General features: G+C 72.8%; 55 protein-coding genes (1 of these 55 running past the window's edge). 34 read left to right on the forward strand and 21 right to left on the reverse strand.

Annotated elements, in window-relative coordinates:
* Nucleotides 1-93: 93 nt before the first annotated feature.
* Nucleotides 94-1,110 (reverse strand): saccharopine dehydrogenase NADP-binding domain-containing protein, encoded by a 1,017-nt coding sequence (locus ABZ810_RS44905; RefSeq protein ID WP_358413955.1) that lies wholly within the window; start codon nucleotides 1,108-1,110, stop codon nucleotides 94-96.
* Between the two features lie 102 nt (nucleotides 1,111-1,212).
* On the opposite strand from ABZ810_RS44905, the gene ABZ810_RS44910 reads away from it, so the two are divergent.
* Entirely contained in the window at nucleotides 1,213-2,136 is a 924-nt protein-coding gene (locus ABZ810_RS44910; protein ID WP_358413958.1) for an AraC family transcriptional regulator, read from the forward strand.
* Here the strand turns inward: ABZ810_RS44910 and ABZ810_RS44915 are convergent.
* The gene (locus ABZ810_RS44915; RefSeq protein WP_358413961.1) at nucleotides 2,098-2,634 is read right to left on the reverse strand and encodes a hemerythrin domain-containing protein; all 537 of its coding nucleotides are present in this window, start codon (nucleotides 2,632-2,634) and stop codon (nucleotides 2,098-2,100) included. The two genes, ABZ810_RS44910 and ABZ810_RS44915, sit on opposite strands and share 39 nt — an antisense overlap.
* Before the next feature lie 25 nt (nucleotides 2,635-2,659).
* Entirely contained in the window at nucleotides 2,660-3,787 is a 1,128-nt protein-coding gene (locus ABZ810_RS44920; RefSeq protein ID WP_358413964.1) for a serine hydrolase domain-containing protein, read from the reverse strand.
* A 115-nt stretch (nucleotides 3,788-3,902) separates the two neighbouring features.
* Here ABZ810_RS44920 and ABZ810_RS44925 point away from each other — a divergent pair, with 115 nt between their 5' ends.
* Complete coding sequence (locus ABZ810_RS44925) at nucleotides 3,903-5,033, forward strand: serine hydrolase domain-containing protein (RefSeq protein WP_358413967.1); 1,131 nt, start codon at nucleotides 3,903-3,905, stop codon at nucleotides 5,031-5,033.
* Between the two features lie 29 nt (nucleotides 5,034-5,062).
* Here the strand turns inward: ABZ810_RS44925 and ABZ810_RS44930 are convergent, their stop codons facing one another.
* Nucleotides 5,063-5,845: an SDR family oxidoreductase gene (locus ABZ810_RS44930; protein WP_358413969.1), complete on the reverse strand. Its 783-nt coding sequence runs from the start codon at nucleotides 5,843-5,845 to the stop codon at nucleotides 5,063-5,065.
* A 14-nt stretch (nucleotides 5,846-5,859) separates the two neighbouring features.
* The gene (locus ABZ810_RS44935; RefSeq protein ID WP_358413972.1) at nucleotides 5,860-6,600 is read right to left on the reverse strand and encodes an endonuclease/exonuclease/phosphatase family protein; all 741 of its coding nucleotides are present in this window, start codon (nucleotides 6,598-6,600) and stop codon (nucleotides 5,860-5,862) included.
* Nucleotides 6,601-6,684: 84 nt separating this feature from the next.
* Here ABZ810_RS44935 and ABZ810_RS44940 point away from each other — a divergent pair, with 84 nt between their 5' ends.
* Both ABZ810_RS44940 and ABZ810_RS44945 read left to right on the forward strand, forming a co-directional pair.
* Nucleotides 6,685-7,791: a winged helix DNA-binding domain-containing protein gene (locus ABZ810_RS44940; protein WP_358413975.1), complete on the forward strand. Its 1,107-nt coding sequence runs from the start codon at nucleotides 6,685-6,687 to the stop codon at nucleotides 7,789-7,791.
* A 60-nt stretch (nucleotides 7,792-7,851) separates the two neighbouring features.
* The gene (locus ABZ810_RS44945) at nucleotides 7,852-8,703 is read left to right on the forward strand and encodes a class I SAM-dependent methyltransferase (RefSeq protein ID WP_358413978.1); all 852 of its coding nucleotides are present in this window, start codon (nucleotides 7,852-7,854) and stop codon (nucleotides 8,701-8,703) included.
* On the opposite strand, the gene ABZ810_RS44950 is transcribed toward ABZ810_RS44945, so the two are convergent.
* The gene (locus tag ABZ810_RS44950) at nucleotides 8,700-9,365 is read right to left on the reverse strand and encodes a GPP34 family phosphoprotein (protein ID WP_358413981.1); all 666 of its coding nucleotides are present in this window, start codon (nucleotides 9,363-9,365) and stop codon (nucleotides 8,700-8,702) included. The genes ABZ810_RS44945 and ABZ810_RS44950 overlap by 4 nt on opposite strands.
* 19 nt (nucleotides 9,366-9,384) lie before the next feature.
* Nucleotides 9,385-10,017, reverse strand: a complete 633-nt coding sequence (locus tag ABZ810_RS44955) for a GPP34 family phosphoprotein (RefSeq protein ID WP_358413984.1) — start codon at nucleotides 10,015-10,017, stop codon at nucleotides 9,385-9,387.
* A gap of 80 nt (nucleotides 10,018-10,097) precedes the next feature.
* Here ABZ810_RS44955 and murA point away from each other — a divergent pair, with 80 nt between their 5' ends.
* Entirely contained in the window at nucleotides 10,098-11,405 is a 1,308-nt protein-coding gene (gene murA / locus ABZ810_RS44960) for a UDP-N-acetylglucosamine 1-carboxyvinyltransferase (protein ID WP_358413987.1), read from the forward strand.
* On the opposite strand, the gene ABZ810_RS44965 is transcribed toward murA, so the two are convergent.
* Entirely contained in the window at nucleotides 11,389-12,627 is a 1,239-nt protein-coding gene (locus ABZ810_RS44965) for an FAD-dependent oxidoreductase (protein WP_358413990.1), read from the reverse strand. The two genes, murA and ABZ810_RS44965, sit on opposite strands and share 17 nt — an antisense overlap.
* 68 nt (nucleotides 12,628-12,695) lie before the next feature.
* Between ABZ810_RS44965 and ABZ810_RS44970 the strand changes: the two genes are divergently transcribed.
* The 6 genes from ABZ810_RS44970 (at nucleotide 12,696) to ABZ810_RS44995 (ending at nucleotide 19,822) form a co-directional block, all read left to right on the forward strand.
* The gene (locus ABZ810_RS44970) at nucleotides 12,696-13,343 is read left to right on the forward strand and encodes a TetR/AcrR family transcriptional regulator (RefSeq protein ID WP_358413993.1); all 648 of its coding nucleotides are present in this window, start codon (nucleotides 12,696-12,698) and stop codon (nucleotides 13,341-13,343) included.
* A gap of 71 nt (nucleotides 13,344-13,414) precedes the next feature.
* Nucleotides 13,415-14,641, forward strand: coding sequence for a cytochrome P450 (locus ABZ810_RS44975; protein WP_358413996.1), 1,227 nt, complete (start codon nucleotides 13,415-13,417; stop codon nucleotides 14,639-14,641).
* Nucleotides 14,642-14,717: 76 nt separating this feature from the next.
* Nucleotides 14,718-15,653 (forward strand): aldo/keto reductase, encoded by a 936-nt coding sequence (locus ABZ810_RS44980; protein WP_358413999.1) that lies wholly within the window; start codon nucleotides 14,718-14,720, stop codon nucleotides 15,651-15,653.
* 18 nt (nucleotides 15,654-15,671) lie between these two features.
* Nucleotides 15,672-16,406, forward strand: a complete 735-nt coding sequence (locus tag ABZ810_RS44985) for a GntR family transcriptional regulator (protein WP_358414002.1) — start codon at nucleotides 15,672-15,674, stop codon at nucleotides 16,404-16,406.
* Nucleotides 16,407-16,536: 130 nt separating this feature from the next.
* Nucleotides 16,537-18,153, forward strand: coding sequence for a long-chain-fatty-acid--CoA ligase (locus ABZ810_RS44990; protein ID WP_358414005.1), 1,617 nt, complete (start codon nucleotides 16,537-16,539; stop codon nucleotides 18,151-18,153).
* Between the two features lie 154 nt (nucleotides 18,154-18,307).
* Nucleotides 18,308-19,822, forward strand: coding sequence for an FAD-dependent monooxygenase (locus tag ABZ810_RS44995; protein WP_358414008.1), 1,515 nt, complete (start codon nucleotides 18,308-18,310; stop codon nucleotides 19,820-19,822).
* Here ABZ810_RS44995 and ABZ810_RS45000 read toward each other — a convergent pair.
* A complete protein-coding gene (locus ABZ810_RS45000; protein ID WP_358414011.1) occupies nucleotides 19,802-20,299 on the reverse strand; it encodes a hypothetical protein in 498 nt (165 codons plus the stop codon). The two genes, ABZ810_RS44995 and ABZ810_RS45000, sit on opposite strands and share 21 nt — an antisense overlap.
* Nucleotides 20,300-20,408: 109 nt before the next feature.
* Here ABZ810_RS45000 and ABZ810_RS45005 point away from each other — a divergent pair, with 109 nt between their 5' ends.
* Nucleotides 20,409-21,890 carry a pyridoxal-dependent decarboxylase gene (locus ABZ810_RS45005; RefSeq protein WP_358414014.1) on the forward strand — a complete coding sequence of 494 codons (1,482 nt, stop codon included), beginning with the start codon at nucleotides 20,409-20,411 and terminating at the stop codon, nucleotides 21,888-21,890.
* Between the two features lie 34 nt (nucleotides 21,891-21,924).
* Nucleotides 21,925-22,122, forward strand: a complete 198-nt coding sequence (locus ABZ810_RS45010; RefSeq protein ID WP_358414017.1) for a DUF5302 domain-containing protein — start codon at nucleotides 21,925-21,927, stop codon at nucleotides 22,120-22,122.
* Nucleotides 22,123-22,208: 86 nt separating this feature from the next.
* Here ABZ810_RS45010 and ABZ810_RS45015 read toward each other — a convergent pair whose 3' ends face one another.
* Nucleotides 22,209-22,847, reverse strand: coding sequence for a pyridoxamine 5'-phosphate oxidase family protein (locus ABZ810_RS45015; protein ID WP_358414020.1), 639 nt, complete (start codon nucleotides 22,845-22,847; stop codon nucleotides 22,209-22,211).
* Between the two features lie 213 nt (nucleotides 22,848-23,060).
* Here ABZ810_RS45015 and ABZ810_RS45020 point away from each other — a divergent pair, with 213 nt between their 5' ends.
* Nucleotides 23,061-23,678: a TIGR03086 family metal-binding protein gene (locus ABZ810_RS45020; RefSeq protein ID WP_358414023.1), complete on the forward strand. Its 618-nt coding sequence runs from the start codon at nucleotides 23,061-23,063 to the stop codon at nucleotides 23,676-23,678.
* Here ABZ810_RS45020 and ABZ810_RS45025 read toward each other — a convergent pair.
* The 3 genes from ABZ810_RS45025 to ABZ810_RS45035 all read right to left on the reverse strand — a co-directional run bounded on the left by ABZ810_RS45025 (nucleotide 23,668) and on the right by ABZ810_RS45035 (nucleotide 26,221).
* Nucleotides 23,668-24,705, reverse strand: coding sequence for an MBL fold metallo-hydrolase (locus ABZ810_RS45025; protein WP_358414026.1), 1,038 nt, complete (start codon nucleotides 24,703-24,705; stop codon nucleotides 23,668-23,670). The genes ABZ810_RS45020 and ABZ810_RS45025 overlap by 11 nt on opposite strands.
* Before the next feature lie 76 nt (nucleotides 24,706-24,781).
* A complete protein-coding gene (locus tag ABZ810_RS45030) occupies nucleotides 24,782-25,657 on the reverse strand; it encodes a hypothetical protein (protein WP_358414029.1) in 876 nt (291 codons plus the stop codon).
* A 9-nt stretch (nucleotides 25,658-25,666) separates the two neighbouring features.
* A complete protein-coding gene (locus ABZ810_RS45035) occupies nucleotides 25,667-26,221 on the reverse strand; it encodes a helix-turn-helix domain-containing protein (RefSeq protein ID WP_358414032.1) in 555 nt (184 codons plus the stop codon).
* An 87-nt stretch (nucleotides 26,222-26,308) separates the two neighbouring features.
* Here ABZ810_RS45035 and ABZ810_RS45040 point away from each other — a divergent pair, with 87 nt between their 5' ends.
* The 5 genes from ABZ810_RS45040 (at nucleotide 26,309) to ABZ810_RS45060 (ending at nucleotide 31,267) form a co-directional block, all read left to right on the forward strand.
* The gene (locus tag ABZ810_RS45040) at nucleotides 26,309-27,211 is read left to right on the forward strand and encodes a TIGR03620 family F420-dependent LLM class oxidoreductase (RefSeq protein ID WP_358414035.1); all 903 of its coding nucleotides are present in this window, start codon (nucleotides 26,309-26,311) and stop codon (nucleotides 27,209-27,211) included.
* Between the two features lie 43 nt (nucleotides 27,212-27,254).
* Nucleotides 27,255-27,605 (forward strand): hypothetical protein, encoded by a 351-nt coding sequence (locus ABZ810_RS45045; protein WP_358414038.1) that lies wholly within the window; start codon nucleotides 27,255-27,257, stop codon nucleotides 27,603-27,605.
* 69 nt (nucleotides 27,606-27,674) lie between these two features.
* Nucleotides 27,675-28,454 (forward strand): ABC transporter ATP-binding protein, encoded by a 780-nt coding sequence (locus ABZ810_RS45050; RefSeq protein WP_358414040.1) that lies wholly within the window; start codon nucleotides 27,675-27,677, stop codon nucleotides 28,452-28,454.
* A 2-nt stretch (nucleotides 28,455-28,456) separates the two neighbouring features.
* Nucleotides 28,457-31,009, forward strand: a complete 2,553-nt coding sequence (locus ABZ810_RS45055) for an FtsX-like permease family protein (protein ID WP_358414043.1) — start codon at nucleotides 28,457-28,459, stop codon at nucleotides 31,007-31,009.
* Nucleotides 31,010-31,060: 51 nt separating this feature from the next.
* Nucleotides 31,061-31,267, forward strand: coding sequence for a DUF5988 family protein (locus tag ABZ810_RS45060; RefSeq protein ID WP_358414046.1), 207 nt, complete (start codon nucleotides 31,061-31,063; stop codon nucleotides 31,265-31,267).
* Nucleotide 31,268: 1 nt separating this feature from the next.
* Here ABZ810_RS45060 and ABZ810_RS45065 read toward each other — a convergent pair whose 3' ends face one another.
* The gene (locus tag ABZ810_RS45065; RefSeq protein WP_358414049.1) at nucleotides 31,269-32,594 is read right to left on the reverse strand and encodes a M20/M25/M40 family metallo-hydrolase; all 1,326 of its coding nucleotides are present in this window, start codon (nucleotides 32,592-32,594) and stop codon (nucleotides 31,269-31,271) included.
* 198 nt (nucleotides 32,595-32,792) lie between these two features.
* On the opposite strand from ABZ810_RS45065, the gene ABZ810_RS45070 reads away from it, so the two are divergent.
* The 5 genes from ABZ810_RS45070 to ABZ810_RS45090 are packed head-to-tail and all read left to right on the forward strand — an operon-like array spanning nucleotide 32,793 to nucleotide 38,349.
* A complete protein-coding gene (locus ABZ810_RS45070) occupies nucleotides 32,793-34,385 on the forward strand; it encodes an ABC transporter substrate-binding protein (protein ID WP_358414052.1) in 1,593 nt (530 codons plus the stop codon).
* 6 nt (nucleotides 34,386-34,391) lie between these two features.
* Nucleotides 34,392-35,318 carry an ABC transporter permease gene (locus tag ABZ810_RS45075; RefSeq protein WP_358414054.1) on the forward strand — a complete coding sequence of 309 codons (927 nt, stop codon included), beginning with the start codon at nucleotides 34,392-34,394 and terminating at the stop codon, nucleotides 35,316-35,318.
* Nucleotides 35,311-36,291, forward strand: coding sequence for an ABC transporter permease (locus ABZ810_RS45080; RefSeq protein ID WP_358414056.1), 981 nt, complete (start codon nucleotides 35,311-35,313; stop codon nucleotides 36,289-36,291). The genes ABZ810_RS45075 and ABZ810_RS45080 overlap by 8 nt, the downstream gene beginning before the upstream one ends.
* A gap of 2 nt (nucleotides 36,292-36,293) precedes the next feature.
* A complete protein-coding gene (locus ABZ810_RS45085; RefSeq protein WP_358414058.1) occupies nucleotides 36,294-37,340 on the forward strand; it encodes an ABC transporter ATP-binding protein in 1,047 nt (348 codons plus the stop codon).
* Nucleotides 37,303-38,349, forward strand: coding sequence for a dipeptide ABC transporter ATP-binding protein (locus ABZ810_RS45090; RefSeq protein WP_358414061.1), 1,047 nt, complete (start codon nucleotides 37,303-37,305; stop codon nucleotides 38,347-38,349). Before ABZ810_RS45085 ends, ABZ810_RS45090 begins: the two co-directional genes overlap by 38 nt.
* 1 nt (nucleotide 38,350) lies before the next feature.
* On the opposite strand, the gene ABZ810_RS45095 is transcribed toward ABZ810_RS45090, so the two are convergent.
* Complete coding sequence (locus ABZ810_RS45095) at nucleotides 38,351-39,511, reverse strand: ROK family protein (protein ID WP_358414064.1); 1,161 nt, start codon at nucleotides 39,509-39,511, stop codon at nucleotides 38,351-38,353.
* A 116-nt stretch (nucleotides 39,512-39,627) separates the two neighbouring features.
* Between ABZ810_RS45095 and ABZ810_RS45100 the strand changes: the two genes are divergently transcribed.
* Genes ABZ810_RS45100 through ABZ810_RS45125 form a run of 6 tightly spaced genes read left to right on the forward strand, consistent with a single transcriptional unit; the run spans nucleotide 39,628 to nucleotide 44,472 of the window.
* Nucleotides 39,628-40,356, forward strand: a complete 729-nt coding sequence (locus ABZ810_RS45100; RefSeq protein ID WP_358414067.1) for an amino acid ABC transporter ATP-binding protein — start codon at nucleotides 39,628-39,630, stop codon at nucleotides 40,354-40,356.
* Between the two features lie 33 nt (nucleotides 40,357-40,389).
* The gene (locus ABZ810_RS45105; protein WP_358414070.1) at nucleotides 40,390-41,331 is read left to right on the forward strand and encodes a glutamate ABC transporter substrate-binding protein; all 942 of its coding nucleotides are present in this window, start codon (nucleotides 40,390-40,392) and stop codon (nucleotides 41,329-41,331) included.
* An 18-nt stretch (nucleotides 41,332-41,349) separates the two neighbouring features.
* Nucleotides 41,350-41,994, forward strand: coding sequence for an amino acid ABC transporter permease (locus tag ABZ810_RS45110; protein ID WP_358414073.1), 645 nt, complete (start codon nucleotides 41,350-41,352; stop codon nucleotides 41,992-41,994).
* Complete coding sequence (locus ABZ810_RS45115) at nucleotides 41,991-42,860, forward strand: amino acid ABC transporter permease (protein WP_358414076.1); 870 nt, start codon at nucleotides 41,991-41,993, stop codon at nucleotides 42,858-42,860. The genes ABZ810_RS45110 and ABZ810_RS45115 overlap by 4 nt, the downstream gene beginning before the upstream one ends.
* Nucleotides 42,778-43,725 carry an asparaginase gene (locus ABZ810_RS45120; RefSeq protein WP_358414079.1) on the forward strand — a complete coding sequence of 316 codons (948 nt, stop codon included), beginning with the start codon at nucleotides 42,778-42,780 and terminating at the stop codon, nucleotides 43,723-43,725. Before ABZ810_RS45115 ends, ABZ810_RS45120 begins: the two co-directional genes overlap by 83 nt.
* A complete protein-coding gene (locus ABZ810_RS45125; protein ID WP_358414082.1) occupies nucleotides 43,726-44,472 on the forward strand; it encodes a copper homeostasis protein CutC in 747 nt (248 codons plus the stop codon).
* Here ABZ810_RS45125 and ABZ810_RS45130 read toward each other — a convergent pair.
* Complete coding sequence (locus ABZ810_RS45130) at nucleotides 44,469-46,013, reverse strand: phosphodiester glycosidase family protein (RefSeq protein ID WP_358414085.1); 1,545 nt, start codon at nucleotides 46,011-46,013, stop codon at nucleotides 44,469-44,471. The two genes, ABZ810_RS45125 and ABZ810_RS45130, sit on opposite strands and share 4 nt — an antisense overlap.
* 98 nt (nucleotides 46,014-46,111) lie before the next feature.
* On the opposite strand from ABZ810_RS45130, the gene ABZ810_RS45135 reads away from it, so the two are divergent.
* Nucleotides 46,112-46,975 (forward strand): fused MFS/spermidine synthase, encoded by an 864-nt coding sequence (locus ABZ810_RS45135; protein WP_358414088.1) that lies wholly within the window; start codon nucleotides 46,112-46,114, stop codon nucleotides 46,973-46,975.
* Nucleotides 46,976-46,981: 6 nt separating this feature from the next.
* On the opposite strand, the gene ABZ810_RS45140 is transcribed toward ABZ810_RS45135, so the two are convergent.
* A complete protein-coding gene (locus ABZ810_RS45140) occupies nucleotides 46,982-48,406 on the reverse strand; it encodes an FAD-dependent monooxygenase (RefSeq protein WP_358414091.1) in 1,425 nt (474 codons plus the stop codon).
* 80 nt (nucleotides 48,407-48,486) lie between these two features.
* Here ABZ810_RS45140 and ABZ810_RS45145 point away from each other — a divergent pair, with 80 nt between their 5' ends.
* Complete coding sequence (locus ABZ810_RS45145; RefSeq protein WP_358414094.1) at nucleotides 48,487-50,469, forward strand: SpoIIE family protein phosphatase; 1,983 nt, start codon at nucleotides 48,487-48,489, stop codon at nucleotides 50,467-50,469.
* Nucleotides 50,470-50,476: 7 nt separating this feature from the next.
* On the opposite strand, the gene ABZ810_RS45150 is transcribed toward ABZ810_RS45145, so the two are convergent.
* From ABZ810_RS45150 to ABZ810_RS45165, 4 genes are all read right to left on the reverse strand, one after another.
* On the reverse strand, nucleotides 50,477-51,712 hold the full coding sequence (locus ABZ810_RS45150; protein WP_358414097.1) for a hypothetical protein: 1,236 nt from the start codon (nucleotides 51,710-51,712) through the stop codon (nucleotides 50,477-50,479).
* 105 nt (nucleotides 51,713-51,817) lie between these two features.
* On the reverse strand, nucleotides 51,818-52,081 hold the full coding sequence (locus ABZ810_RS45155) for a CoA transferase (RefSeq protein WP_358414100.1): 264 nt from the start codon (nucleotides 52,079-52,081) through the stop codon (nucleotides 51,818-51,820).
* A complete protein-coding gene (locus tag ABZ810_RS45160) occupies nucleotides 52,078-52,899 on the reverse strand; it encodes an enoyl-CoA hydratase/isomerase family protein (RefSeq protein ID WP_358414103.1) in 822 nt (273 codons plus the stop codon). Before ABZ810_RS45160 ends, ABZ810_RS45155 begins: the two co-directional genes overlap by 4 nt.
* 42 nt (nucleotides 52,900-52,941) lie before the next feature.
* Nucleotides 52,942-53,766: a GntR family transcriptional regulator gene (locus tag ABZ810_RS45165; RefSeq protein ID WP_358414106.1), complete on the reverse strand. Its 825-nt coding sequence runs from the start codon at nucleotides 53,764-53,766 to the stop codon at nucleotides 52,942-52,944.
* 274 nt (nucleotides 53,767-54,040) lie between these two features.
* On the opposite strand from ABZ810_RS45165, the gene ABZ810_RS45170 reads away from it, so the two are divergent.
* Together ABZ810_RS45170 and ABZ810_RS45175 are read left to right on the forward strand one after the other, a co-directional pair.
* Complete coding sequence (locus ABZ810_RS45170; RefSeq protein WP_358414109.1) at nucleotides 54,041-54,301, forward strand: hypothetical protein; 261 nt, start codon at nucleotides 54,041-54,043, stop codon at nucleotides 54,299-54,301.
* Nucleotides 54,302-54,308: 7 nt separating this feature from the next.
* A protein-coding gene (locus ABZ810_RS45175) for an SDR family NAD(P)-dependent oxidoreductase (protein ID WP_358414112.1) crosses the window boundary here: on the forward strand, nucleotides 54,309-54,638 show its beginning. It continues 462 nt past the right edge of the window; 330 of the gene's 792 nt are visible here — the first part of the coding sequence; the start codon lies at nucleotides 54,309-54,311; its stop codon lies off the right edge, out of view.

Genomic DNA, 54,638 nt, shown 5'->3' on the forward strand with positions numbered 1-54,638 from the left:
GTACTGCACGGGAGACTGTGTGGGAGAGTAGGACACCGCCGGACACTTTGTTAGGGGAAAGGCCCCGCCAGAAATGGCGGGGCCTTTCTCATTTCAGAGGTCGGTCACGTCCCAGGTGACCCCGAAGGGCTCCAGATAGTCGAGGAAGCCGGCCGCATCGAAGGCTTCGGCGGGGGTTCTGGCTCCGGACGGTGCTCCGCCGGCGGCGAGCCGCCGGGCACCTTCGACGGCGATCACCGCGGTCATCCGGTACGCGTCGGCTCCGGTGACCCAGCCCTGTGCCTGGCGGCCCCGGTCGTCGGTGGCCCGCGCGAGCATCATCCAGCGGGCCGCGAGCAGGTCCTTCTCGTCGGGGATCTCCGGCACGCTCTCCACCACCTCCTCGGTGAGGGACGCGAAGAGCCCGGCGACCTCCGTGCGGATGGCGCTGCGCACACGACCGGCGGGGATGTGCCTCGGTGCCAGCGCCACTCCGGGGAGGGCGAAGGTCGTCACCGCGATCTCGCCGGGCTCACCCGGCACCGTGATCGTGCCCGGCGTCCCTCCGGCCACCGGGCTCCACGTTCCCCCGGCGTATTCGAGGGGATCCAGGAACCCGACCGCGGCCATCGACCGGGCCGTTCCCCGGGACGTGGCGCCGGGGAGGCGCAGGTCCGCGATGAGCAGGTCGGCGGGGGAGGAGCCCAGATGCTTCGCGGTGAGGGCGGCGATGAGATCTCCGGGCCCGCCGTCGTCCGCCAGGGCGGGGACGATCGTGATGCCCTCCACGTCCCGGAAGTCCTTCAGGACACGGTGGACGTAGTGCTGCTCTCCGGTGGTGTCGACGTAGTGGCAGCCGGCCTCGATGGCGGCGCGGATGACGGGTTCGCCCAGCGACGTGAACGGCCCGGCGCAGTTGACGACGGCGTCGCAGCCGGCGAGGGCGCCGGTGAGCGCGTCGTGATCGTCCAGCGGCGCGACCCGGATCTCCGCGGCTCCGACGGTGCCGGCGACGCGGCGCAGGCGGCGCTCGTCGCGCCCGACCAGTATCGGCGGGATGCCGCGGCGGCCCAGCTCGGCGGCGGCCAGGCTCCCGGTGAACCCACTTGCTCCATGAACGGCGATCTTCATGCCCTCAACGCTAGAGAGGTTGGGCGAGACTCCCTATGCCTGACAGTCCATGTGTCATACCCGATCGTCTCGTGGCAGCGGCTGCGGCGGTACGCTCGATGCGTGGACGTTCTCAGTGACGCGATCGCGGCGATGCGGCTCGGGCGGCCGCACTCCTCGCGGACCGCGCTCGACGCGCCCTGGGACCTCCGGTTCGACCCCCAGCAGGGCGCGGGCTTCCATGTCGTGCTCCAGGGGTCGTGCCTGCTGCTTCCCGCCGACGGCGCCCCGATCGTCCTGAACGTCGGCGACGTGGCGTTCCTGCCGCGCGAGCTGGGCCACGGGCTGGCCGACACGGGACGGGACGGCTCGGCGCACGCGGAGCTGCTCTGCGGCGCGTACGGGCTGGATCAGTCGCGGGCGCATCCGCTGTTCGAGGAACTTCCGGACGTGGTGCACCTGCGCGCCCGGGTGGGCCGCCATCCGTCCCTCCAGGGCGCGATCGAGCTGCTCGGCCGGGAGCTCGACCGCGGCACGCTCCTCGGCGGCGACGCGGCGCTGCCCGCGCTGCTGGACCTGCTGCTGCTCTACATGGTGCGGGCCTGGTACGACGACCGTCCGGACGGCGCCGCCTCCGGGTGGGGCGCGGCGTTGCGCGACCCGGCGGTGGCGGCGGCGCTCCGCGCGATCCACGAGGAGCCGCAGCGTCCCTGGACGGTGCGGTCGCTGGCGGAGCACGCGGGGCTCTCCCGGGCGGCTTTCGCGCGGCGCTTCACGGGCATGGCGGGCTCGCCGCCGCTCGCGTACCTCACCTGGTGGCGGATGACGATCGCCGGGCGGCTGCTGCGGGACACCGACCTGCCGCTGCGCGCCGTCGCGGCGCGGGCCGGCTACGTCTCCGAGTTCGCCTTCGCGCGGGCGTTCAAGCGCGAGTTCGGGGTGGCGCCGGGCAGGTTCCGCCGCGACCCGCTGGAGAGCGGCGGCGCGCAGGCGCCGCCGCTCCCGGGTCTACCGCTGCTCGCCGCCGAGGAGGAAACCGGGCGGTGAGGACGTCCAGCCGGGGTCGCGCAGGTCGTTGAGCGCGGCCACGATCTGGCGTTCCTCGAACGTGAAGTGCGACTCCATGATGGCGGCGAGGCCGTCGAGCTCGCCGCGGACCTTCGCCGCCTCGGCCTCGCCGAGCTCGCGCGCCGCCTCCAGCCCGCCGACCAGCTCCTCGATCCTGTGCAGGATGCCGGAGATCAGGTCGTGGTCCTGCACCAGTTTCTCGATCACCGGTCGCAGCTCGGGGAACCGTTCGGCCAGGGCGGGGAACGCCGTGCCGTCCTCGCCGGTGTGGTGCCGTTCCAGCGCCGAGCAGAACGTGAGGCAGTGCGCCCGCAGCTCGCGCGGGCGCGCTCCCGTGCCGTCCAGATAGGCGCCGACGCCGTCCTGGAGGCGGGCCAGCTCCTCCCGGAGCCAGTCGTGGACTTCGATCAGTTGGTCGCCGAACGCTTCGAGGCGTTCGTTGCCGGTGGCGTCGTCGCCGGTGGGTGGAGTGCTCATCGTGTCCGATCATGCCAAGATCCGGTCACGAGGTGGACAGGGCCCTCGTGATCAGGCGCGCCAGCTCGGTGGACGTGGTGAAGTCCGGGCTCACCGTGTTCTTGGTCACCGCGAAGGCCACGCCGCTCGCGGTGTCGCCGAACGCGTAGGCGCCGCCCACGCCGCCCATGCCGAAGGCGGTCGGGACGTCCAGCTCCTCGTCCAGGGAGAACCCGAGGGCGTAGCCCAGGCCCCACTTCGCCGGGTTGCCGAACACCTCGTCCGTCCCGCTGATCGACACCTCCGTCACCTCGCGCAGCCGCTCCGGCGAGATCAGCCGCACCCCGTCCACCTCGCCGAGCAGCGCCGCGTACAGGCGGGCCATGGCGCGTGCCGAGGTCTTGCCGCCCGCGGGGATGTCGGCGGCCAGGGTGTCGGTGCGGTTGCCGAACGCGGCGTTCGGGAACGTCTCGATCGGCCCGGCGCGGAACATGGGCAGGTCCGCGGGCATCTCGGGCCATTCGTCGGGGGCCGCCTCGCCCTCGGGCACGGCGGGCTCCACCAGCGTGGCGAGCCGGCCGTGCTCGGACTCGGGCATGCCGAAGTAGATCTCGTCGGCGATGCCCAGCGGCCCGGCGACGTCCTCGCGCAGCACCTGCGAGATGGGCCTGCCCGTCACGCGGCGCACGACCTCGCCCAGGATGTAGCCGAACGTGTAGGCGTGGTAGCCGGTCTTGGCGCCCGGCTCCCACCAGGGTTCGGCGGCGGCCGCCGCGGCGGTCATCCTGTCCCAGTCGCAGAGGTCCTCGACCGTCGTGTCCAGGGGAATACCGGGCACCCCGGCCGAGTGATCAAGTACTTGCCGCACGGTGACCTTGTCCTTGCCGTGCGCCGCGAACTCCGGCCACACCTCGGCGACGCGGGTGCCGTAGGAGAGGTCGCCGCGTTCGGCGAGGACGTGCACGACCGCGGACGTCGCGGACTTGCCGACCGAGTAGTTGTAGAAGACGGTGCCCGGCGTCACCGCACGGCCTGTGGCCTGGTCGGCGACGCCCGCGACGGCCTCCACCACCGGCTCGCCGCGGTGGTACACCGACACCTGCAGGCCCTGTTCGGTGCCCGCCTCGACCAGCCGGTCGATCGCCCGCTGCACCTGCTTCTGGATATCGCTCATCGTCGGTCCTCTCGGAAAGGCGTTCTGGAGGGAGGACTTGCGGAACGGCCGGAAATCATCGGCGCCGGGGGCGCCGCTGGACATGAACCGTGGTTCGAGTTCTAGCGTGGGCCCTATGACGGAGCAGATCGTGCGGCGCGGCTTCGAGCCGGTCCGGGACCTCTTCACCGAGATCGCGGCGCGCCGGCCCGGCGTCAACGCGGCGCTCGCGGCCTACGTCGGCGGGGAACGCGTCGTCGACCTGTGGACCGGTCCCACCTACCGGGCCGACAGCATCCAGGGCGTGTACTCGGCCACGAAGGGCGCGGCGGGCCTCGTGCTCGCCCTGCTCATCCAGCGCGGGCTGGTGGATCCCGACGCGCCCGTGGCCGGCTACTGGCCCGAGTTCGCCGCCGCCGGGAAGGAGTCGGTCACGGTCCGGGCGCTGGCGTCCCACCAGGCGGGGCTGATCAACGTCGACGGCGGCTACACGCTCGACGAGTTCACCGGCCACGCCTCGCTGGCCGAACGGCTCGCGGCGCAGCGGCCGTTCTGGGAGCCGGGCAGCGGGCACGGCTACCACGCCCTCACGATCGGAACGCTGCTGAACGAGCTCTGCCTGCGGGTGACCGGGCTGCCCCTCGGCGAGTACTTCCGCCGCGAGGTCGCCGAGCCGTACGGCGTGGACTTCTTCATCGGGCTCCCCGCCAGCGAGGAGCCGCGCGTGGTGCCGAGCCTGCCCATCGGCATCGGCGGTGACGGCCCGTCGTCGTCCGAGGCGTCGCCGCTGTTCCTCCAGGCGATGAACATCGCCAACGGCACCACCGAACGCCGCAACCTGCTCGACCTGCGCTCGTTCCGCGCGGCCGGGATCGCCTCGATCGGCGGCTTCGGCAGCGCGCGGGGGCTGGCCCGGATGTACGCGGTCGCCACCCAGGAGGTCGACGGGCGGCCGCCGCTGCTCACTCCCGAGATCCGCCGCGGCGTCGCCGAGGTCCAGGTGGCGGGGCAGGATCTGGTGCTGCCCTTTCCGACCAGCTACGCCATGGTCTTCGAGTCGCTCGTGCCGACCGGCGGGCCGGGGGCGTTCGGGCACTCCGGCGCCAACGGCGCGCTCGCCTACGCCGATCCGGACCTCGGCCTGGCGTTCGGCTACACCACCGACACGCCGAGCCCGACCGCGACCGGCGGCGCCGACCCGGTGACGGTCGACCTGTCGCGGTCCCTCGCCGCCGCCATCGGGGCGCTCCGGACGTCCGGGAGCTGACCCGCGCCGCCCCGTGCCCGGTCCCTGCCTCACGGGAAGAAGCGGCCCGCGCTGGGATGGTCCTGCGCGCCGTCCACACGGACGTCGGCGCCGTTGACGCCGCTCGCCCGCCCCGACAGCAGGAAGCACGCCACGTCGCGGACCTCGTCCAGGGTGACCAGCCGCCCGGCCGGGAAGTCGTCCCGGGCGAACGCGGCGAGCCGTTCGGGATGCCGCTCGCCGAACCGCTCCCAGCCCCCGCCCTCGAACAGCACCGAACCGGGGCTGAGCGCGTTGACCCGGATGCCGCGCGGCCCGAGCTCCTGCGCGAGCGTGGCCGCCAGGTGGATCTCGGCGGCCTTCGCCGCGGCGTACGAGGACGTGGGGCCGGGCTTCCAGCCGGTGATCGACGCGATGATGAGCACCGCGCCGCCGCCCTGCCGCTCCATGTGGGGCACCGCGCACCGGACGGCGTGGGCGGCGTGCAGGACGTTCAGCGAGAACGTGTGCGCCCAGTCGTCGGGCGTGGAGTCGAGCAGGCCGCCGCCCGCGGCGCCGCCGGCGTTGGCGACGAGCAGGTCGAGGCCGCCCAGCGCCGCCACGCTCGCGTCCACCGCCCGGCCGAGCGCGCCGGCGTCGGTGACGTCGGCGATCACGCCGTGCGCGTGGCCCTCGGCCCGCAGGGACACGACCGCCGCCTCCAGCCGGTCCCGGTCGCGCCCGCAGACCGCCACCTCCGCGCCCTCGCGCAGCAGCCCCTGCGCGATGCCGAGGCCGAGGCCGGCCGAACCGCCGGTGACGAACGCCTTCTTGCCGCGCAACCCTAGGTCCATGGCAAGATCATGCCTTATCCCAGGTGAAGGTCAGTGGCGATGCCGTAGTGGTCGGACAGCCGGGCCGCGCGGCCGCCGGCGAGCCGCACCTCCCGGGTGAACACCAGGTCGGCGGTGCCCGTGGCGGCCCCGCGGGTGAAGACGTGGTCGATCGGCCGCGCCGGGTAGCCCTCCTCGGGCCACACGGTAGGGCGCGCGTCGCCCGCCAGGAGGTCGCGCAGGCCCGTCCGCGCCGCGAACTCCCGGAGCAGCGGCGACTCGCGGGCGATGTTGAAGTCGCCCATCACCACCACCGGCACGTGCTCGGGGATCTCCCCGATGACGCGGCCCAGCGTGCGCAGCTCGCCGTCGAGCACCGGCCCGAAGCGGCTGCCCGGCCCCCATTCGTCGTTCCGGTTGTAGGTCAGGTGCGTGTTGACCACGGCCAGGTCGCCCTCCGGCGTCCTGATGCGCGCCACCTGGGCGCCCTTGCGCATCAGGAACTCCCCGCGCAGGCCCCCGGCCATCGGGAACCGCGTGAGGCGCGAACCGGCGATCGGCCACCGCGAGAGCACGACCAGGCCGCCCTCGACCAGGACCGCCCCGCGCACGGCGTGATGGGGGAGTCGGTCGCGGATGAGCCCGAGGTTGCCGCGGAACATGAACTCCTGGAGGCAGACGATGTCGTAGCCGTCCCGCTCGACACGTTCGGCCAGGACCCGGTGCCGCGGCCGCGCGGGCCGGCGGAAGTAGGTGTTGAACGTCAGCAGCCGCACAGCGTGGACACTACCGGCGCCCGCGCGCCCGGCCGATGCAGGCCATGTCCGGAACGGAATGTGCCCGACACGTACGGTAGGCGCATGGGAGAGGTACTGAGCCGGCGCGCGCTCAACCGGGCCACACTCGACCGCCAGCTGCTGCTGCGGCGGGTGCGGATGGACGCGGCGGAGGCGGTGGAGCATCTCGTCGGCCTCCAGGCGCAGGTGCCGCACAACCACTACACGGCGTTGTGGTCGCGGCTGGAGGGCTTCGACGCCGAGGCCTTCTCGGCGCGGTTCGAACGCCGCGAGTTCGTCCGGCTCGGCCTGCTGCGCGGGACGATCCACACCGTGACCGCGCGTGACGCGCTCGCCCTGCGGCCCCTCTTCCAGATCCTCCTGACGCGGATGCTGAAGTCGTCGTTCGGCAGGCCGCTCGCCACCGTCGACGTCGAGGCCGCCGCCGAACGCGCCCGCGCGCTCGTCGAGGAGGAGCCGCTCACGTTCGGTGAGATCGGCAAGATCCTCATCGCCGACTGGCCGGAGAGCGAACCCGCCGCCCTCGGCATGGTCGCGCGGCACCTGCTCGCCATGGTGCAGGTGCCGCCGCGCGGCCTGTGGCAGCAGGGCGGCCTGGCCCGGCACACCACGCTCCAGCACTGGCTCGGCGAGGAGCTCGCCGTCGACGCCACGCCCGACGCCCTGGTGATGCGCTACTTCGCCGCGTTCGGGCCCGCCTCCGTCCGCGATCTTCAGACGTGGTGCGGGCTGACGCGGCTGGCCGAGGTCGTCGACCGGCACCGCGGCGAGCTGGCCGTCTTCCGCGACGAGAACGGGGTCGAGCTGTTCGACCTGCCGGACGCGCCGCGCCCCGGCGCGGACGTCCCGGCCCCGCCGCGTTTCCTGCCCGAGTACGACAACGTCTTCATCGGCCACAAGGACCGGGCGCGCATCGCCGGCGACGAGGCGACGCGGGCGGTGTGGCTCGCCAACGTCGACTATCCGGTCTTCCTGTCCGACGGCTTCATCCAGGGCACCTGGACCCTCGACACCGACCGCAGGCACACCCGGGCCACGCTCACCATCAAGCCCTTCGCCGCCCTGCCGCGGGACCGGCGCGACCCCCTGGAGGCCGAGGCCGAGAAGGCCCTGGCCTTCCACGCCCCCGGGTCCGACCACGCCGTCGAGTGGGGACGCCATGGCGACTGACCAGGGGTTTCCTGGCGGCGACCAGGGGTCTCCCGGCCGGGCGGGGGTATCACCGGTGCCATGGAGACCAAGGTGCGCACGGCGTTCTCGCCGGTCGAGGCCACCCTGTACGAGACGCTCGCCGGGCGTGCGCTGGACAGCGTCGCCCGCCGTCCGATCCTGGGCGATCCCACGGCACTGGAGACCGTGCGGAAGATCGACTTCGACTTCCGGCGGCTCAGGGTCGGGACGAGCGTCGTCGTCCAGGTGGCCACCCGGGCGCGGCATCTCGACGCGGCGGTCCGCGACTTCGTGACCACCCGCCCGGACGCGGTCGTCGTGGACCTCGGGGCCGGCCTGGACGCCCGGATCTTCCGGGTGCTGCCGCCCGCGTCCGTTGCCTGGTTCGACGTGGACCTGCCCGCGGTCGCCGAGGCCCGGGAACGCCTGCTGCCCGGGCATCCGCAGGCGCGGGCGGTCGGCGGGTCGCTCACCGACCCGGCGTGGCTGGAGGAGGTCCCCGGCGACCGTCCGGCCATGCTCGTCGCCGACGGGCTGCTGCCGTTCCTCGCGCAGGACGAGATCGAGACGTTGTTCCGCCGCCTGACCGGCCATTTCGGCCGCGGGGAGCTGGCCTTCAACGGTTACCACCCGAGCCTGGTCGGCCTGGCGAGGTGGTCGCCGTCGACCAGGGGGATCGCCGCTCTGACGCGGTCGGCGCCGTTCGCCGACCCGCACGAGCCGGAGCACTGGGACCCGCGGCTGCGGCTCGTCGAGGAGACCAGCCTCGCCCATGTTCCCGAGGTCGCGCTCTTCCCGCCGGTCCTCCGTGCCGCGACGCGCCTGGCCGGGCGCAGCGCCGTGCTCTCGCGCAGCGCCAGGATCCTGCGCTACCGCTTCCCGGCGTCCCGGCCCGGCTCCCGGACGCCTTAGCCGCCGGACGCGGCGGTCGCCGCGACGGTGGCGGCGACGACCGCGGCCGACACCGCCTGGACGATCACCTTGGTGACCGCGGCGCCCGCCCAGTCGTCCGCGGCGAGCTTCTCGATCCGCCGCTTGAGGTCCTTCTTCGGAACGCCAGGGAAGATCTTGCGGTCCAGGCCGCAGGCGTGGGTGATGGCCAGCAGCGTGATCGTCCGGTCGTCGGTCGCCCCGCCGTCCAGCGCGTTCTGGAGCCTGCCGCGGATCTCGGTCTCGGGCGCGGAGTCCTGCTCGGGGTAGCGGCGGTAGGAGAAGAGCCCCAGCGCCTTGTGGTCCTCGGTGGTGAGCACGCCGCGCTCGGCCAGGCCCTCCAGGCGGCGCTTGCGCAGGTCGCTCCTGCCGAGCTTCTGCACCCAGTATTCGGGCTTGCGCGGCTTGCGGTCGGCCGCGACGCGGGCGAGCGCGGCGTCGAGGTCGGGCTCCCCGTGGGGAGCGGCGTCACCGACCGCGAGCCGGCGACCGTCCAGGCGGACCCGGCCGGCCAGCGCCAGCTCCGCGAGCACCGCGCCGCCGAGCCCGGCGTTGAGCCGGGCCGTGTCGATCAGCTGCTTGCCGTCCGCCTCGCGCAGGGCCAGCAGCAGGAGTTCGTCGGCGAGGGGGAGGGTGTCGTTCATCGTTCCTTCCACGGGCGGATCATGTCGCGATGAGGGAGCCGAGCGCCGCCGAGGTGATCACCCGGTCGGCCGCCCGGCCGGCCCAGTCATGCCGGGTGATCGTTTCGACCTGGGCGTTCAGGGCCTTCCCGGTGAGCCCGGACAGGCGCGCGGTCAGGCCGGCGGCGTGCGCGAGGGCGAGCAGGCAGGCGGTGCGCTCGTCGGCCTGCCCGGTGGTGAGCGCCGCGCGCAGCCGGGCGCGGATCTCCTGCTCGGGGTCGGCGTCGCGCTGGGAGTGGCGCGTGCGGGGAATGATCCCGAGGATCCGGAACGCCTCGGCGTCCAGGACGCCGCTCGCGGTCAGTCGCGCCAGCCGGCGCTTGACCAGGTCGCTGCCCACCAGCCGGGCGATCCACCAGTCCGGCCGGTGCGGCCTGGTCTCACCGGCGATCCGGCCGAGCATCGAGTCGAGGTCGGGGTCGTCGACCGGGTTGAGGTCGCGGGCGAGGACGCGCTCGCCGTCGAACGCGATCCGGCCCGCCGCCGCCAGCTCGGCGAGGAACGCGCCGCCCAGCCCGGCACGGACCGTGACGGAGTCGACGAGGAGGCGCCCGTTGCTCTCCCGGAGGGCGAGCAGCAGGAACTCGTCGGCGAGGGGCAGGGCACGCTCCATGGGGATCTCCCGTCCGAAATGTCGGCGACAAGAATGAGACGTACGCCGGACGAATCCGGTTCGGGTCGTAGGCTGCACGGGTGACCGAGAAGTTGTGGCAGATCGAACCGTCCGGACCGCTGCGCGGGGACGTCACCGTCCGCGGCGCCAAGAACGCCGTCAGTAAGCATATGGTGGCGGCGATGCTCGGCGGGGGCCCGAGCACCATTCGCAACGCCCCCGACGTCGGCGAGGTGGGCATCACCGCCGCGATGCTGGAACACGTCGGCATGACCGTCGAACGTTCCGGCGGAGAGATCACCGTCGATCCGGGAGCGGTCACCGACCCGAGCGTCGCCAAGGCGTTCACCGGGCTCAACCGCATCCCGATCCTGATGCTCGGCCCGCTCCTGCACCTGGCGGGCGAGGCGTTCGTGCCGCTGGTCGGCGGCGACCCGATCGGCCGCCGCCCGGTCGACTTCCACGTCGACGCGCTGCGCGCGTTCGGCGCCGAGGTGGAGATCGCCGCGGACGGCATCCACGCCCGCGCCAAGCGGCTGCGCGGCACCCGGATCAACCTGCCCTACCCCAGCGTCGGCGCCACCGAGACGGTGCTGCTGGCCGCCGTGCTGGCCGAGGGCAAGACGGTGATCCGCAACGCCGCCACCGAGCCGGAGATCATCGAGCTGGCGCTGTTCCTCCAGCGCATGGGCGCGGGCATCTCCTTCAGCCCGGACCGGCGCATCGTCGTCGAGGGTGTCGACGAGCTCACCGGCGCGCAGACGCGGCTGGCCGGGGACCGCATCGAGGCGTTCTCCTACCTGGTGGCGGGCCTGGTCACCGGCGGCGAGGTGCGGGTGCACGGCTGCCCGCAGGACCGCCTGGTGACCCCGATCACCACGCTCGCCCGGATGGGCGCCAGGTTCGAGATCACCGACGACTGGATCATGGCGTCGGCGCCGGACCTGCTGTCGCCCGCCGCGGTGCAGACCGACACCCATCCCGGGTTCGCCACCGACTGGCAGACGCCGCTGATGGTGCTGTTCACCCAGGCCGACGGGATGTCGGTGCTGCACGAGACCGTCTACGAGAACCGGCTGGCCTACGTGCCCGCGCTGCAGAGCATGGGCGCCGAGATCGAGGTGTACGACACCTGCCTGGGCGGCCCGGCCTGCCGCTACCACGACACCGGCGCCAAGCACTCGGCGGTCGTGCGCGGCATCTCCAAGCTGCGCGGCGGCGACGTCACCATGCCCGACATCCGGGCCGGGTTCTCCGCGGTGCTCGCCGCCGCGGTGGCCAACGGCCCCTCCACGCTGCGCGGCGTGCACCACATCGAACGCGGTTACCACCGGCCGGTCGAGCAGTTCCGCGCGCTCGGCCTCGACCTGGTCAGCCGAGAGGTCTGACGCCCGCCCCCGCCGCCTCGCCCGCCGCCTCGCCCGTCCCCGCCGTTCGCGTCTCCGCCGCCCCCGGCTCCCAGCCCGCGGCCACGTCGTGGGTGAAGAGCCAGGTGGTGGCGCGCTCGTAGAAGAGCCTGGTCATCACGGGCATGACGAGGTCGCGGGCGCGGCGCGAGACCGGGCCGGCGGTCTTGGCGTCCCGGTTGGACGCCGCCGACCTGACCATCTTGGCGACGCGCCTGCGGCGGGCCCGGTCGTAGGCGGCGAGCGCCGCCGGAACGCCGCCGGGGACACCGCCGGCGTCCTCCAGCGAACGTGCCAGCACCACCGCGTCCTCGATCGCCATCGAGGCGCCCTGGCCCGCGCCCACCGGGTGCCCGGCGTCGCCGACGAGGACGATCCGGTCGTCGTGCCAGACGGCCACCTCGGCGAGGACGTGCGTCAGCGTCGAGTGGTCCAGGGCCGTGGAGGCCTCCAGCAGGGCCGCGGGCACCTCTTCCCGCCGGTAGAGGCCCTTGAGTGCCTCCAGGCTCACCGCCTCCAGGTCGCCGGGTTCCGCGGGGGAGGCGACCTGCGCCGCCCACCAGACGTCGCCGTCCGGGGCGCCGATGTAGGCGAACGCGCCGTTGCGGCCGAACACCATGTTGAACGTGCCGGCCTCGACGTCCACGCCGCGCGCGACGCCCGAGGCGGTGTAGATCCCCGCGTACGCGGGCTCGGGCGCGCCGGGATCCAGGGCGCGGCGGGTCGCCGACCAGATGCCGTCGGCGCCGACCAGCAGGTCCGCCTCGGCGGTGAGCCCGCTCGCGAACGCGGCCCGCACCCGGTCGCCCGTCGTGGTCGCGTCCACCAGGCGTTCACCCGTCACGATCCGCGCCCCGGCCTCGATCGCCTTGGCGCGCAGGACCTCGACGAGCCGGCCGCGCATCAGGGTGACGCTCCGCATCGGCTCGGACGTCAGGCGCCCGCGGGGCATGTCGCCGAGCAGGCGTCCCGTCCCGGACCACAACCGCTGCCGCGCCACGTCGAAGCCGGCCGCGCGGACCTCCCGCTCGCAGCCGAGCGCCCGGAGGGCCTTGAGCCCGTTGGTGGCCAGGCTGACGAACGAGCCGACCCGGCCGGCGGGGTCGGCGTACGCCTCGTACACCGTCACCTCCGCGCCGGCGCGCCGCAGCGCGATGGCGGTCGTCGTCCCGGCCACTCCGCCGCCCACCACGATGACCTGCATGGCATCCTCCTGAATCGACATTCACCGAATCAATATTCGGCGAATTCGCGTTCAGTATGATGTCGGCCGTGAACGCACGTCAAGCGGGAGCCCGGACCGGGGGAGTGCGGAAGGCGAAGGCGGCCGAGACCCAGGCCGTGCTCAAGGACGCCGCCCGCCGCCTGTTCATGGAGCGCGGCTACCTCAACACCAAGATCACTGACATCACGGCCGAGGCGGGGCGGGCGACCGGCTCGTTCTACGACCACTTCGCGAGCAAGGAGGAGCTGCTCCAGGCCCTGATGGCCGACATGGAGGGCCAGGCCGACGAGGAGATCGAGGCGGCCGGCCATCCGCGCGACCACGACCTGACCGACCGGGCCCAGCTGCGCGACCACATCGCGGTCACGTGGCACGTCCTGCGCGACAACCTGCCGGTGGTCGTGGCCCAGATGCAGGCGACCATCGCGGAGAACCCGGCCTCGGGGCGCGCCTGGCAGAGCATGGTCGCCGAGACCGGCACGTTCCGCGACCACCTGGACTGGCTGCGCGAACGCGGGCACCGGCTGCCGGGCGATCCCGTGCTGGTGGGCGCCGCCATGGGCGCGATGGTCTCGATGTTCGGGTACGCCGTGCTCACCGCGGGCGGCAAGGGGCCGGACGCGGCCGACGACGAGATCGTCGACATGCTCACCGACCTGCTCCTGCACGGCCTCGCCGGACCCGGGGCGGGGTGAGGCTCAGGTGAGCCGCGGGCGAGCCGCCGGGGGCCTTTCCCGGCACCGTGTTCTGGGTCAGCATGGCGATCGTGGAGGACACCGCATTCGAAGCGCTCGACGCTCTCCAGCGTGACCCCTATGCCCTTTACGCCAGGGCCCGCGAGGCCGACGGCGTCACCTTCGTCCGCGAGCTCGGGGCCTGGCTGGTCGCCCGGCACGCCGACGCCCGGGCCGTGCTGAGCGACCCCGACACCTACTCGTCCGCCAACGCCATCCGCCCGGACGCGGCGCCGTCGCCGGCCGCACTCGCCGAGCTGGCCAAGGGCATCAGCGGCGGGCCGGTCGCGGTCACCGCCGACGGTGAGGCCCACCTGGACCTGCGCGCCCCGCTCACCCGCGGCCTGTCCGGCACCCGGGTCACCGCCGTGGTGCCGTTCATCCTCGAACGCGCCGAGTCGCTGGTCGGCGAGTTCGCCGCCGACGGCCGTGCCGAGCTGATGGCCCGGTACGCCCGGCGGCTGCCCGGCGACGTGCTCGGGCGCCTCCTCGGGCTCGACCCGGCCGACGCGCGGACGGCGGTGCACGGCGGGCGGCAGGCCGAGCGGCTGCTCTTCCGCCCGCTGGACGTCGACGAGCAGGTCGCGGCGGCCCGCGACGTCGTCAGGCTGCAGCACCTGCTGGACGCCTACGCGCACGCGCGCCGCATCGAGCCGCGCGACGACCTCATCTCGGAGATCGTGCAGGGCATCGCGCCCGGCTCCGGCGACCTCGACCCCGACCAGCGCGGCCAGGTGGTGGCCAACCTGCAGAACCTGGTGATCGCCGGGCACCTCACGACCGCGGCGCTCATCGGCACCACCGTCCTGCGGCTTCTCCGCCACCGTGACCGGTGGGAACGGCTCTGCGCGCACCCCGAGGTCGTCCCGGCGGCGGTCGAGGAGGTGGCGCGGCACGACACCGTCGTGCAGGGGTTCCGCCGCGTCACCACCCGGCCGGCGACGCTGGCGGGCACCGAGCTGCCGGCGGGCGCCGAGATCTTCGTCGCGTTCGCCGCCGCCAACCGCGACCCCGAGGTCCACGAGCGGCCCGACGAGTTCGACATCGACCGGCCCCCGTCCCGCCACCTGGCGTTCGGCCACGGCGTGCACGCCTGCCCCGGCGCCCAGCTGGGGCGCGAGCAGGTCCGCATCACGCTGGAGACGCTCAGCCGCCGGCTGCCGGGCCTCCGCCTCGACCCCGGGTCCCGGGTGACCATGCTGCCGACGATGATCCACCGGTCGCCCGAACGCCTCGACCTCGTCTGGGACGTGAACTGACGTACGCCGGGTCACGGAAGTCAAAAGATCGAAGATCTAGGAATAGCGTGCCCGGGCGTTCTGGTTGGCTCGCTGTATGGGACGCATCGGTGACACCGACCTGGAAGTACGCCGCTTCGTGCTGGGCGGGAACGTGTTCGGCTGGACGGCGGACAAGGACGCCTCGTTCGCCGTCCTCGACGCCTACCACGAGGCGGGCGGCAACGCCGTCGACAGCGCGGACGCCTACTCCGCCTGGGTGGACGGCAACTCGGGCGGCGAGTCCGAGACGATCATCGGCGAGTGGGTCAGGGCGCGCGGCAACCGCGACGACATCGTGATCGCCACCAAGGCGGGGGCGCATCCGCGGTTCCGCGGGCTCAAGGCGGACACGGTCAAGCGGGCCGCCGAGGCGTCGCTGCGCAGGCTCGGAACCGACCGCATCGACCTCTACTACGCGCACTTCGACGACCCCGAGACCCCGGTGGCCGAGACCCTCGGCGCGCTCGACGAGCTCGTCCGCGAGGGCAAGGTCCGCCACATCGGCGCCTCCAACTTCACCCCCGCCCGGCTGGCCGAGTCCCTCGCCCACTCCGAGGAGGCGGGGATCGCCCGCTACTCGGTGTTCCAGCCGCACTACAACCTGGTGTCGCGGGACGCCTACGAGGGCGAGCTCGCCGACGCCGTGAAGACGGGCGGGCTCGCCGCGCTCCCGTACTACGCGCTCGCGTCGGGGTTCCTTACCGGCAAGTACCGGCCAGGCCAGACCGTCGACAGCGCGCGGGCGGCCAAGGCGGCCGAGTACCTGGCGAGCGAGCGCGGGCAGAAGGTGCTCACCGCACTGGACCGGGTCGCCGCAGACCAGAACGCCGAGGTCGCGACGGTGGCGCTGGCCTGGCTGGCCGCGCAGCCGACCGTCGCGGCGCCGATCGCCAGCGCGCGCACCGTGGCGCAGCTCGGTCCGCTCCTGGCCATCGACGACGTGCGGCTGACCGCCGAGCAGGTCGCCGTGCTCAACGACGCCTCCGCCTGAATCGGATATGTATGAGGAGTGATTGATCCTGCGGCCCCGTTGCCGAAGTATCTCCAGCTTCGCGCGATCCTGCTCGGCATGATCGAGGAGGAACGGCTGCCGGTCGACGCGCCCGTCCCGTCTGAGCGGGAGTTGTGCCGCCGCTTCGGCGTGTCGCGGATGACGGTGCGGCAGGCGGTCGACCAGCTGGTGGCCGAGGACCGGCTGCGCCGCATCCCGGGCAAGGGCACCTTCGTCGCGCGGCCGAAGGTGCAGATGCCCAAGGAGCTGGTCTCGTTCACCGAGGACATGCTGGCGCGCGGGCTGCGGCCCGGCAGCGTCGACCTGGGCACCCGCACGTTCGACGCCGACGTGGTGCTGGCCCGGCGGTTCGAGGTCGACCCCGGCACCGCCGTGCACCTCCTCGAACGGCTGCGGCTGGCCGACGGCGAGCCGATGGCGGTGGAACGTTCGCACGTCCTCGCCGCGGTCGCGCCCGACCTCCCGCAGCGCCGGGCGCCGGGCGCGTCGCTGTTCGGGGTGCTGGAGACCGAGTACGGCATCGTGCTGGACGCGGGGGAACAGGTCATCGAGGCCGGGCCGGTCGGCCCCGAGGACGCGCGGCTGCTCGGCATCGAGCCGGGCACCGCGGTCTTCTTCCTGCGGCAGCGCACGTTCAGCCGCGGGGTCTGCGTCGAGGTGGCCATGGCCACCTACCGGGCCGACCGCTACCACATCAAGCTCGGCCTGGAGTCCCGGCGCGCCGTGTCCTGACCAGGCCCGATCCCGGACGGGCACATCCGACCCGCCCCGCTTGCGGGGGCGGGTTCGTGGCCTTTCCACGCCCGGTTGTTCTAGCGTTCGGAGAGGTCATGCACCGGCGCGAACGACCTCTGGAGGACCGATGGAGCCCGGCCCCGGCTACACCCCGCTCACCCCGCTGTCGTTCCTGAAACGATCGGCCGAGGTGTTCCCGGCCAAGACCGCGGTCGTGTACGGCGACCGCGGCGAGTCGTACGCCACGTTCGCCGGCGAGGTCACCCGGGTCGCCAACGGGCTCAGGGCGCTCGGCGTCCGGCCGGGGGACCGGGTCGCCTACCTGGCGCCGAACCTGCCCGAGACGCTCGCGGGCCAGTTCGCCGTGCCGCTCGCGGGCGCCGTCCTCGTCGCGATCAATACCCGGCTCGCCGCCGAGGAGGTCCGCTACATCCTCGACCACAGCGGTGCCGAGGTGCTGGTGGTCGACTCCGCGCTGCACCCGGTCGTGGCGCCGCTGATCGGCGGCCTGGCCACCGTCCGGGAGATCGTGACCGTCACCGACCCCGCGTCCGGCGCGGCGCCCGACCCCGCCGTGGGCGGGATCTCCTACACCGACCTGCTGGCCCGCGGCTCGGACGAGCCGCTGCCCTGGGAGGTCGCCGACGAGAACGCGATCATCTCGATCAACTACACGTCCGGCACCACCGGCCGCCCCAAGGGCGTCACCTACACCCACCGCGGCGCCTACCTCAACGCGCTCGGCGAGGTGACGCACTCACGGCACACGCCCGACAGCGTCTACCTGTGGACGCTGCCGATGTTCCACTGCAACGGCTGGTGCACCGGGTGGGCGCTCGCCGCGATCGGCGGCACCCAGGTCTGCCTGCGCGCCGTCGACGCCGGAGACGTCTGGCGGCTGATCGACGAGGAGGGCGTCACCCATCTGAACGGGGCGCCGACCGTCCTGGTGACCATCGCGAACGCGCCGCAGGCGCACCCGCTGGACCGGCCGCTGGTGGTGACCACGGCGGGCGCCCCGCCGAGCCCGACGATCATCGGCCAGATGGAGGGGCTCGGCGCGCGGATCGTCCACGTGTACGGCCTGACCGAGACCTACGGCCCGTACTCGGTCTGCGAGCCGCAGCCCGCCTGGCCCGGCCTCGAACCCGCCGACCGCGCCCGCCTGCTGGCCCGCCAGGGAGTCGGCATGCTCCAGACCGACGGCCTGCGCGTGGTGGACGCCGACGACCGCGACGTGCCCCGCGACGGCGAGACGCTCGGTGAGATCGTCATGCGCGGCAACAACGTCATGGCCGGCTACTACCGCGACGAGGAGGCCACGGCCAAGGCGTTCCGCGGCGGCTGGTTCCACTCCGGCGACCTCGGCGTCCAGCACTCGGACGGGTACGTCGAGCTGCGCGACCGGTCCAAGGACATCATCGTCTCGGGCGGCGAGAACATCTCGACGGTCGAGGTCGAGCGAGCGATCGACTCGCACCCGGCCGTCCTGGAGGTCGCCGTGGTGGCCGTTCCGGACGGCAAGTGGGGCGAGCGCCCCAAGGCGTTCGTCATCCTGCGCCCCGACGCCTCGGCCGGCGAGGACGAGCTCAAGGACCACGTGCGCGAACGCCTGGCCCGCTTCAAGGTGCCCGACCACATCGAGTTCGTCACCGAGCTCCCCAAGACCTCCACCGGCAAGATCCAGAAGTTCCAGCTCCGCGAGAAGGAGTGGGCCGGCCACACCCACCGAGTCCAAGGCTGATCACCCCCCGTGCCCGCTCCGCTCCCGGGTGGGGGTTTCGGTCCGACACCCGGTGCTGCGCATCGCCAAGCGCGCCGATTCCGGTGAAGATGTGCATATCCAACGGAGCGAGGGAATGGCCGCCTTCGAACCCTGATCCAGATCGGAGGGCGGGATGCCTGCCACCGGGAACGTGCTGATCGTGGGGGCGGGGCCGACCGGGCTGCTCCTGGCCGGAGACCTCGCCCGTGCGGGCGTGCCCTGCGCGGTGCTGGAGCGGCGCGCGAGTGAGAGCAACCTGACCAGGGCGTTCGCGGTGCACGCGCGCACCCTGGAGATGCTCGACGCGCGCGGCGTCGCCGACGCGCTGGTCGCGACCGGGCAGCGGGTCGGGCGGCTCAGCCTCTTCGGCCGGGCCACCCTGGACCTCCGGCGGCTGCCGGGCCGCTTCCCGTACGTGCTGATCACCCCGCAGTACGAGACCGAGCGGGTGCTGGAGGAGCGGGCCCTCGCCGCCGGGGCCGAGATCGTGCGCGGGGCCGAGGTGACCGCGCTCCGGCAGGACGCCGACGGGGTCGAGGTCGACGTGCGGCACTCCGGCGGCGGCACCGAGACCCGGCGCGCGGCGTACGCCGTCGGCACCGACGGCGTGGGCAGCGTCGTGCGGGAGGAGCTCGGGCTGCCGTTCCCCGGCAACTCGGCCATCCGGTCGGTGATGCTCGCCGACGTCAGGCTCGCCGAGGCGCCGCGCGAGGTGCTGACGGTCGGCGCGACCGGTGACGCGTTCGCCTTCATCGCGCCGTTCGGCGACGGCTGGTACCGGGTCATCGCCTGGAACCGCCACCACCAGGTGCCCGACACCGAGCCGGTCGACATGGACGAGGTCCGCGACGTGGCGCGCCGTGCCCTCGGCGTCGACCACGGCATGCACGACGCGCGCTGGACGTCGCGCTTCCACAGCGACGAGCGCCAGGTGCCGCGCTACCGGGCCGGCCGGGTCTTCCTCGCGGGGGACGCGGCCCACGTGCACTCGCCCGCGGGCGGGCAGGGCATGAACACCGGCCTCCAGGACGCCGCCAACCTCGGCTGGAAGCTCGCCGCCGAGCTGCGCGGCTGGGCGCAGCCGGGACTGCTCGACACCTACGACGAGGAGCGGCACCCGGTGGGCCGGATGGTGCTGCGCGGCAGCGGAGCCGTGCTGCGCGGCGCGCTGCTGGAGCACCCCGCGCTCAAGGCGGCGCGCACGGCCGCGATCGGCGGGGCGACCCGCTACCGCCCGGTGGCGCGCAGGCTGGCCCGCGCCGTCTCCGGGATCGCGATCTCCTACCCGGCGCCGCCCGGCGCGCACCGGCTGATCGGCAGGCGGGCGCCGGACGTGCCGCTGTCGGGCAAGCCGGCGCGGCTGTACGAGGCGCTGCGGGAGGGGCGGTTCGTGCTGGTGGTGGCGGCCAACGACCCGGCGGTGACCTATCTGGCCACCCGGCAGTGGGCCGACCGCGTGCACTGCGACGTCGCGGGCGGCGCCACGCGGACGACCGCGCTCGTCCGTCCCGACGGCTACGTCGCGTGGGCCACCGACGAGACGGCGCCCGACCGCAGGGCCGCCGCGATCCGGCAGGCGCTCGCGCACTGGTGCGGCGCGCCGGCCGACCACCACCACTCGCCGGGGTCAGGGAGCCTGCTGCGGTGACGGCGGGGTGACGGCGACCGTCACCGGGTTGGGGAAGGCGAGCCTCCCCGCGGGCAGCCAGCGCACCTCGTCGTCCTTGACGACGAGGAACTCGGGCTCGCCCGCGGCGGGCCGCACGCCGACGACCCGCCAGCCGTGACTGTCGGTGCCGTCGGTGACGGTGGCCACCAGGCCCGGCGGCAGCGCGACGAGCGCGTCCGGACGGCCGGCCGCGATGCCCCTCGCCAGGGCGTCGCCGGTCGCGACGACCGCCCAGATGAAGCCCGCGCCGAGCACGAAGCCGAGCTTCTGCACGCTGTTCATGCCGTGCCAGGGGCCGCGGTCGCCGAGCTGGTCGAGCAGGAAGAACGTGCCGATGAGCGCGATGGCGACGGTGCCCAGCCCGCGGGTGACCAGCAGCGTGCCGGCCTTGATGGCCTCGTTCGCCGGGTCGCCGCCGACCGCCTTCTTGATCTTGTCGATGGGTGCGTCCGCCATTGCTCGTCTCCACGGCCGGGGGGTGTGTGCCCCTCCAGCGTCGCACCGGCCGGGGCGCCGTGACAGGCCCTTGGGAACGGAGCCCGGACGGATCGGAAAAGATGGGGTCATGAGCGGTCATATGACTCCGGAGGAGTTCCGGCGGTACGGCAGGCAGGTCATCGACTGGATCGCCGACTACCACGAGAAGATCGAGTCGTATCCGGTGTCGTCGCAGGTGCGGCCCGGGGAGGTCGCCGGCGGGCTGCCCGTTCACCCGCCCGAGCGCGGTGAGGGGTTCGACGGGCTGCTGGCCGACCTCGACCGGGTGATCATGCCGGGGATCACGCACTGGCAGCACCCGGACTTCTACGCCTACTTCCCGTCCAATTCCAGCGGCCCGGCGATCCTGGGCGACCTGCTGTCGGCGGGCCTCGGCGTCCAGGGCATGTTGTGGGCGACCAGCCCGGCCTGCACCGAGCTGGAGACGCGCGTCCTGGACTGGCTGGCCGAGCTGCTCGACCTTCCGCCCGCCTTCCGGAGCGGCGCCGCGGGCGGGGGAGTGATCCAGGACTCGGCGTCCAGCGCCTGCCTGGTGGTCATCCTGGCGGCGCTGCACCGGGCGGGCGGCGGCGCCCCGGCGCGGGACGGGATCGCCGGCCGCCACACGCTCTACGTCAGCTCGCAGACCCACTCCTCGCTGGAGAAGGCCGCGCGCGTCACCGGCATCGGCGCCGCGAACGTGCGGGTGGTGGACGTCGACCCGGTGACGCTGGCGATGGACCCCCGGCACCTGGACGCGCTGCTCGCCGAGGACCGGGCGGCGGGCGCGGTGCCCGTGCTCGTGTGCGCCACCGTCGGCACGACGTCCACGACGGCCGTCGATCCCGTGCCGGAGATCGGCGACGTCTGCCGGGAGCACGGGGTGTGGCTGCACGTCGACGCCGCCTACGCGGGGTCCGCCGCGGTCTGCCCGGAGTTCCGCTGGGTCAACGCCGGGCTCGCCGACCACGCCGACTCCTACGCGACCAACCCGCACAAGTGGATGCTCACCAACTTCGACTGCACCGCGTTGTGGGTCGCCGACCGGGAGCCGCTGACCGGGGCGTTGTCGATCCTGCCGGAGTACCTGCGCAACTCCGCCACCTCGTCCGGCGACGTGATCGACTACCGGGACTGGCAGATCCCGCTGGGCCGCCGGTTCCGGGCGCTGAAGCTCTGGTCGGTGATCAGGTGGTACGGCGCGGAGGGGCTGCGCGAGCACGTGCGCACCGGCGTCCGGCTCGCGCGCGACCTGGCCTCGTGGATCCGCGACGACCCGGACTTCGAGCTGTTCGAGGAGCCGCGCTTCGGCCTGGTGTGCTTCCGGCCGCGCTGGGACGGGCTCACCGGCGAGGAGGGCGACGCGGCCACCCTGCGCGTGATGGAACGGCTCAACGCCTCCGGCGACCTCTACCTGACGCACACCAGGGCGGGCGGGCACGTTTTGCTGCGGATGGCGATCGGCGGCCCCGCCACCGGTGACCGGCACGTTCGCGCAGCCTGGGAGCGTGTCCGTGAGGAGACCGGGCAGGTGCGGTTGGGCGGTCGGGCGGCGGACGTGCGAGGCTAGAGGAGCTGGCACTACGAGAGCGGGAGGTCCGCACATGGCCGACTCGGCAGATGATCGAGAAAAGACCGAGGGCACCGAGGACGAGGTGAAGCGCAAGTTCCGGGAGGCCCTGGAGCGCAAGCGCGGCGAGGCGGACCAGCACGCGAACGGCGGGGGCAAGAGCGGGTCGAAGGTGCGCGGCGTGCACGGCCGCGCCGACCACCAGCGCCAGTTCCGCCGCAAGAGCGGCTGAGCCGGGCCGGCGGCGTGCCGCCACCCGAGGGATCGCCCCGGCGCGGGCGCGACGGCATGGGCCGCCGCGCCCGCGCCGGACGCGTCTCAGCCCGCGTACAGCTTCCTGCCGTAGTTGCCCTCGGAGTAGTAGGCCTCGAGCTCGTCCAGGCTCTCCTTGGTCGACTGGACGTCCTTCACCAGGCGCGCGTGCGACGGCAGCACGTCCGGCGCCCAGGTCCCGGGCTTCCAGAGGCCCGAGCGCATGAACGCCTTGGCGCAGTGGAAGAAGATCTCCTCGATCTCGACCACGAGCGCCAGCGCGGGCCGGTGGCCCTTGACGACCATCGCGTCGAAGAACGGCGCCTCCCGGACCAGCCGGGCGCGGCCGTTGATCCGCAACGTCTCGCCGCGGCCGGGGATCAGGAAGATCAGGCCGACGTGCGGGTTCTTCAGGATGTTGCGGAACCCGTCGGCCCGGCGGTTGCCCGGCCGGTCGGGGATCGCGATCGTGGTGTCGTCGATGACGTGGACGAACCCGGCCGGGTCGCCCTTGGGGGAGACGTCGCAGTCCCCGCCGGGGCCGGACGTGGCGATGAGGCAGAACGGCGACGCGGCGAGCCAGTCGCGGTCACGCTCGTGCAGGCGGGGGCGTTCCTTGTTGGCCGCGCGCGGCAGCACCTCGCCGAGGAGCTCGCGCAGTTCGGCTTCGGACGTGACCTCGATGAACTCGCCGGCTTGCGTCATCGCCGTCCTTCCGGTCGTGGCGGGTAAGCAACAAGGGTATATTTCGCCCCTTTCGGTCGGTCGTACGGGTCTCGCCGGGCCCCGCCGTGGTCCCTGGGCTAATCGTCGCCCTGGACGTGGAACGCCGTTCGGGTCGCGATGACTTTTCGCGCGGCGGCGGGTCTTCATTGGTGAAGGGAGGCCCCCGATGACGACGACGGTGCGGCGAGGCCGGTGAACGCGGCGGAGGTGGCGGCGCTGCAGAAGTACGGTGCCGGGCTGCTGGGCGCGGCGATCGGTCACGCGCTGGAGGTGGTGGAGGACGTGACCCAGGATCTCCTGGCGCGGCCGACGCCGTGCCGAGGCTGGAACCTGCGCATGTTGTTCCTGCACGTGAACGACTCGCTGGACGCCCTGTACGAGGGCTTCGACAGCGGCGAGGTCACGCTGCTGCCCGAGGCGCCCCCGTTCGACCCCGGCACCGACCTGGTCGCGGCGTTCCGCGACCGCGCGCGGCGGCTGGGCGAGGTGTGGAGCGGCGCCGGCGACGGGCTGGTGACGGTGGCGGGCTGCCCGATGCGCGCGGGCATGGTCGCCGGCACCGGCGCGATGGAGGTCGCCGTGCACGGCTGGGACATCTCGCGGGCCTGCGGCGACGACCGGCCGATCCCGGCCGGGCTCGCGCACAGCCTGCTGCGGCTCAGCCCGATGCTCGTGGCCGACGACGTGCGGCACGGGTTGTTCGCGCCGCCGGTCGAGGTGCCGCCGGACGCCTCACCGGGCGACCGGCTCGTCGGCCGGCTCGGCCGGGACCCGCGATGGCGGGCCGCGGACGATCCGGTCAGCCGCTGATCGCGTACGTGCGCACGCCCGCGGTCTCGTGCGCGTCCAGCACACCCCGGTCGACCAGGACGTCGAGGTGGGCGTCGATCTCCAGGACGGCGAGCATCTGGCTGAAGACGTCGAGGTCGTCCAGCTTCCGCCGGCGGCGGGTCCACGGCATCGCGCGCGCCACCTCGAAGGCGGTGGAGTGCCCGGCGCGGATCTGCTCGGCGGCCACGTCGAGGCGCACCCGGTGGTGCTCGACGAGCTCGTCGACCCGGGTGTGCACGCTGGGCGTCACGGGGCCGTGGGCGGGCAGCAGCAGGGTGTCGGGCATGTCGCGGACGATCCGCAGCGACTCCAGGTAGCTGCGCAGCGGTTTGGGCTCGGGCTCGGTCTCCAGGCCGATCGAGGGGGTGATGTGCGGCAGGATGTGGTCGCCGGCGAACAGCAGCCCGGCGGCCGCGTCGCGCAGCACCACGTGGCCGCGGGTGTGCCCGGGGGTGGCGAAGACGTCGAGCCCGCGCCGCGCCAGCGTGACGCGCTCGCCGTCGTCCAGCCAGGCGTCCGGCAGGGTGTGCGGCATCGTCCGCTCTTCGGCGTTGACCTCGAACGCCGCCACCTGGTCGGCGACCTCGGCCGCGCCGCAGCGGCGCAGCAGGTCGGCCTGGCGCGGGTGCAGCCCCTTGGTGACGTCGAACGCCTCCAGGGAGGCCTGCTCGCCGCGGCCGATCCGCACCCGGGTGCCGAACGACTCGCGCAGGGCCAGGGCCTGCGAGTAGTGGTCCCAGTGCGCGTGCGTGACCAGGAACTGCGCCACGTCGTCCAGCCGGTGGCCGAGCGTGCGCAGGGCCTCCTTGAGCGACTTGCGGCTGTCGGGCATCGCCCAGCCGGAGTCGACGACGACCACGCCCTCCGGGTCCTCGATCACGTACACGTTCACCGCGTGGAGCGAGGGGATGGGCAGGGCGAGCGGGATCCGGTGAACACCGGGGGCGATCGGGTGAGCACCCGGCTCGGTCCAGTCGTCGGGCTGCTCGAAAACCGGCTCCGCCACCGTTGGCCCTCCCATTTTAGAACTTCGTTCGGTCAGAACCTACTGTAAGGCTTTGTTCCGATTTGTAACCGGGGGGCTAAATCTGGGCGGCGGCCGCTTCGCGTTCGGCCTCCTGAGCCGCCTCCGCCGCCCGCTCGTGGGCCCGCTCGGCCTTGGCGAGCCTGCGCCGCGCGGCCTCCTGGCGCTCGGCGGCCTCGTCCAGCTCCCGCTGGAGCCGCTCCACCTCGTCGGACGCCTCGGCGAGCTCCCGCCTGGCCTTCGTGGCCTCGTCCTTGCGCTGGGCGAGCGCCTTCGCCGCCTCCCGGGCCAGCCGCCTGGCCTTCTCGGCGCGCCTGCGCGCCAGCTCCGACACCTCGGGCGCCCTGGCCTCCGGCGCCCCGGCCCCCGGACTCCCCGGCTTGCGTGCCCTGGCCTCCGGCGCCGAACGCCCGGTCGCGAGGCCCTTGCGCCCGGCCGGAGGGCCGGCCGCGGGGAAGCCGAAGCCCGCCGTCCCGAACCCGCTGTGGCTGCGCGGCTGGGCCAGGTGCCCCTCGCGGACCTCGTCGGCCACGTCCTCGTCCACGGTGGCGGCCTGCAGCGTGTCCTCGACCTCGCGTACGGCCTGGTCGCGCAGCGGGTTGCCCGCCTCGCCCGCCAGCCGCTTGGCGGTCCGCACCAGCAGCGCGATCAGCTCGCTGCGGCGCTGCTCCAGCCCGCCGATGTGGCCGCCGGACGCCCACGCGGCCCGCAGGTCGGCGCCCACGTCCAGCAGCCAGCCCAGCTCCTCGGCCGACTCGTGCGCCAGGAGGTCGACCGCCCACGCCGACAGGGTCGGGCGGCGCAGCGCGCCGATCGCCTTGGCCAGGTCGGCGTCGCCCGACTCCTTGGCCTCCTGTACGAGCTCCTTACGGCGCGCCACGAACTCCGCCGGGGCGCCCCCGTACAACTCGCGCGCGGCACTCGAGAGGTCCACACCGGATCTCTACCCGCTGCGCAGCCCGTCGAGCATCACCGCGAGCAGCCGGTCGGCCTGATCCGCGTCGGCCGCCGTCGACAGCGCGATCCCGGTCACCAGCTGGAGCAGGTCGCGGGGCGTGAGGTCGGGGCGGGCGGATCCGTCGCGCTGCGCCCGGCCGAGCAGCCCCGCCGCCGCGTCCAGGATCGCCTGGTGGCAGTCGAACCCCAGGTCGGGCGGCTGCTCGATCATCAGGTAGCCGGTCAGCCCGTGGTCGGTGCGCGCGTGCCGCAGGAACGCGCGCAGCCAGGAATCGAGCGCCTCGCCCGGTGAAGCGGCGGCCGCCAGCTTCTCCGCGCGCCCGCACAACGTCAGGACGCGGTCGCGCAGCACCGCCGCCAGCAGCGCCTCGCGGGTGGGGAAGTGCCGGTAGAGAGTGCCGGGGCCCACGCCCGCCCGCCGGGCGATCTCGTTGAGCGACGCCTCGGGGCCCTCGCCGGCGAACGTCTCCCGCGCGGCCGCGAGCAGGCGCTCGTGGTTGCGGCGGGCGTCGGCGCGCTGGGGCCGGGCGGCGGGCGTCATGACCCCCATCCTAGTCAAGCGGAGAAGTTCTCCGTATAGTCGCTCACGATCAAACGGAGAACCTCTCCGGAAAAGGAGCGTGCATCGATGACGAACGACGAGCTCGGCCGCGTCGGGATCTGGACCTTCGCGTTCGACGCCCAGCCCGCGACCCGGGTGCGGGAGGCGGCCGCCGAGCTGGAGGAGCTCGGGTACGGGGCGTTGTGGTTCGGCGAGGCCTTCGGCCGCGACACCGTCGGGCAGGCGTGGCTGCTGCTCTCGGCGACCGAGCGGATCGTGGTCGCGGCGGGCATCGCGAACGTGGCGTTCCGCGACCCGATCACGATGGCGGCGGCGGAGCGCACGCTGGGCGAGGCCTTTCCCGGCCGCTACGTGCTCGGCCTCGGCGGGCAGCGGGTGAACGCCGAGAGCGGCGTCCTGGACGGCCACCCGATGCCGCCGGTCGGCCGTGCGCTGCCGATGATGCGCGGATACCTGGACGCGATGGACGCCGTCCCCGCGCACGGCCCGGCCGCCGACCCCGCGCCCCGCCGGGTGCTCGCCGCGCTCGGCCCCAGGATGCTCGAACTGGCCGCCGAACGGACGTGGGGCGCCCATCCCTACTTCGTGCCGGTCGAGCACACCGCACGGGCCAGGAAGATCATGGGGCCGGGCGCCTTCCTCGGGGTCGAGCAGGCGGTGGTGCTCGACACCGACCTCGGCCGGGCGCGCGAGCTGGCCCGCGAGCACGTCGACGGCTACGCCCAGATGGCCCCTCATCAGGAGGCGAACATGCGACGGCTCGGGTTCGGCGACGAGGACCTGGCGGGCGGGGCCAGCGACCGGCTGGTCGACGCCGTCGTGGCGTACGGCGGCGTGGAGGCGATCGGGGCCCGCGTCCGCGAGCACCTGGACGCCGGCGCCGACCACGTCTGCCTTCAGGTGCTCACCCGCGACCCCGCGGAGCTGCCGATGCGGGAATGGCGCGAACTCGCCGCCGCCCTGGTCTGAGGCCTAAGCTGATCTCCCCCTTGACCCCCGGGAGTACATGACCATGGCCGACAACATCAGGCTGCACGTGAGCGGCACTCCGGACCAGGCCCGCGTGCTGATCGAACAGGTCCTCCAGGCCGACGGCTTCCGCTTCACCTGGGAGCAGCCGGGCAAGGCCCTGATCGAGAAGGGCAGCCGGGGGAAGGCCCTGCTGCTCGGCGTCTTCGCCCTCCACTACCGGTACAACCTGATGATGTACCCGCAGGAGGGCAGCGTCGTGATCGACATCGGCCTCGGCGGGACCGGCCTGCACGGCGGCGCCGCCGGCGCCATCAAGATCCGCTCGAAACTGGACGACATCCAGCACCGGCTGTCGGCGGCCTTCCACTCCGCGGGCGCGCTGATCACCTGATTGGGGTCTTGCTTCCGTCCCCGCCCCGCAGGAGAGTCGCATGTGGGCGGGGAATTGGAGCGGAGGCTCATGTCCGAGGGACCCGGCGAGACCGAAGGTACAGGCGACGGCGCGGTCGCCACCAGGGAGATCGCGTCGCGCGCGGTGGCGATCAGCAAGGTCTACGGCTCGGGAGAGACCGCGGTGCGGGCCCTCGACGAGGTGAGCGTGGACTTCCCGGCCGGCCAGTTCACCGCCGTCATGGGGCCGAGCGGGTCGGGCAAGTCCACCCTGCTGCACTGCATGGCGGGGCTCGACCGCGCCACGAGCGGCGAGATCTGGATCGGCGACACCGAGCTGGGCAGGCTCAACGACCGGCGGCTCACGATGTTGCGGCGCAAGGAGGTCGGGTTCGTCTTCCAGGCGTTCAACCTGATCCCGACGCTCACCGCCGCCGAGAACGTGGAGCTGCCGCTCGCCATCGCCGGCGACCAGGCCGAACGGTCCTGGTTCGAACGGGTGACCGGCGAGTTCGGGCTGTCCAAACGGCTCAAGCACCGGCCCACCGAGCTGTCGGGCGGTGAGCAGCAGCGGGTGGCCGTCGCCCGGGCCCTGCTGTCGCGGCCGACCATCGTGTTCGCCGACGAGCCGACCGGCAACCTCGACTCGCGGACCAGCGGCGAGCTGCTGACCTTCATGCGGCGGTCGGTGGACGAGTTCGGCCAGACGATCGTGATGGTCACCCACGACCCGACCGCGGCCGGGTACGCCGACCGGGTGCTCTTCCTCGCCGACGGCCGCATCGTGGACGAGATGGCCGAGCCGACGGCCGAGAAGGTGCTGGAGTTCCTCAAGGGCCTCGGGGACTGACCATGTGGCGGGTCACGATGAAAGGCCTGCTCGCGCACAAGCTCCGGCTGGCCCTGACCGCGCTCTCCATCGTGCTCGGCGTCGGCTTCGTCGCGGGCACCTACGTCCTCACCGACACCATCAACAAGACGTTCACCGAGCTCTTCACCGAGACCACCAAGGGCATCGACGTCGCCGTCCGCGGCAAGGAGGCGTTCGGCGGCCAGGAGAGCGCCGAGCAGCGGCAGCCGCTCCCGGCCGCCACGCGCGACCGGATCGCCGCCGTGCCGGGCGTCAGGGCGGCCGAGGGCTCCGTCACCGGCTACGCCCAGTTCGTCGGCAAGAACGGCAAGCCCGTCTTCACCGGTGGCGCGCCCACGCTGGGCGTCTCCACCTACTCCACGCCCGGGCTCAACGAGGGCATCTCGCTGCGCAGCGGGGGCCTGCCGCGGGGCGCGGGCCAGGTCGCCGTGGACGCGCGCACCGCGGAGAAGCAGGGCTTCACGGTCGGCTCCAAGGTGAAGATCCTCTTCCAGGGCCCGGCCCGCGAGTTCACCGTCAGCGGCGTGGTGGGCTTCGGCGAGGCCGACAACCTGGCGGGCGCGACGCTGGCGGCGTTCGACCTGCCCACCGCCCAGAACGTGCTCAACCGGCGCGGCGTGTACGACGAGATCGACGTGGTCGCCGCCGAGGGCGTCAGCCCCGAGACCCTGCGCGACCGGATCCAGGCCGCGGTCGGGCCCGGCTACCAGGCGCTGACCGGCGAGCAGTACGCCGAGGAGAACGCCAAGGCGGTCGGCCAGTTCACCAACATCATCAACATCGCGCTGCTGTCGTTCGCGTTCGTGGCGCTGTTCGTCGGCTCGTTCATCATCGTCAACACGTTCTCGATCATCCTGGCCCAGCGCACCCGGGAGCTGGCGCTGCTGCGCTGCCTGGGTGCGTCCCGGCGGCAGCTCATGCGCTCGGTCCTGGTCGAGGCGGCGATCGTCGGCCTGATCGCCTCGCTGATCGGGCTCGGCGCCGGCATCCTCATCGCGATCGGCCTCCAGGGGTTGTTCGAGGCGCTGGGCGCCGACCTGCCGACGACGTCGCTGGAGATCAGGACCCGCACGATCGTCGTCGGGCTGGTCGTCGGCCTGGGCGTGACCGTGCTCGCCTCGCTGGCGCCCGCGCTGCGCGCCACCCGGGTGGCGCCCGTCGCCGCCGTGCAGGAGGCCACCATGGCCGCGCCCGCCAAGGTCGGCTGGATGCGCGTCACGACCGGGGCCCTGCTGTCGGTCCTCGGCCTGGCGGCGCTGATGGTGGGGCTCTTCGCCGACGAGGCGGGCAACCGGCTGGTCACCGTGGCCACCGGCGCGGTGCTGATCTTCCTGGGCATCGCGGTGCTCAGCCCGCTCGTCGCCCGGCCGCTGTCGCGGGTGCTGGGCTGGCCGTTCGCGCACTGGGCCGGGCAGCCGGGCAAGCTGGCCCGGCAGAACGCGATGCGCATCCCGCGGCGGACCGCCTCCACCGCGGCCGCGCTGATGATCGGCCTGGCCCTGGTGAGCCTGGTGACGATCTTCGCCGCGTCGCTCAAGGCGTCCACGGCCAAGATCCTCGACCAGGTGGTGGCCGCCGACTACATCCTCACCGGCCCCACCGACAGCTTCGCCGGGTTCAGTCCCGAGGTCGTCAAGCAGATCTCCGCGCAGCCCCAGATCGAGGCGGCCACGGGGCTGCGGTCCGGTGCGTTCAAGCTCGCCGACGGCACCGGCAAGAACCTCACCGGGATCGACCCGGTCACCTACGACAAGACCGTCCGCACCGACACCACCTCCGGCAGTCTCGCCGCTCTTACCCAGGGCGGGCTGGCGGTCCGCGACGACGTCGCGGAGGCCCAGGGCTGGAAGGTCGGAGACCTGGTCACCATGCAGTTCCCGGTCGGCGGCACCGACCGGATACCGCTGCGCGCGATCTACGAGGACAACGAGCTCAACGGCGAGTACATGCTGGCCATGCGCGACTACCAGCGGCACTACCAGGACCAGCTCGACGTCTTCGCCTTCGTCAAGTCCAAGCCGGGCGTCTCGCCCGCCGACTCCCGCGGGGCCGTCGACCGGGTGGTCGCCCAGCATCCCGGCGTCCAGGTGCGCGACCAGGCCGAGTTCAAGCAGGAGCAGGAGAACCAGATCAACCAGATCCTGATCCTTTTCTACGTGCTGCTCGCGCTCGCCGTCGTCATCGCGTTCATCGGCATCATCAACACGCTGGCGCTGTCGGTCCTGGAACGGGTGCGCGAGCTGGGGCTGCTGCGCGCGGTCGGCATGACGCGGCGGCAGCTGCGCGCGATGATCCGCTGGGAGGCGGTCATCATCTCGGTCCTCGGCGCGGTGCTGGGGCTGGTGGTCGGGGTGTTCTTCGGCTGGATGATGGTCGCCGCGCTGGAAGAGGAGGGCATCACCGAGTTCGCCCTGCCGGTCGGCACCCTGATCGGGCTGGTCGTGGCGGCGGGCCTGGTGGGCGTGGTGTCCGCGGTCCTGCCCGGCCGGCGCGCCGCCCGCATCGACGTGCTGAGGGCGGTGACCACGGAGTAGTGCCCCCGATGGTCATTGGCCGGGCCGCCGGGCCGTGTGACCATCCGGGGCATGAACACACCGTTGAAGGCTTTCCTGGAAGGCGGCCCGGCGGACCTGCCGGAGCGGGTCGTCAGGATCACTCCCCCCGGTGTGGAGGTGAAGCTCCCGTTCCGCGGCGGCTACGAGCACTTCAAGGTGACGCCGCGGCATCACGACACCGCGGAGGGCTCGCTTCCCGTCTTCGAGTGGACGTCGCGCACGACGATCGCCGAGTGAGCTAGCGGGTGCCGAGGAAACGGTCGAGGACCCGGGTGCCGAAGCGGAGGCCCTCGACCGGGACCCGCTCGTCGACGCCGTGGAACATGCCGAAGTAGTCCAGATCGGGGGTCAGGAGCAGCGGGGCGAAACCGAAGCTCCTGACGCCGATGCGGTGGAACGACTTGGCGTCGGTGCCGCCCGCCATGACGTACGGGACGGGCCGCGCCCGCGGGTCCTCGGCCTTCAGCGAGCCGGCCAGCGCGGCGAAGGTCGCGCCGGCCGGGTCGGCGGAGGGCGCCTCCTCGTAGTTGATGAAATCCCGGGTGACCCTGGGGCCCAGGAGCCGGTCGACGGTGGCCAGGAACTCCTCGCCGGTCCCGGGCAGGTACCGGCCGTCCACCTGGGCGGTCGCCGTGCCCGGTACGACGTTGACCTTGTAGCCGGCGTCGAGGCGGGTGGGGTTGGCCGAGTTGCGGATCGTGCCGGCGAACAGCGTGCCGACACGGCCGAGCCGTTCGGCCTCGGCGTCGAGACGGTCGTGGTCGATGGTGGTGCCGAGCGCCTCGGCGAGGCCGTCGAGCAGCGCCCGCACGCCGGGCGTGAGCCGCACCGGCCACTCGTACGAGGCCAGGCGCGAGATCGCGTGGCACAACTCGGCGACCGCGTTGTCGGGGGCGGGCTTGGAGCCGTGGCCGGCCTTGCCCTCGACCTTGAGCCGCATCCACGTGGTGCCGCGCTCGCCGGTCGCGATCGGGTAGACGCGCCCGCCGCCGGCGGTGACGCTGAAGCCGCCCGACTCGCTGATGGCCTCGGTGCAGCCGTCGAAGAACTCGCGGTGCTCGGCGACGACGTACCGCGACCCGTAGTCGCCGGTGCACTCCTCGTCGGCCAGGAACGCCAGCACCAGGTCGCCGCGCGTCCGCCGGTCCTCGCGCATCCGCTGCCGCACGACCGCCAGCGTCATCGCCAGGGTGCCCTTCATGTCGACGGCGCCGCGGCCCCAGACGCACCCGTCGCGCACCTCGCCGGAGAACGGGTGCACCGCCCACCCGGCCGGGTCGGCGGGGACCACGTCGAGATGGCCGTGGATCAGGAACGGGGGAGCGGACCGGTCGGTGCCGGGGATCCGGGCCAGCACGCTGGCGCGGCCGGGCGCGGACTCCACGACGGCCGGATCGACGCCGGCCTCGGCGAGCAGGGCGGCCACGTGCTCGGCCGCCGGGCGTTCGCCGCGGCCCCGCCCCTCGCCCTCGTTGGTGGTGTCGATGCGCAGGAGATCGGCGCAGATGCCCGCGACCTCGTCCGCCGCCACCGGCCGCTCGCGTACTACCTGCGGTTCGGTCACGCTTGTCGCCTTTCGCAGGGTCCCTTCGTTTCCAATGGGCACTGACCTTAGCCAATGAAGATCCAGTGCGGGTGATGGTCTCGATCGGGTGACGAATCGTTGAGGGCCGTACCGAAACTGATCAAGCGGGTCCACGCTTCCTCCAACGCGCCGGTCAGTGCCGGACCGGGCGTGCGCGGAATGGCGTGAAGGAGGACCATGACCAGCCTCAGAGTGGTGGGCGGGCTCACCGCGGTGGTGCTGACGGCGTCGCTCGGACTGACGGCGTGCGGCGGTGGTGGCAAGGCGAGTGACGGGACCTTCATCGCCGGCCACCCCGAGCCCGACCACCTGATCCCGGGCAACACGACCAGCAGTTACTCCTGGGACGTCACCGACGAGCTCTTCGAGAACCTGGTGAGCCTCGACAAGACGGGCAACGCGGTCAACGCCGCCGCCTCGTCGGTCGAGACGACGGACCAGAAGGTCTGGACGATCAAGGTCAGGCCGGGCCAGAAGTTCCACAACGACGAGCCGGTCACCGCCGCGAGCTTCGCCGACGCCTGGAACTACGCGGCGTACGGCCCGAACGCCTTCGAGGGCAACGACTACTTCTCGCAGATCAGGGGCTACGCCGACCTCAACCCCGAGGACGAGAAGGCCAAGCCGGCGACCGACAAGCTGTCGGGCGTGGAGGTCGTTGACGACGCGACCCTCAAGGTCACGCTGGACGCCCCGTTCAGCCAGTTCAAGCTGCTGCTCACGCACCCGGCGTTCGCGCCGCTGCCCAAGGCCGCCTACACCGACATCAAGGCGTTCGACAACAAGCCGATCGGCAACGGGCCGTACATGATGGACGGCGCCTGGGAACGCAACAAGCAGGTCAAGCTCAAGGTCTTCGCCGGCTACACCGGCACCCGCAAGCCCAAGAACAAGGGGTTCACCTGGCGCAGCTACGCCAGCCAGGACACCACCTACACCGACCTGCGGGCCGGGCGCATCGACCTCATGCAGTCGATCCCGGCGGCGAAGGTGCCCGAGGCCAAGCGGCTGATGGGCGACAAGGCGCTCGGGCGCGCGACCGGGACGTTCGACTACCTCGGCTTCCCGCTCTTCGACAAGCGGTTCGACAACGCCGACCTGCGCAAGGCCATCTCGATGGCCATCGACCGCAACGGCGTCAACAAGGCCGTCTACGGCGGCGAGTACACCGTCGCCGACTCGCTGCTGCCGCCGATGATCAAGGGTCACCGGCCGGGCGCCTGCGGCGAGCTGTGCACCTACGACCCGACCAAGGCCAAGCAGCTGTACGACAAGGCCGGCGGGTTCAAGGGCACGCTGGAGCTGTACTTCTCCAACGCGCAGCCGAGCTACGAGCAGTGGATGCAGATCGTCGCCAACTCGCTCAAGCAGAACCTCGGCATCACCGACATCCAGTTCCGCAAGATCCCGGTCTCGGACTACCTGTCGACGCTGAGCGACAAGAAGGAGAAGGGGCCGTACCGGCAGAACTGGGAGGCCGACTACCCGAGCGCCCAGAACTACCTCGAGCCGCAGTGGCACTCGGACAAGAACCGCATGGGCTGGACGAGCAAGGAGTTCGACGGCCTCATCGCCAAGGGCAACGGCGCCGCGACCGACGACGAGGCCGTCAAGTTCTACAACCAGGCCGAGGACGTCGCGCTGCGCGAGGCCCCGCTCGTCCCGCTCTGGATCTGGAAGAGCTACGGCGGCCGTTCCACCAAGATCGACGGCGTCACCATCACGCCGTTCGCCAACGGCCTGCTGGCCCACGAAGTGACGGTGAAGTAAGCGGGCATGTGGAGGTACATCGCGCGGCGCCTGCTCCAGGCGATCCCGGTGTTCCTGGGCACGACGTTCCTGATCTACACCCTGGTGTTCTACCTGCCGGGTGATCCGATCCAGGCGCTGGCGGGGGAGAAGCCGCTCTCCCCGTCGGTGGTCGCCGCCCTCCGGGAGCACTACAACCTGAACGACCCGCTGCTCCTGCAGTACGTGAAGTACCTCGGCGGGCTGTTCCAGGGCGACCTGGGCGAGACGTTCGACGGCCAACAGGTGTCCGACGTGCTCAGCGGGCGCTGGACGGTGACCGCGCAGCTGGCGCTCACCGCCTGGCTGTTCGAGCTGGTCATCGGCATCGGGCTCGGGGTGTGGGCGGGGCTGCGGCGCGGCAGCCTCGCCGACACCCTGGTGCTCGGCGGCACCACGCTGGTGATCGCGGTCCCGGTGTTCGTGCTCGGCTACACCGCGCAGATCGTCCTCGGTCTCAACCTGGGGCTCTTCCCCACGGCCGGGACCGAGGACGGCTGGCCGGTGAGCTACCTGCTGCCCGGCCTGGTGCTGGGCTCGCTGGGCCTGTCGTACGTGGCGCGGCTGACCCGCACGAGCATCGCGGAGAACCTGCGGGCCGACTACGTGCGCACCGCGTACGCCAAGGGGCTGACCAAGGTGCGGGTGGTGGGCAAGCACACGCTCCGCAACTCGCTCATCCCGGTGATCACCTATCTCGGCGTGGACTTCGGCGCGCTGATGGGCGGCGCGGTCGTCACCGAGGGCATCTTCAACCTGCCGGGCATCGGCCAGCAGGTCTTCCAGTCGATCCAGCTCAAGGAGGGGCCGGTGGTGGTGGGGGCGAGCACGCTCCTGGTCCTGGTGTTCCTCGTGGTGAACCTCGCCGTCGACCTGCTCTACGGCGTGCTCGACCCGAGGATCCGCCGTGACTGAGCCGACCCGGGGCAAGGAACCGCCGCGGCACGTGGACCCCGAGGCGATCGGCGACGCCGCGTCCACCGTGGGCGTCGGAGCCACCGCGGCGGCCGTCGCGGAGGCGGGCGGGCTGGTGTCGGGCCAGTCGGCGTCGCTCTGGGGCGACGCCTGGCACGACCTGAGGCGCCGCTGGATCTTCTGGATCTCGGCGGCGATCCTGCTGGCGGTCACCGTGCTGGCGGTGTTCCCCGGCCTGTTCACCGACGTGGGCGAGAACGAGAACTGCGACCCCAACCTGTCCAAGATGCCGCCGGGCGGCGACCACCGGTTCGGCACCGACGTGGCGGGCTGCGACTACTACGCCCACGTCGTGCACGGGGCGTGGCCGACGTTGCTCATCGGCGTGTCGGTCACGCTGTTCGCGCTGCTCATCGCGGTGATCTTCGGCACGGTCGGCGGCTACTACGGCGGCGCGCTGGACGGGGTGATCGCCCGGGTCACCGACGTCTTCTTCGGGCTGCCGTTCGTGCTGGGCGCGACGGTCATCCTGGTCGCGTTCCCCGACCACGGCATCGGCGCGATGACGCTGGTGCTGGTGCTGCTCGGCTGGACCACGATGATCCGGATCATGCGCGGGCAGGTGATCGCGGTGAAGGACGCCGACTACGTGCAGGCCGCGCGGCTGCTCGGCGCGTCCGACTTCCGGATCATGCGGCGGCACATCCTGCCGAACGCGATCGCGCCGGTGATCGTGGTGGCGACGCTGAACGTCGGCAACGTGATCGCCAGCGAGGCGACGCTGGACTTCCTCGGCGTCGGCCTGCAGTACCCGGAGGTGTCCTGGGGCCTCCAGCTCAACCAGGCGCAGTCGTACTTCGTCGACCATCCGCACCTGCTGATCTTCCCCGCGCTGTTCCTGTCGGCCACCGTGCTGAGCTTCCTGATGCTGGGCGACGCCGTCCGCGACGCCCTCGACCCGAAACTGCGGTGACCATGGAGTTGACCAAGGACGCGCCGCCCGGGGAGGCGGCACCGCTGCTGGAGGTGGACGACCTCCACGTGCGGTTCAGGGTGCGCGGCCAGGACGTCCGGGCGGTGAACGGGCTGTCGTACACGCTCGCGGAGGGCGAGACCGTCGCCATCCTGGGCGAGTCCGGGTCGGGCAAGAGCGTGGCCGCGCAGGCGGTCATGGGCATCCTCGACACCCCGCCCGCCGAGATCACGCAGGGCGCGGTGCGGCTGCGCGGCGAGGAGCTGCTCGGCCTGCCCGAACGCCGCCGGCGCGCCTACCGTGGCGACCGCATCTCGATGATCTTCCAGGACGCGCTGAGCGCGCTGAACCCGGTGTTCACGGTCGGCGACCAGATCTGCGAGATGTACCAGGTGCACCGCGGGATGCGGCGCAAGCAGGCCAGGGAGAAGGCCGTCGAGCTGATGGAGCGGGTCCGTATCCCGTCGGGGCGGCAGCGTCTCGGCGACTACCCGCACCAGTTCTCCGGCGGCATGCGGCAGCGCATCATGATCGCCATGGCGCTGGCGCTGGAGCCCGACGTGCTCATCGCCGACGAGCCGACCACGGCGCTCGACGTGACCGTCCAGGCACAGATCATGCGGCTGCTCGCCGGGCTGCAGGACGAGCTGCGGATGGGCCTGGTGCTCATCACCCACGATCTCGGCGTCGTCGCGGGCGTCGCGGACCGGATCGTGGTCATGTACGCGGGATCGGTCGCCGAGCAGGCGCCGGCGCGCGAGCTGTACGCGCGGCCCGCCCACCCCTACACGGCCGGGCTGCTGGCGTCGGTGCCGCGCCTGGACCGGTCAGGGGAGCAGCTCGTCCCCATCAAGGGCGCCCCGCCCAACCCGGCGGCCCTGCCGCCCGGGTGCCCGTTCCAGCCGCGCTGCCCGCGCGCGGAGGCGATCTGCTCGTCGGAGCGGCCCGCGCTCGTCCCGGTCGGGGCCGCGGGTCATCAGGCCGCCTGCCACTTCGCCGAGGAGGTGTACGGTGCCGGACTCGGATCCGACGACGACCGCGCGGAATGACACGGTGCCCGGCGAGACCCCGATCCTCGAGGTCGAAGGGCTGGTCAAGCACTACCCGGTGACCCAGGGCGTGCTGTTCAGGCGCGAGGTGGGCCAGGTCAAGGCGGTCGACGGCGTCGACCTGCGGCTGCGGCGCGGCGAGACGCTGGGCGTGGTGGGGGAGTCGGGGTGCGGCAAGTCCACCCTGGCCAGGCTGCTGCTGGCCGCCGAGAAGCCCACGGCGGGCAGCGTGCGCTTCGAGGGCCGTGACATCTTCGCCCTGTCGGGCAGGGACCTGCGCGCGCTGCGGCGCCGCATCCAGATGGTGCTCCAGGACCCCTACTCCTCGCTCAACCCGCGCATGACCGTCGGTGACATCGTGGGCGAGCCGTTCGACATCCACCCCGAGGTGGCGCCCAAGGGCGAACGGCGCGCCCGGGTGAAGGAGCTGCTGGAGCTGGTGGGGCTCGACCCGGGCCACGTGAGCCGCTACCCGCACCAGTTCTCCGGCGGCCAGCGGCAGCGCGTCGGCATCGCCCGGGCCCTGGCGCTGCGGCCCGACGTCATCGTGTGCGACGAGCCGGTCTCGGCCCTGGACGTCTCCGTCCAGGCGCAGGTCATGAACCTGCTGGACGACCTCCAGCGCGAGCTCGGCCTGTCGTACGTCTTCATCGCCCACGACCTGGCGGCCGTCCGGCACATCTCCGACCGCGTGGCCGTCATGTACCTCGGCAAGGTCGTGGAGACCGGCGACGAGACGCGCATCTACGAGCACCCGACGCACCCGTACACGCAGGCGCTCCTGGCGGCGGTGCCCGTCCCGGACCCCGACGCGCAGGGCTGGACCGAGCAGGTCACGCTGGAGGGCGAGCCGCCCTCACCGATCGATCCGCCGTCGGGCTGCCGGTTCCGCACGCGCTGCTGGAAGGCCCAGGACGTGTGCGCCGAGCAGGAGCCCGAGCTGGTCGAACGGGACGGCTCCGCGCACCCGAGCGCCTGTCACTTCGCGTCCGAGGACGTCACCGCCTGAGTCACTGCTTGACGGCCGCCTCGATCCACTCGTTCGACAGGGGCGAGTCCAGGAGGAGGTGGCCGGCGCCGAGGATGCTCGCGTCGCGCCCGGTGCGGGACGTGACGATCTCCAGGTTGCGGGTGGCCAGCGGCAGGCAGCGTTCGTAGATGACGCCGCGGATGGTCGAGATGAGCGGCTCGGCGTTGGACATGCTGCCGCCGATGACCAGCGCGTCGGGGTTGAAGAAGTTGACCAGCGCCGTGAGCACGTCGCCGATGAGCCGGCCGGCGTTGCGCACCGCGCTGGTCGCCTGCGGCACGCCGTCGGTCACCAGGTCCACGATGTCGGCGGGGTGGCCGACGGCGATGCCCTGCGCGGCGAGGGCGGTGGCGAGGGCCGCGCCGCTGGCGTGCGCCTCCAGGCAGTCGGGATGGCCGCACGAGCAGTCGACGGTCGCCTCGGACAGGATGCGCACGTGGCTGATGTCGCCCGCGGCGCCGCGGCCCCGGTGCAGGCGTCCCTCGGCGATGACGCCGCAGCCGATGCCGCTGCCGAGCTTGAGCACCATGAGGTTGTCGAGGCCGGGCCAGGAGTGCCGGTGCTCGCCGACCGCCATGAGGTTGGCGTCGTTCTCGACGAGGGCGGGCAGACCCGCGCGTTCGGTCAGGTAGTCGCGCGCGGGGAAGTCGTTCCAGCCGGGCATGCGCGAGGGGGACACGACCTGGCCGGTCGCCGGGTCGACCGGCCCGGGCAGGCCCACGCCGATGCCGCGCACCGGCAGGTCGGCCAGGCCCCGGTCGCGCGCGAGGACGCGCAGGTGCCCGATGACCGAGTCGAAGGTGCCCTCCGGGCCGACCGAGATCTCGCACGCGATGTCGGCGAGCGCGAGCGGGGTGCCGGCGAGGTCGACCACGGCCAGGCGCGCGTGGTGGGCGCCGAGGTCGGCGACGAAGAAGACGCCCGCCTCGCGGGCCAGCGTCAGCCGCCGGGGCCGCCGTCCGCCGCGTGACGCGCCCGCGCCCTCCTCGGCGAACAGGCCCGCGTCGATGAGCTGCTCCACCCGGAGCGAGACGCTGGACGGCGCCAGCCCGGACAACCGGGCGAGGTCGGCTCGTGACTCGGCGTGGCCGGTGGCCACGAGCCGCACGAGCGCGGCCGGTCCGTCGTCTCTGGTTCGCATCCCAGATGAATAGCACGAACCTACTTTGCCCAGCAATGTGTTGACTTTGTCCGATTCTGGGCTCTATCTTCCTCACTACCTTCGAAATCGAAGAAAGTTAGGGCGATGGAGACCGAATGATTGAGGTTCGTGGCCTGAACAAGCGGTTCGGCGACACCCACGCGCTCCGCGACGTCGACCTCGACGTGGCGAAGGGCGAGGTCGTGGTCGTGATCGGCCCGTCCGGGTCGGGCAAGTCCACGCTCTGCCGCTGCCTCAACCGGCTGGAGAACCCGACCTCGGGCGAGGTCAGGATCGACGGCCGGCCGCTTCCGGCCGAGGGGCGCGAGCTCGCCCGGCTGCGGGCCGACGTCGGCATGGTCTTCCAGTCGTTCAACCTCTTCCAGCACAAGACCGTGCTGGAGAACATGACCCTCGCGCCGATGAAGGTACGCGGCGTGAGCCGGGCGGACGCCGAAAGCGCCGCGCACGGGCTCCTCGACCGCGTCGGCATCGGCGGGCACGCCGCCAAGCTCCCCGCCCAGCTGTCCGGCGGACAGCAGCAGCGCGCGGCGATCGCCCGGGCGCTGGCCATGCGGCCGAAGGCGATGCTCTTCGACGAGCCCACCTCGGCGCTCGACCCCGAGATGGTCGGCGAGGTCCTGGACGTCATGACCGCGCTGGCCCGCGACGGCATGACCATGGTCGTCGTCACCCACGAGATGGGGTTCGCCCGCAAGGTCGCCGACCGGGTCGTGTTCATGGCCGACGGCGAGGTCGTCGAGACCGGGGCGCCCGAGACCTTCTTCGACTCACCCGCCACCGACCGGGCCCGGGACTTCCTGGCCAAGGTTCTCAGCCACTGATCCCACGGCTGTTCCGAGAAAGGTTGATGATCAATGGTGCGCACCCTCCCGGGTCTGCGGCGTTCGGCGGTGGCCGCGGTCGCGGCGCTGTCCCTGGCCGGCCTGGCCGCCTGTTCGAGCGACGATTCCTCCTCCTCCGCGGTGCCGGGCGCCGCCGGCGGCGGTGACAAGGAGGACCTCACCTCCTCGGCGCCGGTCGCCGCGAGCCTGCCGGCCGGCTCCACGATGGAGAAGATCAAGCAGCGCGGCCGGCTCATCGTGGGCGGCTCGCTGGACGCGCCGCTGCTGTCCCAGCAGAACCCGGCGACCAAGAAGGTCGAGGGGCTGGACGCCGACTTCGGCCGGCTGCTGGCCAAGTACATCATCGGCAAGCCCGAAGTGAAGATCGTCAACTCGGCGTCCGAGACGCGCGAGGCGCTGCTGTCCAACGGCACCGTCGACGTGGTCTTCCAGACCTACAGCATCACCCCGGAGCGCGCGAAGCAGGTCGCCTTCGCCGGGCCGTACTACAGCTCCGGCCTGGTCATCGCCACCAAGAAGGGCGAGACCGGGATCCTCAAGCCCGAGGACCTCAAGGGCAAGACGGTCATCGCGGGCGCCAACACCCCGGCGATCCCGGCCATCAAGAAGGCCGCCCCGGACGCCAAGATCCTCACGTTCGGCAGTGACCCCGAGTGCGTCCAGGCGCTCAAGCAGGGGCGGGGTCAGGCCTACGTGCAGGACGAGGCGGTGCTGCTGGCGACCGCCAAGCAGGACCCGTCGATCCAGATCCAGGGCAAGCCGTTCACCAGCGACCCGTACGGCATCGGCCTCAAGCACGGCGACGCGCAGATGAAGCAGTTCGTCAACGACTGGCTGAAGAACATCCAGGCGTCCGGGCTGTGGGCCAAGGTCTGGAAGAACTCGATCGGCACGGTCGTGCAGGGCGACGCCCCGCAGCCGCCCGCCCTCGGCTCCGCGCCGGGCTCGGAGTAAGGGCGGCCGGACCACCACATGAACGTCATCACCGATCATCTCGGCGAGTTCGGCGACGGGCTGCTGGTCACCGTGGAGCTCACGCTCCTCGCGCTGGCCGGCGCGCTCGTCGCCGGGGTCGTGGTGGCCGCGCTGCGCGTCAGCCCGGTCCCGGTGCTGCGCGCGGCGGGGACCGCCTACGTCGAGACGCTGCAGAACATCCCGCTGCTGGTGTGGCTCGTGCTCGCCGTCTTCGGGCTGCCCGAGATCGGCGTGATGGCGGGACTGTTCACCACCGCCGCCGTCGTCATCGCGCTCTACCAGGGCGCGTACGTGGCGGAGGCGGTGCGGTCCGGGATCAACTCGGTGCCGGTCGGGCAGGGCGAGGCGGCCCGCGCGCTCGGGCTCACCTTCACCCAGTCGTTGCGGATGGTGATCCTGCCGCAGGCGCTGCGCACGGTGGTCCAGCCGCTCGGCAACATCGCGATCATGACGATCATGAACACGGCGCTGGCGGCGGCGGTCGGCGTGGTCGAGCTGACCGCCGCCGCCAACCGGGTCAACCTGGCCGAGGCCCAGCCCATCTGGATCTTCGTGACGGCGGGCCTGCTGTACATGGCGCTGTCGGCGATCGCCGGGCTGGCCACCGGCACCCTGGAACGGAAGCTGGCGATCCTGCGATGAGCGTCGCGAGGGTGTTGTTCGACGAGCCGGGCCCGCGCGCCCGGCGCCGGATCCGGATCGCGACGGTGGTCGCGGTCCTGGCCGCGCTGGGCCTGCTCGCGCTCGCGCTGCGGCAGTTCGCCGACAACGGGCAGCTGGCCGCCGAGCGCTGGCGCCCGTACGGCACCTGGCCGATGTGGCGCTACCTGCTGGAGGGCCTGCGCTCCACCGCGCTCGCGGCGGTGGCGGCCATCGCCATCTCGATGGCGGCGGGCATCCTGCTGGCGCTCGGCCGGTTGTCGCCGAACCGGTGGATCCGCCTGCCGTCCGCCGCGTACGTCGAGGTCGTCCGGACGATCCCGGCGCTGCTGCTGGTGTACGTCGTGCTGTTCGCGCTGCCGCGGTACGGGCTCGACATGCCGCTGTTCTGGAAGCTCGTCGTGCCGCTGTCGGTGTCCAACGCCGCCGCGTTCGCCGAGGTGTTCCGGGCGGGCATCAGGTCGGTCGAGCGCGGCCAGATGGAGGCCGGGCTCGCGCTCGGCCTCACCCGCGGCCGCGCGATGCGGATGATCGTGCTCCCGCAGGCGGCGCGCCGCGTGCTGCCGTCCCTGATCAGCCAGTCGGTCGGCCTGGTCAAGGACACCTCGCTCGGCTTCGTCGTCAGCTACGCCGAGCTGCTCTACAGCGGCAAGGTGCTGGCCAACTACAACCACCTGCTGATCCAGACCTACCTGGTCATCGCGCTGGTCTACCTGGTGATCAACGCGACGCTGTCGAAGGTCGCGCGCACCTTGGAGGAACGCAATGTACGAAGTGCTGGCCGAGGTCGTGCGCAGCGGCTTCGTGGAAAGCGTGCACTACGGGAGCGTGTCCGGGCTGGCGCCTGACGGCAGCCTGGCCCTCTCCCGCGGTGACGCGCACGGCGCCGTGCTGCCGCGTTCGACCACCAAGCCGTTCCAGGCGCTGGCCTGCCTCACCGCGGGCGCGCCGCTCGCCGGCGAACGGCTGGCGATCGCGGCGGGCAGCCACACCGGCGAGGACTTCCACGTCAAGACCGTCGCGGCGATCCTGGCCGACGCCGGGCTGGGCTTCGGCGACCTCCAATGCCCGGCGACGCCGCCCGAGGACGGCGCGACCCGCGCGGCGCTGATCCGCGCGGGCGAGCCGGACGAGTCGCGCGAACGCATGAACTGCTCGGGCAAGCACGCCGCCATGCTCGCCGCCTGCGTCGCCAACGGCTGGCCGACCGAGACCTACCTCGACCCGGGCCACCCCCTCCAGCAGGGCGTCCGAACCACGATGGCCGACGCCGCCGTGGAGACGCCCGCGCCCGTCGCCGTGGACGGCTGCGGCGCCCCGCTCTTCGGGCTGACCCTGACCGGCCTGGCCCGCGCCGCGCAGTCGCTCGTCCTCGCGCAGGACGGCCCGTCCCGCGCGGTCGCCGACGCCATGCGCGAGCACCCCGAGTACGTCGGCGGCACCGGGCACCAGAACACCGACCTCATGCGGGCGCTGCCCGGCGCCGTCGTCAAGGGCGGCGCCGAGGGGGTCCTCGTCGCCGCCACCCGCGAGGGCCACGCCGTCGCCGTCAAGGTGATCGACGGCAGCCCGCGCGCCACCACCGCCATCGCGCTGGGAGCCCTGTCGGCCCTCGGCGCCGACGTCACCCAGGCCGCCCGCGACATGGCCGCCCTGCCGATCCTCGGCGGCGGCCGCGTGGTGGGCGAGATCCGCACGACCGAAGGGAAGTAAGTGAGCCTCACCTACGAGATCTGCATCGACAGCGTCGCGGGCGCGGTCGCCGCCGAGAAGGCGGGCGCCCACCGGGTGGAGCTCTGCGCCGCGCTGTTCGACGGCGGCATCACCCCGAGCCTGGGCACGATCCGCGCGGCCGTCGCCGCGGTGTCCACCATCCGCGTGCACGTCATCATCCGCCCGCGCGGCGGCGACTTCATCTTCGACGCCCACGAGGCGGACGCGATGGAGCACGACGTGATCGCGGCCCGCGAGGCCGGCGCGCACGGCATCGTGATCGGCGCGCTCACCCCCGAGGGCCAGATCGACCGTCCCCTCACCGCCCGGCTCGTCGAGGCCGCCGGCGGGCTGCCGGTCACCTTCCACCGCGCGTTCGACATGACCGCCGACCCGTTCGCCGCCCTGGAGACCCTGGTCGAGCTGGGCGTCGAGCGGGTGCTCACCTCCGGCCAGGAGGTCAGCGTCCTGGAGGGCGCCCCGCTGATCGCCGAGCTGGTCGAACGTGCCGGGGGCCGCATCGTGATCATGCCGGGCGGCGGCGTCACTGACCGCAACGTGGCCCGCGTCGTCGCGCAGACCGGCGTCCGCGAGATCCACTTCGCCGCCCTCACGGAGGAGGCCAGCCCGGCGGTGTACCGCAACCCGCACCCGTTCATGGGCGGCGAGCTGCGCCGTCCCGAATACCAGCGGCTGGTCACCACCGGAGCCGGCATCACCTCGGTGATGGCCGCCGCCGGCCGCTAGCCGGCCGGCGGGAGCAGCAGGATCCCGTCGCCGACGCTGCGCTCGCCCGCGGCGTCGGAGGGCCGGTTGACCAGCGTCCCGCCCGCGCGGGCCAGCGTGGACGAGCCGCCGCCGTCGAGGTTCATCGCGCGGACGGCGCCCAGCGCGGCCATGACGTCGGCGGACTCCTTGACCGAGAGGCCCTCGCTGTACCCGGCGGCGCGGCCGTCCGCGACCACCATCAGCAGGCGGCCCTGCCGGTCCACGCCGATCATGGTGCGCGGGTTCCGGCGCAGCACCCAGTTGTAATAGAACGACCGGTCCGTGCCCTCGTGGACCAGGCCGTCGGCGTAGGCGTTCACCCACGGCCGCCCGTCCCGGACGAGTTGCGGCCCCGCGCCCACGATCGCCGTGCGCGCGTTCAGCGGCACGCGGCGTCCCCCGGCCAGCACCTCCTCGCTGAACGTGAGCCGGGTGCCGGGCCGCGCGTTCGTCTTCAGCCACTCGGCGCCGGAGCCGATGCCCTGGACGGTCCGCCCGCCGGCCGGGATCGCGGTCCCGCGGGTCTCGCGCAGCTCGGTGACCCTTCCGGCGCCGTCGAGCAGCGCCTCGGCGCCCGCGCCCGCGGGACTCGCCGTGCCGTAGACCGGCGTGAACGAGACCAGCTCGTCGGGGTCCGTGCACGTCACGTCGTGCTGGGGGCGCCGCGTGGGCAGGTCGCCGCCCACGCCGCCGCAGTTGTTCACCGACCCCGGCAGCCGGTTGATCCCGTCCAGCTCGCGCACGGCCCGGCCCGCCCGGACCCCGAGCGTCGTGGAGAGCCGCACGAACTCCGCCCCGCGTCCGCGCTCGGGCAGGATCGCGGCCGTGCGCCCGTTGTTGGCCTCGCTGATGAGCCGGCCGTCCAGCACGTGCACCCCGGCCGAACCGCCCCTGCCGCCCGCGGTGAAGTACGAGCCGTTGATGCCGGCAACGGCCCCGCTCGCCCGCACCAGGTCGCTGACCTTGTCCATCTCGGTGAGCGGCCCGCCGGTGGACGACACGATCCGTCCCTGGAACCGCCGCGGGTCCACGGTGAGGACGTGCAGCCGCCACGGGCCGGTGGTGGAGACCCCGTCCTGGGCCGTGTAGGAGACACCCGCCGCGAACCCGGCGGCGGTCAGCGCGGGCAGCGCGTCCGTCGCCTCCCGCTCGGTCGTGTACCGCCCCACCCGGACGGTGTAGCCGACCTGGCCGGGGCGGACGTCCGCGAACCGCGGCCCGTCCACCGCCTCCACCCGCGGCGCGAAACCGGCGTCGGACAGCCGGCGCGCGACGGCGTCCGCCGCCTCCTTCGGCCCGATGACCTGGGGCAGCCGCACGTGCAGCGTCCAGAAGTCGTCCGCCGACCTCGCGCCGCGCACGATGCCGGTGAGCGTGACACCCGGAGCCAGCCGCTCGCTGGTGCGCGTCTCGCCGAGGCCGGCCGGTCCCAGCGGAAGCCCGCCGCGGGCTTCGGCGGGCGCCGCGAGCCCGGCCACCAGCGCCACGGCCAGGGCCGCGGAAAGAGTACGTCGTCGCATGACACTCCCGTCGATCAAGATCGCGCCCATGCTGGAGCAGCTCGGTGACGCGGAGGTGAGCACCGGGCGACCGCCCCGCGTCCGTAGAGTGGTGGCCTATGACACGGAAGGGACAGGGGCGCGAGCCGCGGGCCGATCGATACAAGATCGCGAATGGCGAGGCCGAACTGCTGCGCGACGCCGACCGGGACGGCGGCTGGGTGTTGTTCGTCGACGGCGTGCCCCAGTCCTACGTGGACCTGAACGACCCGGCCTACCTCGACTTCGAGTACATGCGCCTCATCGGCGACGTGGTCGACTGCCTCGGCCTCCCGGGTGAGGCGTTCGACGTCGTCCACGTCGGCGGTGCCGCGTGCACGATGCCCCGCTACATCGCCGCGACCCGACCCGGCTCCCGCCAGGTGGTGCTCGACCCCGACGCCGAGCTGGTCCAGCTGGTCCGCGAGCAGCTCCCCGTCAAGAACGTGCCCGGCCTGAAGATCCGCGTCGTCGACGGGCGCACCGGCATCCAGGCCGTGGCGGACGAGGCCGACGACCTGGTGATCCTCGACGCCTTCGCGGGCGCCTCGATGCCGGTCGAGCTCGCGACCCAGGAGTTCGCCTACGAGGTCGCCCGCGTGCTGCGTCCCGGCGGCGTGTACCTCATCAACGTCGCGGACGGCTTCCGCCTGCCGTTCGCGCGCCGCATGGTCGCCACGGTGCGCTCGATCTTCCGGCACACCCTGCTGCTGGGCGAGCCCGGCGTGCTGCGCGGCCGCCGGTTCGGCAACCTCGTCCTCGCCGCCTCCCGAGCCCCGCTGCCGGTGGCCGAGCTGACCCGCCGCGCCGCGGGCGGCCTCGTCCAGGCCCGCATGGTCGAGGGCGACGACCTCAAGGCCTTCACCGGCGGCGCCGTCCCCATGCACGACGGCGAGGAGATCGAGGCCCCCACGCCCCCGCCCCAGGTCTTCGGCCGCTCCTGAGCGGGGTCAAGGGAGCCAGCGGGTCAGGGCCGCCTTCGCGGCGGCCGGGTCGTCGGCGCCGGAGGCCCAGGCGATGTAGCCGTCCGGGCGGACCAGGGTCGTGGCCGGGAGGCGGGTGTCCAGGCCGGTGTAGCGGACGGCCGTGACGTGGTCGAGGTCGTGGGTCTCCTTGCCGAGCAGGACGAAGCCGCCGTCGTGGAAGAGGTCGTAGAGGCGCGTGGTGGTGCCGTCGGGGAGGGTCAGGGTGCCGCGTGGCAGGCGGGTGCCGGTGAGCGGGTCCGTCCCGTCCGGATAGCCGACCGAGAGGCCCGAGTAGGCGCGGGCGAGGCGGTCCTGGACGGGCGGAAGCTGGGCGACCACCTTCTCGGCGAACCAGCGGAGGGCCTTGCGGCGGCGGGTCTTGGCGGTGTTGAGCCGGAACTGGCGGCCGGTGAGGGTGAGCACCGCGGCGCCGACCGGATGGCGCTCGGCGTCGTAGGAGTCGAGGAGCGCGTCGGGGGCCCGGCCCCGCAGCACCGCGGCGAGCTTCCAGCCGAGGTTGAAGGAATCCTGCACGCCCGCGTTGAGGCCCTGGGCGCCCGCGGGGGAGTGGGTGTGCGCCGCGTCGCCGGCGAGGAAGACGCGGCCCTTGCGGTAGGAGGGCACCTGGCGGCTCTCGCTGCGGTAGCGGCCGGACCAGTACATGTCGCGCGGGCCGAGGTCGCGGCCGCAGATGGCGGCGATGCTCGTGCGGACCTCGTCCAGGGTGACCGGGTCGTCGACGGCCGCGCCGGCGCGCGTGTAGTCGTACAGGACCACCCGGCAGGATCCGTCGCGGAACGGGAACACCAGGAGCATGCCCCGGTCGGTCAGCTCGCCATAGGCGTCGTCCATCGGCAGCCCGTCCAGGTGCACGTCCGCGAGGCTTACCGAACCCGGATTGGGAAAGCCCGGAAAGGGGATTTCGCTCGTCTCTCTGACGAAGCTGCGGATGCCGTCGCAGCCGACGGCGTAGGCGAACGACTCCGGTCCCCCGCCGCTTTCGAATTCGAGCCGGACTTCGTCCTCGTTCTGCGCGATCCCCGATACCCGGCGCGACCAGACGATCTCCGCGCCGAGTTCGCGGACGCGATCAGCGAGAAGCTCTTCGATCCGGCTCTGCGGAATGCCCAACATGTAGGGGAAATCGGAGTCAAGGCGGCTGAAGTCGATGGACGCGCCCTTGAGCCCGAGCGGGAAACCGCGCAGCGGCGCCCCGGCGTCGGCGAAGCGCCCCGCGATCCCGCGCAGATCCAGCATCTCCATGCTGCGCGAGTGGAGCACGATGGCGCGCGAGTCGGTGCGCGGCCCGGAACGGCGGTCGAACACGCGGCAGGGAACACCGGCGAGGGCGAGTTCGGCGGCTAGCATCAGTCCGGTGGGGCCCGCTCCGACGATGGCGACCTTGTTCATGCCCTGTATCTACCGCACGCCGCCCTCAAATGCCCCATAATTGAGCGATGGAGTCTTCTACCCGAATTCTGATAGTCGGCATGGATTCCACGGGGAAAATACTCCAGTTCGACCGCAACGCCGCGGCGGTTCTCGCCGCGAACCCGGATGATCTGTGCGGGACCCCGTTCGGCGACTTGATCGTCGGCAACTGCGACCTGGCCTTTCAGGGACTTCTCAAGTCGGTGGCCGGCGGCCGTGAGAGTTCGGCCATGCTCGCGATCGAGACGCGGGACGGCGCCACCCACGACGCGGTCGTCACCGTCCATCCGATGAAGGGCGGCGAGCCCGACCTGGCGGCGCTCGCGATGATCCGCGTGCCGGTGCCGCTGGCCGATCGCTACGTCGACCCGGCCGTGATCCGCCGCGCGCTCCTGGAGGACCTGCTGCCGCGGCTGGGCGACACGCTCGACCTCGACCAGCTGGCGCGCGGGCTGATGGACATCGTCGTCCCGCACTTCTGCAACGCGGCCGGCCTGCTCCTGCTCGACAGCCTGGTCGACACCGACGAGGGCCCCGTCCATTCGCCGGACGGCTCGCACCTGCTCCGGCGCATGGCGGTCGGGTTCGACGACGCCGACCAGGCGTGGGACGCGGCGTTCCCGACCGGCGAGGTGCTGACCTACCCGGCCGACACCCCGTACGTCCAGTGCATGGAGACCGGCGAGCCGGTGCTCGCCCGGCTGGCCGACGACGGGGCCTCGCGCATCGCCGAGGCGTGGCACCGGCCCCCGGTGGCGGAGCTGCTCAAGGGCGCGTCGATGTTGCTGCTGCCGATCGTCTCCGACGGCGCGGTGCTCGGCTTCTTCGTCTGCACCCGCAACGTCGCGCACCGCCCGTTCGACGCCTACGACATCGACATCGGCATGGAGTTCGCCTCGCGGGCCGCGCGGTTCATCGAGAGCGCGCGCCGCTACGGGCGGGAGCGGGCGACCGCGCTCACCCTCCAGCGCAGCATGCTGCCGACCGGGCTGTCGGCCCCGGCGCCGGTCGAGGTGCACCACCGCTACCTGCCGGGCAGCCGGCTCATCGAGGTGGGCGGCGACTGGTACGAGTCGATCGCGCTGCCCGGCGCCCGGGTGGCGCTGGTGGTCGGCGACGTGGCCGGGCACGGAGTGCGGGCGGCGGTCACGATGGGCCGGCTGCGCACCGCGATCCACACGCTGGCCGGGCTCGACCTGCCGCCCGCCGAGGCGCTGGAGCGGCTCGACCTGCTCATGCGGACGCTGGGCGAACGCGAGCCGCACTTCGCCACCTGCGCCTACGTCGTCTACGACGCGATCACCGGCCGCTGCGAGGCCGCCAGCGCCGGTCACCTGCCGCCGCTGCTGGTGCCGCCCGACGCCGACGCCACCCTGCTCGACGTGCCGCCGGCGCCGCCCCTCGGCGTGGGGGAGGGGCCGGTGGTGAGCCGCGAGTTCACCATCGACGACGGCGCCCTGCTCGTCCTCTACACCGACGGCCTGGTGGAGAACCGCGGCCGCGACATCGACGACGGGCTGGCCCGGCTGCGGCGCACGTTCGGCCGCGGTGCCGCCGGCCGGCCGCTGGCCGAGCTCTGCCAGGCGTCGCTGGACGGCGTGTACGACGACCAGCACCGCGACGACATCGCGATGCTCGTGGCGCGCCTGGGGCGCATCCCGGCCGACCACCACGTGTCGTGGGAGCTGCCAGGCGACCCCGCCGCCGCCCGGCGTGCCCGCGGCCTGGTCCGCGACCGGCTCGAACAGTGGAAGATGGCCGAACTCTCCGACTCCGCCGAGCTGGTGGCCTCGGAGCTGGTCACCAACGCGCTCCGGCACGCGGGCGGGCGGCCGACGTTGCGGCTGATCCGGGAGAACGGGCTGGTGCTGGAGGTCTTCGACGGCGCCGACGGCCGCCCGCGGGTGCGCCGCGGCGAGGACATGTTCACCGAGTCGGGCCGCGGCCTGCACGTCGTCGGCCGGCTGGCCCGCCGCTGGGGCGTCCGCCGCACTCCCGCAGGCAAGGCCGTCTGGTGCGAGCTCGAGGCCCCCGGCTGGTGACCGCGCCCTAGCGCAGCACCGAGATGTGCACGTGGTCGTAGTGGTTCTGGGTGATGCTGCCGCGATTCTCCATCTTGCGCCAGCCGGGGAACCGGATGTTCCAGATGTGCTGCTTCCAGATCACGTAGGAGATGCCGAGCCGCCGCGCGTTGCTGATGGCGTACTGGGCGACCTGGTCGCCGTGCCGCTGCGCGCTGGCGCTCGGCAGGGCGCCGGTGCTGGCGGTCTCCATGAAGTCGCAGGCGCGCCCGAGCGCGTGGTCCTGCGGGTCGCCGGTGTTGCGGTAGCAGCCGATGACCGGGAACGCGCCGAACATGCCGTCGAGCTCGGTCACGACCTTGACCATCGTCGGGGTCATCGAGTTTCCGCTGATGATCGACCGGTTGCCGCGCACGCCGTCCGGGCGGCCGGACACCTGCGGCTGGCGCCGGAGGCCGGCGGGCGTCACCGGGGACGACTGCGCCGCGATCGTCGCGATCCTGGTGCCCTTGGGCAGGATGCCCTTGAGCGCCTTGGCGAGCTTCTTGCGGTCGGCCTTGGGCGCGCTGATCACCAGCCCGTTGCCGTTGGGCATGCCGAGGGTCCGGGCCTGCGTCCGGGAGACGATCGCGTCGACGTCGCCGATGCCCATGGACGCGTAGGCCGAGACGCGCACCTGGCCGGGCTTGGAGCTGCTGCCCGCGGTGACGACGCCGCCGAGGGGCAGCGAGCCGTCGCGGCTCAGGTTGAACGAGACGGCCAGGCCGCCGGTCGCGACCATGCGCCACAGCTGGTCGGACTCGGCCGACTGCTTGGGCGCGAACGCGCGGAACCCGGACGGGTCGACGCCGAGGAGCCCGACCCTCTTGGTCCCGACCTGGGCGCGGGCCGCGTCGACGACCGTCACCCCGGCGACCCCCTTGATGCGGCGGGCACGTTCGACCGTCGCGGGCGGCAGCGAGCCGCTGCCGGCGATCAGCAGGCTGGGCTGCAGGCGCCGGGTGAGCGGGGTCACGGCCTGGACCGCCATCGCGTCGCCCGAGACGGAGACCAGGTCGCGCGGATCGGCCTTGGCGGGTCCGGGATCGTCCTCGCGCTTGACCAGCAGCATGGTGACGTCGCCCACGAGGGTGCCGAGCACGGCGGTGCCGATGACGATCGGCAGCGCTCTGCCGCCGCGTGCCCTGGACCGCACCTGGCTCCCCTCGTGCCCGAGCGGGCCGGGCCCGCCTCCGATCTTTCCCTGCCGGGAAATATTAGACACGAGTAGAACACCTGGCCACCCGGACGAAGTTCCCACCCCCGCCCCACGCGTTCCCGGCCGCCCCCTGGCCGGGACGGTCCCGGCGGAGGAGCGCGGAGCCGCCGCTCAGGTGGACGGGCAGAAGGTACGCTCCCGCCCCCGCCGCCCAGCAGCCGGGAGCCCGCGCTGCCCAGCCCCACAAGCCTGCCGTCGACGTAGGCCCCGCCGACCGCCGCCACGACCCCGGGAGTCCTGGCCAGTTCCTCCATCGCCTTCCACCATGGTGACGTCGGCGCCGAGGTCGGCCAGCAACATCGCCGCGTACGGTCCGGGGTACTGCTCGGCGAGGCTGACCACGACGTGGCCGGCCAGCGGCCCCGGGGCGTTCATGCGACGGTCCAGCGCGGGGGACGGCGCTCGGCGAACGCCAGGGGCCCTTCGGTGAAGTCGGGGTGGGACCAGTGCGACCGGACGAGGCCCCAGGCGTACTCGACCGACTGGGTGTAGGGCATCTCGGTGGCGGCCCAGATCGCCTGCTGTGACAGGGACACGGCCTGGGGGGAGTTGGCGGCGATGTCGCGGGCGATCTGGAGCGCGGTGGGCAGCAGGTCGGCCGTGGACGTCAGCTCGTCCACCAGGCCGAAGTGGTGGGCGCGGGCGGCCGGCAGCCGGAAGGACCGGCCCTGGAGCGTCATGCGCAGCGCCGTCCCCAGCGGGAGCCGCCGGGCCAGGCCGGTGTTCTCGATCCCGCCGACCATGCCGACGTTGACATGGGTGTCCATGAACGCGGCGTGCTCGGCGGCCACGACGATGTCGGCGTCCACGACGAAGTGCAGCCCGCCGCCGACGGCCAGCCCGTTGACCGCGCAGATCACCGGTTTCCACACCGCGTTCTGCCGGGACGTGAACACGATCTCGTCGGTGATGTTGCCCGCGCCCATCGAGACCTTGCCAGTGGCCGCGACCGAGTCCACGTCGACGCCGGTGCAGAAGTGCCGCTCGCCGGTGCCGGTGACGATCACGCAGCGGATCGCGGTGTTGGTGCGCACCTCCTCCCAGACGGCGCGCAGCTGCGGGAACATCTCGACGGTGATCGCGTTGCCGCGCTCGGGACGGTTCAGCCGCAGGTGCGCGACGCCGTCGTCGTCGACGCGGAACAGCAGGTCGCCGGTCTCGGCGTCGGGCAGCCTGCCCAGGGGAACGGTCACGCTGGCTCCTTACGTGGTGCGAGGTCGCGAAATGGGCCGGTGTCAGCGCCCGGGCCGGTATCCCTGGTCGCGCGAGCTGTGCAGCCGGATGATCGGCTGGTCGCGACGGCCCTCCAGGACATGGTGGTGGGAGGCCAGGGAGTGGGCCCGGCCCAGGTTGGTGGCCTGCTGGCGGTCGCCGGCCGCGATCGCGGTGACGATCATGCGATGCACCTGCAGGACGCGCTCCTGCTGCTCGCGGGCGGGGTACTCCGACGCGGCCGCGACCACGTCGGCCCACTCGATCTCCTGCGTCGACCACAGCTGGGTGAGGGCGCCGGCGGTGAGGATCAGGGTGGTGTTGCCGCAGCCGCTCACCACCGCCTCGTGGAACTCGCGGCCGATGGTGGTGAAGTCGCGGGCCTCGTCCAGGGCGCGTTCCTGCTCGTCCACCAGAGCGTGCAGGCGGGGGACCAGGTGGTCGTGCCGGTCGGGGAGCGTGGCGGCCACCCCCGCGCACAGCGGCTCGATCTCGTTGATGGCGTCCGACAGGTCGCCCAGCGTCACCTGGTTGAAGCGCAGCAGGAGCCCGAGGCTGTAGGTGGTCGCGTGCTGCGAGGGCGCGTGGACCACCACGCCGCCCTGGTTGCCGCGCCGCACCGAGATCAGGCCCTCGGCCTCCAGGATCCGCAGCGCCTCCCGGTAGGAGGGGCGGCTGACGTTGAACTCCCGCAGCATCTCCTCCTGGCGGGGGAGCATGCTGCCCTCCCGCAGTTCTCCGCTGATGATGCGGTCGCGGATGGACTCGGCGACCAGGTCGGCGACCGCGGGCGCGCCGAGTTGCACCGCCGGACTGCGAGGCGGAGGCGGGAGGGTCGCGTCCGGCATGGGTTCTCCGATCAATGCTTTCCATGCTGTTGTATCTGTATAAAGATAACACAAATAACGAGTGGTGGATCGCGCAAGAGTCGACCTACGGCAGGCCGGCGTGCGGGTCGCCGCGCCGACCTGGGCGGATGCGCGGGCCCGGTGCCCGCCCGCCCACGAGCGCCCGTTCGCCCTCCACGTCCTGGACTGTGGCCCGGGTGTTGGAGCAAGCATTGACTATCTTCTAAATGATTGATTTGATGCGCGCAACGGGCGTCACAATAGAGAGAAATCGATGTCGCTTACCGTCCACCCCACGGTCCGGTACGAGGTTCGCGAGCGCGTCGGCGTGCCGACCCTCGACCGGCCGAAGGCCGAGAACGCGCTGAGCCGGGAGATCTACGCCGCCGTGCGCGACGTCGCCCGGGCCGTGTACCGGCGCAGAAGGTCGAGAAGCGGACCCTGCGCGGGCAGGGCCTGCGCGGCGACGTGCTCGACCGCCGCGCGCCCCCGGGCACCACGTCCCCGGCAACCCGGACCGCAAGAAGGCTGGTGAGTGAACGTTGGACCTCGGCATCAAGGACCGCGTCGCGATCGTGACGGGCGGCAGCAAGGGCATCGGGCTGGCCGCGGCCGCAGAGCTCGGCCGCGCCGGAGCCAAGATCCTGCTTGCCGCGCGCGGCGAGGCCGACCTCGACGACGCCGCGGAACGCCTGCGCGCCGACGGCGTTCAGGTGGCCGCGCACGTCGCCGACGCAGCCAAGGCCGAGGACGTGGACGCGATCTACGAGGCGGCGGTGGCGGCCTTCGGCCGCGTCGACATCGCCGTCTGCTCGGCCGGCGGAGGCCACGGGCCGCTGCGCACCTTCGACTGGGAGGAGTGGGTGCGGCTC

Origin of the sequence: Spirillospora sp. NPDC047279 (assembly GCF_040643285.1) — a bacterium.
In the GTDB taxonomy this organism is placed as follows: Bacteria; Actinomycetota; Actinomycetes; order Streptosporangiales; family Streptosporangiaceae; genus Spirillospora.

Coding starts and splice junctions, on each gene's coding strand:
- ABZ810_RS44905 (WP_358413955.1), bottom strand. CDS start 1,110: ATGAAGATCGCCGTTCATGGAGCAAGTGGGTTCACCGGGAGCCTGGCC.
- ABZ810_RS44915 (WP_358413961.1), bottom strand. CDS start 2,634: ATGAGCACTCCACCCACCGGCGACGACGCCACCGGCAACGAACGCCTC.
- ABZ810_RS44920 (WP_358413964.1), bottom strand. CDS start 3,787: ATGAGCGATATCCAGAAGCAGGTGCAGCGGGCGATCGACCGGCTGGTC.
- ABZ810_RS44925 (WP_358413967.1), top strand. CDS start 3,903: ATGACGGAGCAGATCGTGCGGCGCGGCTTCGAGCCGGTCCGGGACCTC.
- ABZ810_RS44930 (WP_358413969.1), bottom strand. CDS start 5,845: ATGGACCTAGGGTTGCGCGGCAAGAAGGCGTTCGTCACCGGCGGTTCG.
- ABZ810_RS44940 (WP_358413975.1), top strand. CDS start 6,685: ATGGGAGAGGTACTGAGCCGGCGCGCGCTCAACCGGGCCACACTCGAC.
- ABZ810_RS44945 (WP_358413978.1), top strand. CDS start 7,852: ATGGAGACCAAGGTGCGCACGGCGTTCTCGCCGGTCGAGGCCACCCTG.
- ABZ810_RS44950 (WP_358413981.1), bottom strand. CDS start 9,365: ATGAACGACACCCTCCCCCTCGCCGACGAACTCCTGCTGCTGGCCCTG.
- ABZ810_RS44955 (WP_358413984.1), bottom strand. CDS start 10,017: ATGGAGCGTGCCCTGCCCCTCGCCGACGAGTTCCTGCTGCTCGCCCTC.
- ABZ810_RS44965 (WP_358413990.1), bottom strand. CDS start 12,627: ATGCAGGTCATCGTGGTGGGCGGCGGAGTGGCCGGGACGACGACCGCC.
- ABZ810_RS44980 (WP_358413999.1), top strand. CDS start 14,718: ATGGGACGCATCGGTGACACCGACCTGGAAGTACGCCGCTTCGTGCTG.
- ABZ810_RS44990 (WP_358414005.1), top strand. CDS start 16,537: ATGGAGCCCGGCCCCGGCTACACCCCGCTCACCCCGCTGTCGTTCCTG.
- ABZ810_RS44995 (WP_358414008.1), top strand. CDS start 18,308: ATGCCTGCCACCGGGAACGTGCTGATCGTGGGGGCGGGGCCGACCGGG.
- ABZ810_RS45000 (WP_358414011.1), bottom strand. CDS start 20,299: ATGGCGGACGCACCCATCGACAAGATCAAGAAGGCGGTCGGCGGCGAC.
- ABZ810_RS45005 (WP_358414014.1), top strand. CDS start 20,409: ATGAGCGGTCATATGACTCCGGAGGAGTTCCGGCGGTACGGCAGGCAG.
- ABZ810_RS45010 (WP_358414017.1), top strand. CDS start 21,925: ATGGCCGACTCGGCAGATGATCGAGAAAAGACCGAGGGCACCGAGGAC.
- ABZ810_RS45015 (WP_358414020.1), bottom strand. CDS start 22,847: ATGACGCAAGCCGGCGAGTTCATCGAGGTCACGTCCGAAGCCGAACTG.
- ABZ810_RS45035 (WP_358414032.1), bottom strand. CDS start 26,221: ATGACGCCCGCCGCCCGGCCCCAGCGCGCCGACGCCCGCCGCAACCAC.
- ABZ810_RS45040 (WP_358414035.1), top strand. CDS start 26,309: ATGACGAACGACGAGCTCGGCCGCGTCGGGATCTGGACCTTCGCGTTC.
- ABZ810_RS45045 (WP_358414038.1), top strand. CDS start 27,255: ATGGCCGACAACATCAGGCTGCACGTGAGCGGCACTCCGGACCAGGCC.
- ABZ810_RS45050 (WP_358414040.1), top strand. CDS start 27,675: ATGTCCGAGGGACCCGGCGAGACCGAAGGTACAGGCGACGGCGCGGTC.
- ABZ810_RS45055 (WP_358414043.1), top strand. CDS start 28,457: ATGTGGCGGGTCACGATGAAAGGCCTGCTCGCGCACAAGCTCCGGCTG.
- ABZ810_RS45060 (WP_358414046.1), top strand. CDS start 31,061: ATGAACACACCGTTGAAGGCTTTCCTGGAAGGCGGCCCGGCGGACCTG.
- ABZ810_RS45070 (WP_358414052.1), top strand. CDS start 32,793: ATGACCAGCCTCAGAGTGGTGGGCGGGCTCACCGCGGTGGTGCTGACG.
- ABZ810_RS45075 (WP_358414054.1), top strand. CDS start 34,392: ATGTGGAGGTACATCGCGCGGCGCCTGCTCCAGGCGATCCCGGTGTTC.
- ABZ810_RS45085 (WP_358414058.1), top strand. CDS start 36,294: ATGGAGTTGACCAAGGACGCGCCGCCCGGGGAGGCGGCACCGCTGCTG.
- ABZ810_RS45095 (WP_358414064.1), bottom strand. CDS start 39,511: ATGCGAACCAGAGACGACGGACCGGCCGCGCTCGTGCGGCTCGTGGCC.
- ABZ810_RS45100 (WP_358414067.1), top strand. CDS start 39,628: ATGATTGAGGTTCGTGGCCTGAACAAGCGGTTCGGCGACACCCACGCG.
- ABZ810_RS45105 (WP_358414070.1), top strand. CDS start 40,390: ATGGTGCGCACCCTCCCGGGTCTGCGGCGTTCGGCGGTGGCCGCGGTC.
- ABZ810_RS45110 (WP_358414073.1), top strand. CDS start 41,350: ATGAACGTCATCACCGATCATCTCGGCGAGTTCGGCGACGGGCTGCTG.
- ABZ810_RS45115 (WP_358414076.1), top strand. CDS start 41,991: ATGAGCGTCGCGAGGGTGTTGTTCGACGAGCCGGGCCCGCGCGCCCGG.
- ABZ810_RS45120 (WP_358414079.1), top strand. CDS start 42,778: ATGTACGAAGTGCTGGCCGAGGTCGTGCGCAGCGGCTTCGTGGAAAGC.
- ABZ810_RS45130 (WP_358414085.1), bottom strand. CDS start 46,013: ATGCGACGACGTACTCTTTCCGCGGCCCTGGCCGTGGCGCTGGTGGCC.
- ABZ810_RS45135 (WP_358414088.1), top strand. CDS start 46,112: ATGACACGGAAGGGACAGGGGCGCGAGCCGCGGGCCGATCGATACAAG.
- ABZ810_RS45140 (WP_358414091.1), bottom strand. CDS start 48,406: ATGAACAAGGTCGCCATCGTCGGAGCGGGCCCCACCGGACTGATGCTA.
- ABZ810_RS45145 (WP_358414094.1), top strand. CDS start 48,487: ATGGATTCCACGGGGAAAATACTCCAGTTCGACCGCAACGCCGCGGCG.
- ABZ810_RS45155 (WP_358414100.1), bottom strand. CDS start 52,081: ATGAACGCCCCGGGGCCGCTGGCCGGCCACGTCGTGGTCAGCCTCGCC.
- ABZ810_RS45165 (WP_358414106.1), bottom strand. CDS start 53,766: ATGCCGGACGCGACCCTCCCGCCTCCGCCTCGCAGTCCGGCGGTGCAA.
- ABZ810_RS45170 (WP_358414109.1), top strand. CDS start 54,041: ATGTCGCTTACCGTCCACCCCACGGTCCGGTACGAGGTTCGCGAGCGC.